A 57273-nucleotide genomic window follows, 5' to 3' on the forward strand; every position below is an offset into this window, starting at 1 on the left:
ATGACCTGACATTGGAACAGCTTGAATCAGATATTGCTGCTCGGGACAAGCTTGACCAGGAACGGGAGATTTCTCCACTCCGTCAAGCAGATGATGCCATCGTACTAGATACGACCTCGATGAGTATTGATGAAGTCGTTGAGTATATTGTATCACGCTGTTACGAAGTCGGGAGAGAGGTCGATTTATGATTTATTCAATCTGTCGGGGTTTGCTGAGATTCATTTATACAGTATTATTCCGTTTAGAAGCTGTAGGAAGAGAAAATATTCCCCGAGAGGGTGGAGTAGTGTTATGCTGTAATCACATCAGCAATTATGACCCGCCTACACTTGGGATTAAAATTGAACGCAAGGTAAGGTTTATGGCAAAGAGCGAGCTCTTTGATATTCCAGTGCTCGGTCCAGTCCTGAAGGCTGTCGGTGCTTTCCCTGTAAAGCGTGGAGGCGTCAGCAAAGAATCCATCAAAACTGCCCTTAAAATTTTACGAGACGGACAAGTGCTCGGCATTTTTCCTCAAGGCAGCCGCAATAATGATGGAGGAATTGGCAAGAAAGGTGCAGCCAGCTTCGCTTTACGCAGCGGTTCAGTAGTAGTGCCAGCCGCAATTATTGGTGAATATAAGCTGTTCCGCAAAATGAAAATTGTATACGGTAAACCTGTAAATCTGGATGAATTTAAAGATGATCCTTCAGGGGATGCGCTGGAAAGGGCTACAGAGAAGATCATGTCCAAGATTGACGAGATGACCAAGACGGGCATACCTTCTCAGCCATAATAAACGCAAATGCATGATTCATTATATTTTATGGAAAGCTACGAAAGATCAGGTTTATGCTGTAATTGTTTTGAACTCTGCCCTTGGCAGGTTTAAATAAATGGGGTTTTTGAATTGAGGAGGGTATTGATATGTCGGAAGAGATTAAAAATCAAGAAGTAACAGAAGCTGCAACCCAAGATGAACTGGATTCATTCGTATCTTTGAAAAAAGGGGATACTGTTAAAGGAACCATTGTCAAATTGGAGGATAACCAGGCTTATGTGAGCATTGGATATAAATATGACGGTGTGATTCCAGTTCGCGAGCTTTCTTCACTGCATGTGGATAACATTGGCGATGCTGTACAAGTAGGCCAAGAGGTAGAGTGCAAGGTTGTAAGCATCGATGACGAGAAAGAAAGACTTGTTCTTTCCAAACGTGCAATTGACAGCGAAAATGCATGGGAGCAGCTTGAGAAACACTTTGAATCTGGCGAAGTATTCGAAGTTACTGTGTCCGACGTTGTTAAAGGCGGCGTGGTAGCAGACGTAGGCGTACGCGGATTTATTCCGGCTTCGATGGTGGAGCGCCATTTCGTAGAAGATTTCAGCGACTACAAAGGACGCACACTTCGCGTCAAAGTTAAAGAGCTTGATCGTGAAGCGAACAAAGTTATTCTTTCCCAAAAAGATGTGCTGGAAGCTGAATTTGAAGCGAACAAACAAAAAGTTATCGCTGAGCTGAAAGAAGGCCAAGAAATTGAAGGAACAGTACAGCGTTTGACTCAATTTGGCGCATTCGTTGATGTAGGCGGCGTTGATGGTCTGGTTCACGTATCTGAGATTGCTTGGAATCATGTGGATAAACCAGCTGATGTACTTTCTGAAGGCGACAAAGTGAATGTTAAGGTTCTGAAAGTGGATCCTGAGAAAGGCAAGATCAGCCTTAGTATCAAAGCAGCCCAACCGGGTCCATGGGAAACGGCTTCTGCACAATTCAACACAGGTGACATCGTGTCTGGTGTTGTTAAACGTCTCGTGCAATTTGGTGCATTTGTAGAGATTGCTCCAGGCGTAGAGGGCCTAGTTCATATCTCCCAGATCTCCCATAAGCATATCGGAACTCCAAATGAAGTTCTAAAAGAAGGTCAAGAAGTACAAGTGAAAATTTTGGAATTGAGCACTGCAGAACAGCGTGCTAGCTTGAGCATCAAGGAAACAGAAGAAGCACCTGCTCCTGCTCCTCGTGCAGAAAAATCCAAAAATGCACCTCGTGAGGAAATTGACAACCCTAACGTATCACTGAGCAACCAAGGCCTTAGCATTACACTTGGTGAGCGTTTTGGCGACAAATTAAGCAAATTTAAATGATCATTACTTTAACATAAGATTTATAACTGGCAGTGTATAATGGCTAATAGAATTGGCGAACCCTCCGGGGTTCGCCGATTGTCGTTCGAAACGTGTTTTTTAATTTAAAATATTCACGCTTTGTCTTGAATCTTTAGTTCTATGTATATAAATGAACTATTTTTTGCTATGATATGAGCGTAAGATGTGACAGGAGGAGTGTATTTATGGCAAGACCCGTTGTGGCTATAGTCGGGCGACCGAATGTGGGGAAGTCAACGATTTTTAACCGTATCATCGGCGACCGGCTGGCCATTGTGGAAGACAAGCCGGGCATCACACGTGATAGACTGTATGGTGTTGCAGAATGGAACGGCAAGCCTTTCAGCGTCATCGATACTGGAGGTATCGAAATTGACGGTGAGGATGTTATTATCAGATCCATCCGTATGCAGGCAGAGCTAGCTATCGAAGAAGCGGATGTTATTGTATTTATGTGTGACGCCAAGACAGGTGTTACACAATCAGATGAAGAAGTAGCCCAAATGCTGTATCGCTCAGGCAAGCCGGTAATTGTAGCGGTAAACAAGGTGGACAACATTGGACGAAGTGATTTGATCTATGAGTTTTACTCGTTAGGTTTCGGTGATCCGATTGGTGTGTCAGGAAGTCATGGTACAGGGATTGGCGATCTGCTGGATGCAATTACGAACAATCTGCCTGAACTTGAAGATGATGAGTACGATGAGGATGTTATTCGCGTTGCTCTTATTGGGCGTCCGAATGTAGGGAAATCATCACTGGTTAATGCTATTTTGGGCGAGGAACGAGTTATTGTCAGTGACATTGCGGGTACAACCCGGGATGCAATCGATACTCCGTTTGAAAAAGATGGACAACGTTATGTATTGATTGATACGGCGGGAATGCGCAAGCGCGGGAAGGTATATGAAACGACCGAAAAATATAGCGTGATGCGTGCTATGCGTGCCATTGAACGAGCAGATGTTGTTCTCATCGTTATTAATGGTGAAGAAGGCATTATCGAGCAGGACAAGCATATTGCAGGGTATGCATATGAGGCAGGTAAAGCCTCCTTGTTTGTTGTGAATAAATGGGATGTTGTAGACAAGGATGACAAAACGATGCATGAATTTGAGAAGAAGATCCGCGATCATTTCCTTTTCATGACTTATGCTCCTATCGTATTTTTGTCTGCCAAAACGAAACAGCGTTTACAAAAGCTGCTTCCTGTTGTACAGCATGTATCTCAGCAGCATGTTATGCGTGTACAAACACATCTGCTTAATGATGTCGTATCCGATGCGGTAGCGATTAATCCACCACCAACGGATAAAGGCAGAAGGCTGCGGATTAATTATGTAACACAAGTAGCCGTCAAACCGCCGACAATCGTTGTATTCGTGAATGATCCAGAATTAATGCATTTCTCATATGAGCGCTACTTGGAGAACAAAATCCGTGCTGCCTTTAATTTTGAAGGTACACCGATCAGGATATATACTCGGCGCAAGTCTGATGAGAGTTAGGAGAGAATCAATGTGGTTTGGTCAATCACAGCTGTAATCGTAAGCTATCTTCTGGGATCGGTAAGCTTCAGCTTTTTACTTGGCAAAATGATGAAGGGTATCGATATTCGTGATCATGGAAGTGGAAATGCAGGAGCTACAAATACGCTCAGAACGCTTGGCAAATGGCCGGCTATTCTTGTACTAGCGCTGGATATTGCAAAGGGGATTGCTGCCGTATGGATTGGCAGATCGCTGGGAGGCGATTCAGCCTGGGTGCCTGCACTTTGCGGTATCAGTGCAATTATAGGTCATAACTGGCCCGTTTTCTTCCGATTCCGTGGTGGAAAGGGGATCGCGACTGCCATTGGTGTACTAGCTACCCTCTGCTTTCTGCCTGCTTTGTATGCAGGGATTATCGCGATTCTGTCTATTTTCATCACAAGATACGTTTCGCTCGGCTCATTAATTTTCGTCTTTTTGACGCCATTATTTTTGCTAATTCTTCTATATCCATGGCCTGTTTTTTGGTCAAGCCTAATTATTTGTATCTTTGCATTTTGGAGACATCGTACAAATATTATGAAGTTAATTCAAGGTAAGGAGAATAAGATAGGTTCGAGTTCAGCGAAAGGAGGAAACCGGGTTGTCTAAAAAAGTAACGCTATTAGTAGCTGGAAGCTGGGGAACTGCACTTGCAAGCGTGTTGGCTGATAATGGGCACGATGTATTTGTGTGGACGAGAAGTGAACAGCAGGCGGCAGAAATCAATCTGCAGCGTACAAACAGCCGTTACCTGCCCGGCATTACTCTGTCAGATCGTATCGTAGCCACCAGTGACATGAAAGCAGCAGTAAAGGGTACCGACGCTATTATTATAGTCGCACCTTCTTCTGCAATGCGGGCTGTGGTTCAGCAGCTGAAGCCACACTACGCTAAGGATACGCTCATTATTCATGCAACCAAGGGGTTTGAGCTTCCCAGTCTCAAACGGATGTCCACAGTGATTGCGGAAGAATTGGAATGTACGGAGGGCGATATTGTCGTCTTGTCAGGACCGAGTCATGCTGAAGAAGTAGTGAAGCGGAATCCTACAACAATTGTTGTGGCAGCATTAAACGATGAGAAGGCGAATTACGCAAGGGATCTGTTCATGAATGTTAACTTCAGAGTCTACACCAACCGGGATCAAGTAGGTGTTGAACTGGCTGGAGCACTCAAGAACATCATTGCTCTCGGTGCCGGTATGTCGGACGGTCTGGGCTTTGGAGATAATGCCAAAGCCGCGATTATAACAAGGGGACTTGCCGAGATAGCGAGAGTAGGCGTCCAGATGGGAGCAAATCCGCTCACCTTCTCTGGCCTTGCCGGTGTTGGGGATCTTGTCGTAACAGCGACAAGTAAGCATAGCCGGAACTGGCGGGCGGGGTATGCCCTTGGTCAAGGCAAACTGCTTAATGAAGTGCTTGAAGCGATGGGGATGGTTGTGGAAGGTATCCGCACAACGGAGGCCGCTCATGCTATATCAATCAAATTTAATGTACAGATGCCGATTGCCGACCAGCTCTATCAAGTGCTGTTCACAGGCAAAGACAGTCGTACGGCGGTAGAAGCCCTTATGGGGCGTGATCCGAAGACCGAGATGGAAGTTATGAAGCTCGAGACCTGGGAACAATGGCATAAATAATTGAATTATTTAGCTGGCTCGCTCTCTTCCGTAGGCTGGAGCCTCTTGAATTGTGGAGTCATCACCTTTCTCTAAGACAGCTCATATGATATGTTGAGTTTTTGTCTTAAGGAGGGGAATAAATGGGAGATTTTTCTAAGGATGCTTTGGATGCAATTAACAAAAAGACCGGTAAGAAAATATCCGAAGGGGCCGTCAAAAAATTGGCCAGCACGGTTAAGCCTTCTACAATGCAAAATGAAGCCCAACTGCGGACATTAATCAAGCAGGTCTCTGCAATGGCCAATATACCGGTCAGTGAAGAAACAATTAAAGATATCGTTAATGCGGTTAAAAAAAGCGGTATGAATCCAAGCAACATGGAAGCACTCATGAAAATGATGATGAAAAAGAAATAAGTTCTAACAATCAATATAAAACAAAGAGAGAGGCAGCAGCCTGTTTCTTTGTTTTTTTCTTTTATTTGGAAGTTCAGTGCCGTTTTTCATGATATAATAAGTCGTGTTTATGGACAAACGTACCTAAAATAATGTTGCAGTGAAAGGGAGCAAATCATGAGTGCAATGGATAAAATGTGGCTGTCCATTATCGCAATTTTAATTATGGGAGTATCTGTTTTTCTCATTACTTTTGCCAGAGCCAAAACTAAGGGTATAATAAAAGGGGTTTTATCCGTAATCGCTTTTATTATTATGTTAATTGGTTTCTTTAGCGGCGTAGTGTCAATCATGTAGCAGCTATGAATGATATTTATCCCTGCTATAACATATATGCGGCAAGCTTACTTAAGCATCAAGATTTGTACTTAGAGGATAAAGGGAAGGTGAGCCGATTGGCAGGGCTATTTTCACCAAATGATTGGAGTCATGATGAGGTGTTGGATAGATCTTTGAGATTGTTGATCAACATATGGAATACAAATGACCATCTCTGGTTACTGGGAGGCAGCAGCAGTTTAATGCTCCAAGGCGTTGGACTCGCTAAACCACCCAATGATATTGATATCTATGCTGATCTTCGGGTTGCCAAATTACTGCATAGACTTGCATCAGGCAGGCAAATAGACGAACAGGTCCTGGACCGCAGCGGCACCTACACTTCCCTGTTAAGCCATTATCGTATCGAGGATTCCGCTATCGAGCTGTCCGGAGGGTTTGAGATATGTACTGAGGGGTCATTTTACCGCACAGAAGTCGAGCTGCTAAGCTCATATGCAGCGCTTTACAGCGTCCAGGGAGCAGCAGGCAAGGTGAAGTTAACTCCGCTCAGTCATGAGCTGCTGTTCAATGTACTGCGCCAAAGAGAGGATCGTTACATCCCCATTGCAACAAAAATCACTGAGGACTTGAAGGAGCATCTGCCCCTCATTAGAGAGCTCATTGCGAGGAATGTATGGTCTGATCAAGATTTAAGTAGGGTAGAGGAGCTCCTGAATACTAGACTCTAAAAGCGAGTTTTCGGGAATGAAATTGCTGCAGGAAGGAAGTTAATTATGAGTGTGAAGGTAACGTTTTTGCCGGCGCGCAAAGAAATTATAGTCAAGCAGGGCACAACGTTGCTTCAAGCTGGGCAAAGAGCAGGAGTCCATATTCCTACCCGTTGCGGGGGGAAGGCAGGCTGCCTGATGTGCAAGGTGAAGGTTCAAGAGCAGGAACGCAAGAACTTGAGTAAGCCGAGTACGGCTGAAATAAACAAGCTGGGAACATGGCTGAATGATGGAACCCGGCTTGCTTGTCAGGCGGTTATCCATGATTCAGTCGTCGTAGAACTTCCAGAGGACAAATTAAAGGCCGCAATCCGCAAGCAGCTTGAGAAACAGCAGGCGGAACGTGATGAATTGTGGTAAGCCTTATTGGTACATCATTATAATGATCTAGAAATGGGATGGACTTAGCGATGTCACAGAGTCAAGTACGATTCGGTATAGGTAAGCTTCGATATGTAATTCTCGGCACACTTTTCTTGGTCTTGGTCATGCTGACAGGATGTATGTATCCAGGGACAAGCAGTGAATCAGAACCTGTAATTGTAAACTATGATGATAGTGTTAGCAGAATACAGCATGCAATTGATTCCTTCCAGACAGACCAGCATATATTACCTATGATTACTGCAGGCAATGAGACTCCAAGGTACGAAAAGTTTCGAATCGATTTAAACAAGCTGGAGCAGCAGGGATACCTGGATGATATACCGAATACCGCCTTTGAAAAAGGAGGCAGTGTGTATTATCTGCTTCAGAATGAAGAATCAGACCCTATTGTAAAGGTGATGGATCTTACGACGGTGCAGCGTGTAAACGATGTTCAGCGTTTAGCTCAGACGTACAAGTCTACACATGATGAATGGCCTGTGTCAGAGGAGGTATCACCCGGTGTATCTCGGGTTGATATAGACAAGCTGCAGAGCGGAGCCAGTCAATTGCAGGAATTACAGAGCGTATATTCTGGTGAAGCCCTTCCATATTTGCTCGATGAAAATGGAAACGTATATGCCGATTATGCAATTGATATCATGCAGGTAATTGAGCGGGAGAAGCTTGCCCCTTCAAAAACTGAGGACCTCAGAGAGCTGCTCACGGAGCGATCACATCATGTGCCTGTGAAATCACTGCCTTATCATTGGGATGGCACTGCCCCCATTGCCGTACTTCAATAAGTTTATATCTGATGACCGCCAGATTGGCGGTCTTTTTTTATTGTGGCCCGAAGGAACTTTGCCGAACGTTCTAAAAAGCTGCCGAGACTCATATATTCAGTGTGGATGGACTGCAGAGGGTGACGTCAATCATCAGGGCGATCAGGTCTGATAATAGAAATTTTAGAAAAGGCGTCATACCGCAGTGGTCATGTACATACTATGATACTAGTCCAAAAGCATGTACGAGTTACGCCGCTCATCTTCTCTCTTTGATCAGAATGTGATTGTCGGCGGCGGACGACTTCCGGGCAATTTTTATAAGCTGTTCTACCGCTTACAGGGTTTTAACGTCTGATTGAAAACGAAGCGGATGCTCTTTAGCATTTTTCCTTCGGAGTATTTTTAGGAGGGGATTTCACTTGGAAAAAGTAGACATTTTCAAAGACATTGCCGAACGCACTGGCGGGGACATTTATCTTGGTGTTGTCGGCGCAGTTCGAACAGGAAAATCCACATTCATTAAACGCTTCATGGAAACGATCGTATTGCCAAACATTACGAGTGATTCCGATCGTGTCCGTGCAGTAGACGAATTGCCGCAGAGCGCTGCAGGTAAAACTATCATGACAACAGAGCCGAAATTTGTGCCAAATACGGCGGTGCAGATCAAAGTGGCTGATGGCCTTGATGTTAATGTGAGACTGGTAGACTGCGTAGGCTACGCCGTAGAAGGAGCGAAAGGCTACGAGGATGAGAATGGACCTCGGATGATATCCACGCCATGGTTTGAAGAGCCTATTCCTTTTCAGGAAGCTGCTGAAATTGGCACACGCAAGGTAATTCAAGAGCATTCTACACTCGGTGTTGTCGTAACGACAGATGGAACAATTGCCGAGATTCCGCGCGAGTCTTATGTGGAATCCGAAGAGCGAGTCATTGCAGAGCTCAAAGAAGTCGGCAAGCCGTTTGTACTGATCATCAACTCCATCAAGCCAAAAAGTGAAGAAGCACAGCAGCTTCGCGCCGAGCTCGCAGAGAAATATGATATTCCGGTGATGGCTGTAAGCGCAGCGACCATGACGGAAGATGATGTAACCGGCGTACTGCGAGAAGTGCTCTATGAGTTCCCGGTTCATGAAGTGAATGTCAACTTGCCGAGCTGGGTCATGGTGTTGAACGAGAATCACTGGCTGCGTTCGAATTATGAAAATTCCGTGCGTGACACGGTCAAGGACATTCGCCGATTGAGAGATGTGGATCGTGTTGTTTCTCAGTTCATGGAATATGAATTCATTGATCGTGCTGGGCTCAGCGGCATGAATATGGGGCAGGGCGTTGCTGAGATTGATCTCTACGCACCAGATGAATTGTATGACCAGATTCTATATGAAGTGGTTGGCATTGAGATTAGAGGTAAGGACCATCTGTTACAGCTCATGCAGGACTTTGCTCATGCGAAAAAAGAATACGATCGCTTTGCAGAAGCGCTCGAGATGGTGAAAACGACAGGCTATGGCATAGCCGCACCTTCTCTTGCAGAAATGGCGCTTGATGAGCCGGAGCTCATCCGTCAGGGAACAAGATTTGGCGTCAGACTGAAAGCAACAGCGCCTTCAATCCATATGATTCGAGTGGATGTCGAGTCCGAATTCGCACCGATTATAGGCACAGAGAAGCAGAGCGAGGAGCTTGTTCGATATCTCATGCAGGACTTTGAAAATGATCCGATCAAGGTATGGGATTCAGATATGTTTGGCCGTTCGCTTCATTCCATCGTGCGTGAGGGCATTCAAGGCAAGATTGCCATGATGCCTGATAACGCCAGATACAAGCTGCAGGAAACGCTTGGCCGCATTATTAACGAGGGCTCTGGCGGACTGATCGCCATCATACTGTAATACCTGAGCTAGTTACTAAAATAACCGAAAGGATATATCCTTTTCGGTTATTTTGCTTGTCAAAAATGGTATGATTGCTCATTGACTCTTAAAAAGGATAAGATTCTATCAATTTTAACTATATATAGCGCTGAATTCACTTGAAATTGTATTCTGACTGTATTACTATAAAGTTTGTCCGTTCAAGAGAAATATAGTCCTGCGACTAGATGCTTACTCCTCTTGGCAGCGGATGTAAATGAGCCGGGCATATAAACCTATTAGTATAAAAATAGCCTAGCCACGTATATTTTGCGGTAAAACGGAAACACAGTATAACACTTAAGATATTTCAGGAGGTGAATACACTTGAATAAATCTGATCTGATTGCACAAGTTACAGAGGCAACTGAATTGTCGAAGAAGGATGTTACGAAAGCAGTGGATGCTGTATTTGAAGCTATTTCCGAAGCTCTGCAAAACGGAGACAAAGTACAACTCGTTGGTTTTGGTAACTTTGAAGTACGCGAGCGTTCTGCACGTAAAGGACGTAATCCGCAGACAGGTGAGGAAATCGAAATTCCTGCGAGCAAAATTCCTGCTTTCAAACCAGGCAAAGCGCTCAAAGACGGAATCAAATAAGATTTCTACATACGACCAGGTAACCAAAAAGACCGTGAATACGTTCACGGCTTTTTTCATTTAATTGAAAAGGGGCAGTGAGCATGGAAATTCCATTAGGCGGCGATTATATCGTGATTAAGGCAAAAGAGAACGGTGTGCACGTCATTGGACTGACCCGAGGACATGATACAAGATTTCATCACACCGAGAAGCTGGATAAAGGAGAAGTCATGATCGCCCAATTCACAGATCACACTTCAGCGATCAAAGTACGGGGCAAAGCAGAAGTGATGACAAAACATGGGAAGATCGAAACGGATCAATAAACGGCTTATTTTCACTCAACTTTAAAATGCAGGCATAGCCTGCTTTTTTTCTTTGTACAATGAGGTATGGGCCTTGTCTCACGAGCTCACAACAGGAAATGGGAGGCGAATTTTTTGAAGAAGAAAAAAGTCATTCTCATAGTCCTTTCCATCTCATTAAGTACACTTATGCTGCTGGCCACTTTTGTCACCATTCAAAAAGACTCCATGCAGGAGGTCTCCCGCGAGGTTCTGCAGAGCAGCAATCCGGTCAAGCTGGAGGATCATAATCTGGTCGATTACTTGCATGAATTGAAGCTTGCGGCACAGATCAGCAAAGTGAAGTGGAACAGCGGTGTTCTGACTATTGATTTGAGAGCAGCAGATGAATCGAGTGATCCATCTGATATTTATGAAGATATAGCGACGGTTGCTTCTTTTTCTTTTGAGGAGACCGTCAATGTGCAGCAGCTGATGCTTCGGGTAATGGCTGAGGATGAATGGATGGGAAGCCGTCATTTGCTGTTATCGGCAGATATTAGGCGGAGCGAGTGGAATCTTGAAGCACTGCAATTGCTCAAAACATGGAAAAGCGCTGAGCTTCCTGACGACCTCAAACAACGGTTTCATATGTCGGAAACGAATTTATGGCGCAGACAGTTCATTTTACGCTGAAAAGGGTTAATGATGCTTGTGCGATCATTTCGATCGTATGCTATAATAGATAAGATTGTGAATATATTCTATTTGAAACAATTTCATAATACCTTTAATGAGTTATGAAATTAATTCGCTACTTATTTAATGGCTCGGAGGATCAGGATGACTACATACCGCGTACCTAATCTTGCAAAAAAATATACAAACTACGATATGATTCAGCGGCATACGGAAATTCCGAATTTTCCTGATGGCCGTGTACGGCTGCTTGCGTTTTTTTTGAATCGCGGACCGGTTCGGTCAGCGGAGCATAGTGAGTTATACTCCCTTGTTACTGCCCTTGTGCAAATGGGTCTGGATACACATGAGATGATTGATATTCATGAGGAAGAGCTGAAGGAGCAGGAGATGCGATCTCGTCAGCTCAAAGTACTCGGTGGAGATTATTTCAGTGCAAGGTTCTATCAACTGCTGGCTGCAGCAGGGCAAATCTCCGTTGTCGCATCACTTAGTGAAGGAATTTGTATCGTGAACGAACGGAAAATGAATTTGTATAACCGCATGAGACGACAGCTGGTTACAGCAGAGGAATACGTTAACGAATCAGTGCAGCTGAAGAAGCAGCTGTTTCTTTCTTTTCAGAGCATGATTGCAGCTGAAGAAGTCTCATTGTTTGATCGACTGCTGAGTGCATTCAGTCTGTTTGATATGCTCATTGAGGAGATTGAACATGTGAAGGATATGGATCGTTCTCGCTATCGTCTCGCTTATTATCAAATTCTAAGCCATACGGATTCCAGTGTTAGGGAAGCCCTTTACGGGAATAAGCTTGAGCCTAATGAATGGATTCAGCTTACGCTTAAGCACAGAATACAGGAATATCTAACGGAAAAGCTGAGTCATGCTGTGAGTGATACGGAACGATTGATTCAGAATGAAGTTATTGATCAGGTGGTTGTACAGGAAATCATGAAGATGATGGAAGTGTACCGTACATATAGAGCACCTGGCAAAGTTGTTTGATAAGTGAATAAAAGGGTGGTTCGAACATGCAGCATGAAGGGGAGAATCCGAAGGAGCAGCACGTTCATTCGGTATTTCAAAGCATTGCTACTAAATATGATTTTATGAATGATACGCTCAGCTTCAGGCGTCACAAGGCTTGGCGAAAGTTCACAATGAAGAAGATGAATGTGCAGCGAGGGCAAACGGCACTGGACGTATGCTGCGGAACCTGTGATTGGACGATCAGCCTTGCAGAAGCAAGTGAAACAGGTCACATCAATGGTCTGGATTTCAGCAGCAATATGCTTGCGGTCGGACGGGAGAAGGTAGTACAGCAAGGCCGAGATCAGCAAATAACGCTCGTTCAGGGCAATGCGATGCAGCTTCCTTATGAAGATCATACGTTTGATTATGCAACCATTGGCTTTGGTCTTCGCAATGTGCCAGACTTAAGACAAGTGCTGTCAGAGATGCAGCGGGTCGTCAAGCCAGGTGGAAAGGTCGTATGTCTGGAGCTGTCTAAGCCTGCTTGGCAGCCTTTCAAGGGGATTTATTATTTTTATTTTAGACGTATTCTGCCTTTTATGGGCAAGCTTCTTGCTAAACGATACGAACAGTACAAATGGCTGCCTGACTCTCTAGCGATGTTTCCTGGAAGAGAAGAGCTCGAGCAAATCTTCAGAGAAACTGGACTTAAGGATGTAAAGTCCTATCCGCTGACTGGCGGAATCGCAGCATTACATATTGGGAGCAAGGAGAGTCAGCATGTTTAAGAAGATCGGTATTTTTCTGGAAATGATTAAAATAGAGCATACTTTATTTGCTCTGCCATTTGCTTTTATGGGAGCCATTCTTGGCTCTACAGAGATTAATGGAAGGCTGCCCTTCTGGGCCGAGATTGGCTGGGTTTTGCTCGCGATGGTGGGAGCTCGGAGTGCAGCCTTCGGGTTAAATCGAATGATTGACCGAGTTATCGATGGCAAAAACCCGCGTACGGCTGGAAGAGCTATACCTGCAGGGCTGCTTAAGATAAGTGAGGTTGTTATCTTTGTAATCATATCCTTTATTCTGTTATTCTGGGCCGCATCACAGCTCAATCCCTTATCGGTGAAGCTGCTGCCTATCGCGGTGTTTATGCTCGTTATTTACTCGTACACCAAACGTTTTACGTGGCTGTGCCATGTTGTGCTTGGATTGACGATTGGACTAGCCCCGCTCGGCGGGTGGGTCGCTGTGACCGGAGAAATTAATCTCGATGCCATTGTGCTATACCTAGCTGCCGCTTTTTGGACGGCCGGCTTTGATATTATATATGCTTGCCAAGATATCGATTTTGATCAGAAGGAAGGCGTGTATTCCATCCCTTCGCGATTTGGAACCCAAGGTGCGCTGAATATCGCAAAATATTTTCATATTATAACGGCTATCGGATTTATTTCCTTATTTTTCATGACAGATTTGAGCTGGATATATGCAATCGGTATACTAATATCATGCGGACTTCTTATATACGAGCATATGATTGTGTCACCAAACGATATGAGCCGAGTACAGACGGCATTCTTTACGCTGAACAGCTGGGTCAGCATGGTCATTCTATTGTTTACTTTGATCGACGCGGTGGTGATCTAACCTATGAATAGATTAAGAAGACTCGCTGTCGGCATAACCGGCGCGAGCGGTAGCATATACGGAGTCAGACTGATTGAGACATTGCTTGATCAGGATTACGAGATACACCTTGTCGTTTCGAATGCAGGCTGGCGTGTGTTAAAAGAAGAACTAGGCTGGAATGTTTCGGACCGGGAAGGGATTTTGAACGAGAAGTTCGGGAACCGTCCCGGTTCTCTTATATATCATCCTGTTAGCGATATAGGAGCTTCCATTGCAAGCGGGTCCTTCTTGATGGACGGAATGATCATCATGCCGTGTTCAATGGGGACATTGTCAGCGATAGCGCACGGGGCCTCGGATAACCTGATAGCCAGGGCAGCAGATGTCATGATGAAGGAAGGGCGTCCACTCGTATTGGTGCCCCGCGAAACGCCGCTTCATGCTATTCATCTGGAAAATATGCTTAAGCTGAGCCGGCTTGGTGTCAAAATGATTCCAGCCATGCCGGCATTCTATTATCATCCTGAAACATTGGATGATCTTATCTATTTCTTGGTGGGAAAAGTACTTGATGTTCTTCACATCGAGCATAACTTGTTTAAGAGATGGGGGGAGGAGAATTGAAGGAATTACAACACGCAACCACCATCGGAAAAATAAGCTACACCAATGCATGGCCGATCTATCACTTCTTCGAGCCGGCTGCGCTTACGTATCCGGCAGAGCTGATCACCGAGGTGCCTGCAAGATTAAATGAACGCATACAAGAAGGAACGCTGGATTTAAGCGCGATGTCGTCTTTTGCATATGGGATGGCATCTGATCGATTGCTCCTGTTGCCGAATATTTCAGTCAGCAGCCAGGGAGAAGTGAAGTCTATCCTGCTATTTAGCAAGGAGCCCATTGATTCCATTGGAAACCGGACGATTGCTCTGACCAACACTTCAGCAACCTCAGTTAATTTACTCAAAGTGATTATGACAAAGTTCTACGAGGGTAAACCTGATTATATTACGATGGAGCCTGAACTTGAGCACATGATGGAGAATGCAGATGCTGCTCTGCTTATTGGAGACCATGCTATCAAAGCATCCTGGGCAGATCATCATTATTTTGTATACGATCTTGGAGAGTTATGGTACCAGTATACCGGACACAGCATGACTTATGCAGTGTGGGCTGTAAGTCGCAGCTTAGCGGATAACAATGGAGAGGCTGTTCAAGAGATTGTCCAGGCATTTTATAACAGTAAGACAGCAAGTCTGCGAGATCTGGCACCTGTTGTTAAACAGGCAATACAGCAAATTGGCGGTTCTGAAGCATACTGGTATGCATATTTCAGAAATTTGGTTTACGATTTTGGTGAAAATGAGTTGCAGGGGCTGCAACTGTATTTCCGTTATGCACATGAGCTTGGTCTCATGGAGCACGAGGTCCAGGTGGATCTCTGGAATGAGAATAAGCTGATACGGGTGACGGAATGAAACTACTTGATATTTTGACAGCACTAAAGAAGGATATTAGTTATATAGAAAAAGAATTATACCGTGGTGTAGAAACGAGTGAGCCTCTGCTTGCTGAAACGTCGCTGCACTTACTCAAAGCAGGCGGCAAACGCCTCAGACCGGTCTTTGTGCTGCTTGGGGGAAAGTTCGGAAACTATGATATCGAGGTACTCAAGCACGTGGCAGTTCCACTCGAGCTGATCCACTCCTCGTCGCTTGTTCACGATGATGTAATCGACAATGCGGAAACAAGACGAGGTCAGCTTACCGTCAAATCGAAATGGGATAACCGGATTGCAATGTATACCGGTGACTATATCTATGCACGTGCCATGTCAATTATAGCGGAGCTGCCCAACCCACTGATCCATCAGACGATGGCGAAGGCCATGGTACAAATGACGATCGGCGAGATGGAACAGATCAGGGACTTCTTTAACACCGATCAAAGTGTGCGTAACTATTTGCTGCGAATACGCCGCAAAACGGCACTCCTCATCGCGATCAGCAGTCAGCTTGGGGCGGTGGCAGCCGGTGCGGATAAAGAGGTGTGCAGGAGACTCTACAGCTACGGCTACAATGTAGGGATGGCCTTTCAGATCCAGGATGATCTGCTTGATCTAAGAGGCACAGAGAAGCAGCTCGGCAAACCGCCGGGAAGCGATATGCTTCAGGGCAATATTACGATACCCGTTATTTTCGCGTTGCAGGAAGAGCGCATTCGTGAGGATTTGCTCCAGCTTATTAACCGGATCCATGAAGATGGAGACAAGGGGTCAGTGCAAGCTGCAGTGGGCATGATTCGTGAAAGCGATGGAATGGCTAAAGCAGAGGCGCTGGCTGACCGATATATGAATAAAGCTCTTGATGCGCTGGAAGGACTTCCTGACATTAAGACGAAGAAAAATCTACGGGATATCGCTCATTTTGTTGTAAAACGTTCATATTAACCTGGCAGGAACATCAAGAAAGCAAGTCGAAAGTCATTATGCAGGTAGCTAGGGCGTGTCTTAAAACTCAGTGAAATCTGTTTTTTAGAGTTTAAGACACGCCCTGATTCTTAAACAAAGCCTGGAGGGAATAGACGATGGAGCGTACTTTTTTAATGGTGAAACCAGATGGGGTTCAGCGTGGACTGATTGGGCGAATTATGAGCCGGTTTGAAGACAAGGGATTTAAATTGGTGGCCGGGAAATTTGTGCAGGTAACCGTTGAACAAGCGAAACGTCACTACGCCGAGCATGATGGCAAACCTTTCTTTGATGATTTGGTGTCATTCATTACTTCCGGACCTGTATTTGCCATGGTATGGGAAGGTGAGGACATCATCACTCTATCGCGAATGCTCATCGGCAAGACGAATGTGAAAGAAGCGCTTCCTGGGACAATTCGGGGAGATTTCGCGGCGATCACACCACATAATTTGATTCATGGCTCTGATTCACCAGAGAGTGCGGCCAGAGAACTCCGTAATTTCTTTGAAGAAGACGAACTTGTTGCGTATGACAAAACGATTGCTGTCTGGACATAAAATGTGCGGTTCTTTTCCTAAGAAAGAAGGTTTCATGTGTCCAATCTAGAGGTTTCAACAACACCATCCGATTACATGCTATTTATTCGTAATGTTAAACAGGCCACTGGTATTGATCTATCGCAATACAAAGAAGCCCAAATGAAACGAAGGCTTACGACGCTTCGTAACAAGCACGGGCATGAGAGCTTTGCATCCTTTTTTGAGGAAATGACCCGAAACAAAGCTTTATTTCTTGAATTTCTGGATCGAATGACAATCAATGTCTCCGAATTCTGGCGCAACCGGAACAGATGGGAAGTACTTAAGGATACGATCCTGCCCAGCCTGAGCCGGAATCATGAGAAGCTCAAGATCTGGAGCGCCGCGTGTTCTACAGGCGAAGAGCCCTACACATTGGCCATGATTGTTGATATGCTGGGCTTATTAAGCCAGACAGATCTGCTTGCTACTGACATTGATGAAGGTGCATTGGATAGAGCCAGCAAGGGTGCATATCTGGAGCGTTCACTGAGAGAGGTTCCTGAGTCCGTATGCAGACGTTACTTTACCGAGGATGGGCTTCAGTATCATATTGATGGTAAGCTTAAACAGGCGGTGCGCTTCAGTAAGCAGAATTTACTGTCTGATACGTTTGAAGAAGGCTTTGATCTTATCGTTTGCCGTAATGTGATGATCTATTTTACGGAAGAGGCCAAGCATTTGCTGTATCAGAAGTTTGCCAGAGCGCTTAGGCCAGGCGGGATATTATTTGTGGGAAGCACAGAGCAGATCTTTTCTCCCAGCCAATATGATCTCGTTTCGGTGGACACCTTTTTTTACCAAAAGTCTATATAAGTATAGTTCGAGTATGAATTGCCCTATACTGGAACTATCTGTCTGAAGACTTTTTGGAGGTAAAACAATTGGATAAACGAACTGTAATTGCTGCATACAGACAAGGGCTTATCAATATCCGGGAATGTGCCCAAATCATTGGGCTAGATACGCTTCAAATGGAGCGGATGCTTGGTGAGATCAAGCCTCAGCCTGACTCTGATCGTCATGAGCTGTCATGGCGGGCTGGACTATCTGCTGGCAAGTCATGAGCGTACAAAGAAACGCCTGTCCTAATGTGAGGATAGGCGTTTCTTTGTAATCGTCATCCGATTAGCCGGAACAGGCGATATCAGATCCATTCTTGTCAAACAACACATGCTATACTATAATGAGCAAAGATTAAACATTTTAGCAGTTTAAAGCTTAACAGTATAAAGGGGGAACGTATTATGAGTCTTCGTTATTTAACCGCAGGGGAAACGCACGGACCCCAATTGACAGCAATCGTAGAGGGACTTCCAAGTAATATGAAAGTGGATTTTGAGGAGCTGAATTTTCAGCTGCATCGCCGCCAGAAGGGATACGGACGCGGGCGTCGTATGCAAATTGAGAAAGATACAGCTGAATTTGTTGGCGGTATTCGCCATGGATATACAACAGGAGCACCGGTTGCGCTGGTCGTGGAAAATAAAGACTGGACGCACTGGCGCAACATAATGAACATTGAGCCGATTGAAGGTACTGATGAAGAGAAGCGCAGAGTTCATCGTCCAAGGCCAGGACATGCTGATCTGAATGGCGGACTTAAATACAACCTGAAGGATCTCAGGAATGTTCTCGAGCGCTCCAGTGCTCGGGAAACGACGGTACGAGTGGCGGTAGGAGCCATTGCACGTCAGCTTCTGGCTGAGTTCGGCATACAGATTGCTGGGCGCGTGCTGCGAATTGGTGAGATAGAAGCTCCCTATGAGGAACTGTCTATTGAAGAGCTTCGCAGCCGCACAGAAGCATCCTCGGTTCGTGTAACCGATCCTGAAACAGAAAAGAAGATGGAAGCTTACATTGATCAGATCAAGAAAGAAGGGGACTCGATCGGCGGTATTGTAGAATGTGTCGTGGAAGGTGTTCCTGTCGGACTTGGAAGCTATGTGCAATATGATCGTAAGCTTGATGGACGTATTGCGCAAGCCGTTATGTCGATAAATGCCTTCAAAGGTGTCGAGATCGGTATTGGATTTGAAGCGGGTACGATTCCGGGATCACAGGTTCATGATGAGATCTTGTACAGTGAGGAGAAAGGATACCATCGTGCCTCCAATCGCTTGGGCGGGTTTGAAGGTGGCGTGACGAACGGTATGCCTGTCGTTGTACGCGGTGTAATGAAGCCGATCCCTACGTTATACAAACCACTGCAAAGTGTGGATATTGATACAAAAGAGCCTTTCACGGCTCAAGTTGAACGTTCGGATGCTTGTGCGGTTCCTGCTGCCAGCGTAGTTATGGAGCATGTGGTTGCTTGGGAAATTGCTAAGGCATTTCTGGAGAAATTCGGCGGTGATTCCATTGAGGAGATCAGAGCCAACCTGGAGAACTATAACGCCCAATTGGAGCGTTACTAGTCATGAAGACGCTGAATGTGGACTTGGGTGAGCGCTCTTACCCTATTTATATTGGCAGCGGGCTGCTTGCTATGACAGGAAGCCATCTGGCTCAGCATGGGGTGAGTAGTAAGAGTCCGATCATGGTCATTACTGACGATCACATAGCTCCTCATTATTTGCAGATCGTGAAGGATTCCCTGGAGCAAACAGGCTACAAGGTTGTATCCGCCGTAGTTCAAAGTGGAGAGACGTCCAAGTCTCTCTCCGTATACACGGAAATGATGACAATGGCAATCGAAGGCGGCCTTGACCGAAGCTCGGCTATTCTGGCGCTTGGCGGCGGCGTAGTCGGTGATTTAGCTGGTTTCGTCGCTGCTACATATATGCGGGGAGTACGCTTTGTACAGATTCCGACAACAATCCTAGCTCATGACAGCAGTGTAGGGGGCAAAGTAGCGGTTAACCACCCACTTGCCAAAAATATTATCGGTGCATTCCATCAACCCGAGTTCGTTCTGTATGATGTGGACACGCTGAAGACGCTGCCTCCACGTGAAGTTTCTGCTGGCCTTGCAGAAATGTTAAAGCATGGACTAATTCAAGACGAGGCTTTTGCCCTTTGGTGTGAAGAGCATGCGAATAAACTGCTCTCCTTAGATAACGATTCACTTGTGTATGGTCTGTTACGCGGCTGTTCGATCAAGGCTGATATCGTATCCCAGGACGAAAGAGAGAATGGAATTCGGGCAACGCTTAACTTGGGTCACACGATCGGACATGCGATTGAAGCGATTGCAGGTTATGGCAAATTTCTGCATGGTGAGGCAATTTCAATCGGGATGGTTGGCGCAGCTCGGCTTGGTGTATTAAGAGGGGCCGATCCGGAGCTATACACAACGACAAAGCGCATGCTCGAATCATTGAATTTGCCTACCTCACTTCCAGCAGACATGAGTACAGATGATATTCTTGCAGCCATGATGCATGACAAAAAATTTAGAGAAGGCCTGATGGTCTTTATCATCCCGACCAAGATCGGTGAAGTTGTAGTAGCGAATGATGTTCGGGTACAGGACGTCAGGGATGTTATCGACGGGCTGAAGGAAAGAGGCGTAAACGCATGATGTACACAAGAGGTATACGAGGTGCAACGACGGTAACGAGCAACACCGAAGTGGAGATCATGAAGGAAACTTCAAAGCTGCTTCAAGAGATCGTAGAACGTAATCGGCTTGAGCCGGAAGCGATTTGCAGTGTATGGATTACACTTACCCAAGATCTTGATGCTGCATTTCCGGCCAAGGCGATCCGTGAACTGGCTGGATGGGAGCTCGTACCCTTAATGTGTTCTTTGGAGGTTCCGGTCAAAGGTGCGCTGGAGAAGTGTATTCGCTTTATGATCCATGTGAATACAGAGAAATCACAAAAAGATATTCTGCATGTATATTTAAATGGCGCGAAGGCATTGCGTCCAGATTTGGCCGCTTCCTCTGGAAGCTAAGGGGCAAATAGCACCTTGCCAAAACAGATTAAACTATGTATAGTGAACTGTAGCAGAGATGAGAAGAGTTAAGACGTTTGATGAGTAGAGCAGAGCTTAGCCATTTTCAGAAGGCTGTGGCCGGTAGTGTCTAAGGCATGACGGTAGCATGGCTGGTGAGATGGGAGAAGTCCTTGGCCTTTAAGCATAAGGCAAGGCTTTTGAAAGTTGAGAAGCATGAAGGATATAGATACCCTTATTAGCTGTAAGTACAGGATTGAGAATATATTCTAGTACTTTATTATTCGGCTATCTCTATAGGGTAAGTATATTTTCTTTAGGTTTCTTATGCTTACTTACTCATATATTCGTTAATGAACCTCTACAATCTCGTAGAGGTTTTTTTGCATACACGCATACTTCTTGAACTTCATCTTGCGCCCATCTTAAGCTCAAGGGAGTGTTATAAGGATGTTGAATATAGAAGCACAAGAGGTACTAAGGCAAGCCAGGGAATATAATTTGATTCCTGTCGTTAAGCGAATTCTCGCTGACATGGAGACACCAATCCGATTGTTCAGCCGATTCGCAGAGCAGGAATACGCATTTTTACTAGAGAGTGTGGAAGGCGGGAGCAACTGGGCGAGATATTCATTTATCGGGACGGACCCTTTCATTACGATATCCGGTAAGAATGGAGTCATTACTGTAGAACATGATGGACGAAGACAACAAATGGAAGGTAAACCGATAGAAGAGCTAAAGGCGCTGCTTAGACAGTATCGCAGTCCTATGGTGGACGGATTGCCGCCGTTTACAGGCGGAGCCATCGGATTTTTCGGATATGATCTGCTGCAGTATTACGAGAAGCTGCCGAAGCATGCGGTGGATGATCTCCAAATGGATGATATTCAGTTTATGTTCTGTGATCAGGTCATCGTATTTGACCATGTGAAGCAGCAGCTGCTTTTAATTGGAAACGTACATGTTGCACCAGGTGATCGGGATGAGGATATCCTGCGCAATTATCAACAAGTGGATGAGAGGCTGGAGAAGCTCGCAAGGGTCTTGGCAGATGAGGGACCGAAGGAGAATGCTAATCGCCATACTATGCCAAGTGGAGTTGAACTCGGTGATGTGAAGTCGAATCTGACAAAAGATCAGTTTATTTCCAATGTTGAACAGGCGAAAGAGTATATCCGTGCAGGTGATATTTTTCAAGTGGTGCTGTCCCAGCGATTCCATATTGAGACCGAGGTATCTCCTCTTCAGGTATACCGGGTGCTCCGAACGCTGAATCCCTCGCCGTATATGTATTATTTAAAGCTGGGAGAAGAAGTGATCGTTGGCACCTCGCCAGAGGCGCTTGTCAAGGTCGACGGCGGAAGGGTACAGACAAGGCCAATCGCGGGCACGAGACCGAGAGGAGCAACAAATGCGGAGGATGAACGTTTAGCCGAAGAACTGCTTCAGGACGAGAAGGAACGTGCAGAGCACCTGATGCTCGTTGATTTGGGCCGTAATGATATCGGGAAGGTCAGTCAGTTTGGTACCGTAAAATGTGACTCATTTATGGAGATCGAGAAATACTCTCACGTCATGCACATGGTGACAAATGTATCCGGAACGATAAGAGAGGACAAAGATTTCTTTGATGCTTTTCTATCCTGTCTTCCTGCTGGCACCGTATCTGGTGCGCCGAAGCTGAGAGCCATGCAGATCATTGCAGAGCTGGAACGTGAAGCGCGCGGTGCCTATGCTGGAGCAATCGGATACTTAGGTTTCAGCGGGAATATGGACTCCTGCATTACGATTCGAACGATTATTTTCAAGGAAGGCAAGGCCTATGTTCAGGCAGGGGCAGGCATCGTATGGGATTCGGTTCCCGAAATGGAATATGAAGAGACGGTAAACAAAGCGAAGGCACTTCTAACGGCAATCCGTTATGCTGAGCAAATGTTTCCAAAAGAAGCTGTACCACAGAGCTACACGAATCAAGATTATATTTATACACCTAATTGATAAGGAGGAGATCACGATGAGCACCATCATAAAAGGAAATGCGGTTCAGCAAGGCCTCATGAATATCATGGAAGGCAAAGATCTGACGCAGATTGAAGCTAGGAATGTCATGGGTCACATTATGAGCGGAGAAGCGACTGCTGCACAAATTGGCGGACTGCTAACGGCTTTGCGGCTAAAAGGAGAAACGGTTGACGAAATCACCGGATTTGCTGAAGCGATGCGTGAATCCTGTGCCAGAGTACACACAGAACAGAACAATCTGCTGGATACCTGTGGCACAGGAGGATCAGGGATCAGCAAATTCAATATTTCGACGGCTTCCGCAATCATCGCCTCCTCTTTATCGGTAAGGGTTGCAAAGCACGGGAATCGTTCTGCAAGCGGAAGAGCAGGAAGTGCTGATGTACTCGAAGCATTAGGTGTAAACATCCATTTGAATCAAGAACAGGCGAGAGATTGCCTGGATGCCATCAACATTTGTTTTTTATTCGCTCAGGTATATCATCCTTCCATGAAGTATGCGGCTGCACCGCGTAAAGAGCTGGGTGTAAGGACGATCTTCAATCTACTTGGACCGCTTACCAATCCAGCTGGAGCAGACCGCCAAGTGCTTGGTGTATATGACGTATCCCGAACTGAAGCCATTGCAGAATCGCTTGGCAGACTTGGGCTGAAGAGAGCACTCGTCGTTGCAAGCTATGATGGACTGGATGAGATCAGTATTTCAGACCGAACCAAGATATCGGAATTAAAGGACGGAGCTGTCCAAACCTACGAAATTCACCCCGATGATTTGGGGCTCAAGGTGCATCCATTGCAGGAGGTACTCGGAGGAACGGCTGCCGAGAATGCTGACATTATTAAACGTGTGCTCTCAGGGGAGCAGGGAGGATATCGGGATATCGTGCTTGCGAACGCAGGGGCTTCCATCTATGTAGCAGGACTTGCGGGAAGTATCGCAGAAGGGGTTCACTTGGCCAAAAATGCCATTGATTCTGGTAAAGCATCCGATAAATTGACGCAGCTTATTCAGAAGACGGGAGAGTATGGATATGTATCTTGATCGAATTGTGGCAACGAAGAAGGAAGAGGTTGCGGCTTTATCCAGCCTATTTAATAGGACTGAGGCAGAAAAAACAATTGCAGCACTGCCGGCGACGAGAGGCTTTGAAAAAGCATTGTCCAAGGAACATGTAAGAGGAATGGGTCTGATTGCTGAAGTAAAAAAAGCCTCTCCATCAAAAGGACTAATTCGGAGTGATTTCGATCCTGTTGATATAGCGAAGGCTTATGAAAATGCAGGTGCGGATTGTATGTCGGTGCTGACAGATGTCAACTATTTTCAGGGGAAACCCGAGTATTTAACGGAAATCAGCCGGCAAGTGCGCGTTCCACTTCTGCGCAAAGATTTTATAATTGATGAGATACAAATCGCGGAAGCACGCATCATTGGAGCGGATGCCGTTCTGCTGATTGCAAGTATACTCAGTTCTGCACAACTGTCCAGATATATTAGCTACGCCAAGGATTTGGGTCTAGATGCACTCGTCGAAGTCCACGATAAGGAAGAGTTATTAAGCGTTCTGGATATCGGCAGTGCATCTCTGATCGGGATTAACAACCGAAATCTTCGCACATTTGAAACTCGCCTGGAGACGACGGCCGAGCTCGCAGGACTTGTGCCTGAGTATGTAACCTTAATTAGCGAGAGCGGCATTCGTACACCGCAAGATGTGGATTATGTGAAGCAGGCAGGTGCGAAAGGAATCCTTGTAGGCGAGCAGTTTATGCGTCAGGATAATGTGAGCCAGGCTGTTCTTGAGCTTATGGGTGCAGGGAAATAGGTGAGAAAATGACGATACAAAGAGGTAAACCGCTTTTAAAAATATGTGGACTTCAGGACGTTGAAGTGCTAAAATCAATGAAGCACTTAACTGTCGATTTTATTGGTTTTGTATTCGCTAAGTCGAGGCGCCAAGTATCTGCGGATCATGCTGCACAGCTCTGTAAGGTACTGAGTGAATGGGAAGTTGCACCTTCCCCCAAATCAGCAGGAGTGTTCGTTAATCCTGAATGGGAAGAGCTTACAGCCATACTTGATCAAGCTCCACTCGATGTGATTCAGCTGCACGGACAGGAATCCCCGGAATTTTGTCATAAAGTCAGAGCAGAGCTTGGTGTACAGGTGTTTAAGGCTTTCTCGATTCATGACAACCAGACTCCAAACATTAGCGTCCATGATCAGCTGAACCCGTATAAAGGTAAGGTAGATGCCATTCTGCTCGATACCTATGATGGAGTATACGGCGGCGGATCTGGAAAGACCTTTGCTTGGGATAAGAGCCTGCCTTACCAGCAGTGGGCTGAAGATACGGGAATTCCGCTGTTTGTAGCCGGCGGCCTTGATGCAGATAACGTAACAGAGCTTGTTCGTCGTTATGCTCCGGATGGAGTGGACGTTTCAAGCGGTGTTGAGACAGATGGACATAAAGATATCATTAAAATGACAGCTTTTGTGGAGAGGGTGAAGAAGGCATGACGCAATTACCGGATGAATATGGTCGTTTTGGTCCTTTTGGAGGGCGGTATGTGCCGGAAACGCTAATGAATGCACTAATCGAATTGGAGCAGGAATACAAGCGTTTTTCAGAGGATCCTGAGTTTAATGAGGAATTGAACTATTTGCTGAAGCAGTATTCGGGCAGGGAAACCCCTCTTTATTATGCAGAACATTTAACCCAGCAGCTGGGCGGGGCCAAAATATATTTAAAGCGCGAGGATTTGAACCATACGGGCGCCCATAAAATTAACAATGCGCTTGGACAAGGACTGCTCGCTAAACGAATGGGTAAGAAAAAAGTCATCGCTGAAACGGGCGCAGGACAGCATGGGGTGGCAACGGCGACCGTTGCGGCACTCTTAGGCTTGGAATGCAAGGTGTTTATGGGCGAAGAGGATACGAAGCGTCAGCAGCTTAATGTATTTCGCATGAATATGCTGGGAGCCGAGGTCGTTCCGGTCACATCGGGAACTCGGACGCTGAAGGATGCGGGGAATGAGGCGCTCAGGTACTGGGTCAGCAATGTGGAGGATACCTTCTACATTCTCGGTTCAGCTGTGGGACCCCATCCTTATCCGCTGATGGTTCGTAATTTTCAGCGTGTCATTGGAGACGAAACAAGAAGACAGATTGTCCAAGCCGAAGGAAGATTGCCTGATAAGATCGTGGCAGCTGTCGGTGGAGGCTCTAATGCAATCGGTATGTTTTATCCGTTTATAAATGATGACTCCGTTGAGCTCATTGGCTGTGAAGCTGCAGGCAAAGGTGTGGAAACGGAATTTCACGCAGCCACGATGAGCAAAGGAACACATGGCGTATTTCAAGGCTCGATGAGCTTCCTGCTTCAGGATGAATACGGACAAGTTCAAGAAGCGCACTCGATCTCAGCCGGATTGGATTATCCAGGGGTAGGACCTGAGCATTCTTATCTCAAAGAGATTAAGCGTGCACAGTATGTGCCGATTACAGACAAGGAAGCGCTGGATGCACTTCAATTGCTCTGCCGGACGGAAGGGATCATTCCTGCATTGGAATCAGCCCACGCGGTGGCCGAGGTAGCCAAAATTGCTCCAAGCATGGAGAAGGAACAGATCGTTGTCATCTGTCTATCCGGCCGGGGAGACAAGGATGTCGAATCCATCATGAAATACACGGGAGGTCATCTCTCATGAGCATACAATTAAATTTAATGGATCTTGCCTTTGAAAGACTTAAATCCGAAAACCAAACGGCACTGATTCCTTTTCTCACGATTGGTGATCCCGACATCGAGACGAGTATCGAAATTATTCTTGAGCTGGAAGCAGCGGGAGCTGATGTCATCGAGCTTGGTGTTCCATACTCGGATCCTCTTGCAGACGGACCTGTTATACAGCGGGCTTCCGAGCGTGCCTTGAAGCAGCATATTACCATTCGCACATGCATGGAGGCGGCAAGAAGAGCCAGAGAAGCAGGATCCAAGCTACCGTTTGTGTTGTTCACTTACTATAATCCTGTTCTTCAAACCGGATTTGAAACTTTTTTTGAATTGTTGAAAGAGCATGATATCAGTGGCATCATTATTCCCGATTTGCCAATTGAGGAATCGGAAGAAATTAGGGCCTATGCAGACAAGGCGAATATACATCTCATACCTTTGGTGGCGCCAACCTCTAAGACTAGAATAGAGAACATCGTCAAAAAAGCGAGAGGATTTATATATTGTGTTTCATCTCTCGGTGTCACTGGTGAAAGATCCTCGTTCCATCAAGAAGTCGAGGCGTTTATTGACACGGTAAAATCGTACACTCGTCTCCCCGTTGCTGTTGGGTTCGGTATTTCGAGCCGTGAGCAGGTGGAGAGGTTCTCGAAGCTATGTGACGGCGTTGTTGTAGGGAGTGCAATCGTTAGACAGATTGAGACGAGTATTCCATTATTGACAGATCCTACGACCAAGCAAGAGGGGCTTTTGCAAATCCGGAATTTTGTGGCACAATTAAAGCTGTAGCGAATGCTGCAGCTATTCTTATTAAGCATACAGAGGAGGGGCTTTAACATTGAAACCTAAATCACAGATCGTTAATATACCCGTCTATAAACCAGGGAAGCCTATTGAAGAAGTCAAACGTGAACTAGGGTTAAGCGAAGTTATCAAGCTTGCCTCCAATGAGAACCCTTATGGCACTTCACCCACAGCAAGAGAAGCGATTCAGGCTGAGCTGATGAATTTAAGTATTTATCCCGATGGTAGTGCCGGAGATTTGACAGCTGATCTTGCTGAACATCTTAACGTGAGCAGGGAACAGATTATTTTTGGAGCAGGCTCGGATGAAGTCATTGCGCTTATTACAAGAGCATTTCTTGTGAGTGGTGATGAGACAATCATGGCTGATCAAACCTTCTCCGTTTATAAGAGCAATGCTGATATTGAAGGCGCCGTTAGCATTGAGGTTCCCCTAGTCGACGGTAAGCATGATCTTGAAGGAATGCTGGAGAAAGTAACCTCAAATACGAAGATCATCTGGGTATGTAACCCGAATAATCCTACAGGAACAATTGTAACGGAAGCCGAGCTCGTATCCTTCCTGGACCGAGTGCCGCAGGATATTATGGTCGTGCTTGATGAAGCATATTATGAGTACGTAACGGATACAGCATATCCACAAACGATTCCTCTTCTAGATAAATACGCTAATCTTGTGGTGCTTCGTACATTTTCTAAAATATATGGACTTGCTGCGCTTCGCATTGGCTATGGTGTCGCACAGCCGGAGATTATCTCGCTCATCAATAAGGTAAGAGAGCCGTTTAATACGAACCGACTGGGACAGTCTGCGGCCCGTGCAGCTCTGAGTGATCAGGCTTTTGTTACCGAATGCCGGGATTTGAACCGTGAAGGAGTAACGTATTTGCAGGGCGAATTTGAGCGTCTGGGACTGCACTATTTTGCTACACATGGCAACTTTATCATGGTTGAAGCAGGCAGACCTGCCGGAGAGATGTTTGATGCCTTGCTTAGACAAGGGATTATTGTTCGTCCTGGCTTTCAAATATATCCGACATATATCCGAGTATCTGTGGGTACTAAAGAGCAGAATGAGACTTTCATCAGGGCACTGGAAAATGTGCTGAAGGCTGAAACTACTGGAGTGTAACGCTGCCCATGAATGAATCAGAGAATCATACACAAAAAATAGCCATTTTCGGGGTGGGACTCATTGGTGGGTCCCTTGCCTTGTGTTTCAGAGGAAAACCCGGAATTACCGTCGTAGGATATGCACACGAACCCGAACTCAAAGAACGCTACATTCAGAGCGGAGTATTGGATGAAGTAACGTTGTCGATTGAAGAAGCGGCAATGGATGCTGATTATATATTTTTAAGCGTACCTGTAGGAATGCTGAATTATTATCTTGAACTTCTTAGCAAGCTTCCACTCAAGAAAGGCTGCATCATTACGGATGTCGGAAGCACCAAAGCTTCGGTCACCTCGGCCGCCAACTCACTTGATTTTCAGGATGCATACTTTATCGGCGGACATCCCATGGCAGGATCAGAAAGATCTGGTGTTGAAGCGGCTTCTGCCTTGCTGTTTGAGAATGCATACTACGTATTAACCCCCTTAGAAGGGATTCCTGAGCATGTATATAATTCGCTGAAGGCGTTACTTGCTCATACGAAGGCACAGGTTATTCGTGTTGATCCGAAGCATCATGATGATATCGTTGGGGCCATCAGTCATTTGCCGCATATTATCGCGGTAGCTCTGGTCAATCAGGTAAGCGAGTATAACGAGACAGAACCGTTGTATCAGCTGCTTGCTGCCGGAGGCTTCCGGGATATTACCCGGATTGCATCAAGTGATCCTCTCGTATGGAGAGATATATTGTTGAGTAACCGGGAAGTGCTTCTTCGATTATTCAAGGATTGGAACATGCAAATTCAGCGGTTTACCGATATTCTTGAGCATCAAAATGGTGAAGCGATTGAAGAGTCATTCCGGACCGCAGGCGCGTTTCGCAATCAGCTTCCAGAGAGAAGAAAAGGCGTCATCATCTCTTTGTTTGATATTTATATTGATGTGCCGGATACGCCGGGGATTATTGGTAAAATTGCAACTGAGCTAGGCACGGCGGCTATCAATTTGAGCAATATGCAGATTATCGAAAGCCGGGAGGACGTTCCGGGGATTTTAAGACTGTCATTCAGGCAGGAAGAAGACATGGAGCGTGCAGCCCGGCTGCTTATCTCCAAGAATTACACCGTTAGAAGCTAGGAAGCGTGTAGCTGCTTTCTAGCTTTTTATATTATCTTTTCGTGCATTTTAAACCTAATAAAATCGCTTTAACTGAGCAAATGAACAGGAAAATAAATTAATGTATAATAATGGTTGACAAAATGAAAACGTATACATATAATAAAAGTACAGTATGGTTTCTCTCCACTCCTATCCAATAACTGAGTTGCTCTGAAAATGGGCAACGGGTCGTGAACTCGGTTCACGACCTCTTTTTTTTTTTAGAAGAAGAGCTTGTTGTCATTCGCTTCAGTGAACTCCCTATATAAACACGCCATTTTAACACATGACACCTCACATAAACTAGAAAATGTAAGTAGAGTCGCATGTAAGAGAAGACTTTTTTTATCATCATGACATCCCTTCCTCATGAACTCAGGGTATTATGAAATTGATTTACTTGATAAAAATTAAATTCCAATTTACCTGCAACTATTTCCAATTGATTTCCGTCTCTTATTTAGTAACTGTTCAATAGAAGGGATAACAAGAAAAGGACTGACATAGGCTGAAAGTAGGGTAGTAAACGAAGTTTACAAAAATTTAACTATTTTATTGGGAAACTATGGTCGCTTGTATGGTATAATGTTCCTTGGTCATAAAGTCATGTTTAGGAAAGTGTTACTACATATGGGATGGAAATATACAGCAAGAATATGCTGGCTCTCCTTACGAACATTACATTTTTGTAATTTATTTATAATTCTTCAATTTAGATGAAGGTGTGAAAGTTCCTTTCAAGGTCATATGCATTACCGTTTCAAGCGGTCTATCTTCATAACTAATTGTTAGACGTAATTATAGAAATGCGTGATCCCAATTCATTTATAAGTTGTTCTTAGATGCCTTACATGGGAGCAGGCTAAGGATAGGCAAGGAGGAGCTTAGGCCTAATGGATGATTCAGAGCTGATCAAGGAGATAAAAGAGGGGAACATTGATTTATATTCAGAATTAATGAAACGCTATGAGCGCAAAATGTATGCTTTTGTATATCACATGTTGAGAAGTTCAGGGCTTGAACATTTAGCTGAAGATCTAGTATCTGAAACTTTTTACAAAGCTTACCGGAGCTTGCATTCTTTCCGTGAAATTGATGCATCCTTCTCTACATGGGTGTATACTATTGCTAGAAATACGGTTCTTAGCGAGCTTCGCAAACAACGAACTGCAAACATTCCTCTGGAAGAGAGCGGCTTTATGCCAATCGCTTCGGCAGACACTGCCCCTGAACAGGCGATGCTTACGAGTGAGCGTGTTGTTAAGGTGCGTGAAGCAATCAACAATTTGCCTGACAAGCAGCGTACTGCAATCATTTTAAGAGAGTATGACCAACTAGACTATCAAGAAATATCAAATATTTTAGGACAGACGGTAAGTTCTGTTAAATCCTTGTTGTTTCGTGCTCGAATGAGTGTCAAGAATCAATTGCAGTCTTATTTCTTTGAACCGATTTACGAGGAATACGAGGGGATGAAGAATCAATGAATTGCAGCGATGCCCGGGAGCATATGGCAATGATTTGGGATCTGCCTGCACATCACCCAATAAGGCTTGAATTTATGCAGCATATTAAGGGATGTAAAGCATGCGGGTCAGAGTATGAGGAATGGACTGAATTGTATGAGCTGATCCCTTTGACTGCTGATCAAATACCTGAGAAGAAGATTCAATCCATGCATACCAAAGTCATGGATCGGATCTATAAGGACAATCCGAATATTCAGAATAGTGTTGTGAGAAACTATCCATTAATGTCACAGACCGTTAATCATCGGTTGTCGATCTGGATTTCTGCATGTCTAGCTTTGTTTCTGTGCAGTGTTGTCTTTATGACTTCAAGTTTGGACTCTGGCTTGGGCGAAGTCGCCAACCAGCAATCTGGTATTGTTCCGACGGCTGTAGCAAGTACTTCTCCGTCGTTATCTATTTGGCAACATGAAGAGAGTAGAACCAGCGGTATAATGGATCCATTGGTGGTTGGAATGAAGGCATATCCTGAACATTGGATGATTCTGTCTCTAATTGCTTTGGGAGTGGCCTTATTCTCTCTTCGCCGCATTCATAATGGACGGGCGATAACTTCTAGAGAAGGGAGTAAGCAATGAGAATAGGTCTGATTCGTCATGGATTAACTGACTGGAATTTACTCGGCCGCATACAAGGTCAAAGTGACATTCCGCTGAACGAGGAAGGCAGGCAGCAAGCAAGATTGCTCGGCAGCAGGCTATTAGAAGAGCCTTACAAGTGGGATTACATTATTACGAGCGGATTGTCACGGGCGCAGGAGACTGGTGAGATCATTTCTGGCATTTTGAATACGCCTATGCTGCCTCCAGATGAGCGACTCAAAGAAAGAGCTTTTGGGCAGGCTGAAGGCCTTACTGCTCTAGAGCGTGAAGAGAAATGGGGCATGGATTGGAACCTGCAGGATCTGGGACAAGAGAAAGAACCCGCAATGCAGGCAAGAATCTTGTCTTTCATGAATGACTTAGCAGAGAAATACCCTGATCATCAAATTCTCGTGATATCACATGGTGCATTGCTTGCGCAGTTGTACAGAGCTTTGTATGAAGATCAGTACTCCGAGCGGATTGGCAATTTGTCACTAACGATTCTGGAGAAGGCGGAGTCGGAATGGAATCCACTATTGTATAATTGTACTAAGCATTTACTTGCAGCAGATTCAGTTAACAAGAAATAGCTTAAACGGTAACCCGATCATATTTCGGGTTATTTTTTTTGCGGATTTGGAATAAATGTTGTAATAATTCCCATAATGGTAGTAAAACGGCGAGGCGATGGAACAATGAATTTAGCAGATCTTCTCACATATGCCGATATCGGTCAGCTGAACCGCATTGCGAACCATTATGAGTGCTCAAGCAAGACCAATTCAAAACATGAATTGATTCAGAGCATTCTAATTACGCTCGGCAGCACATCTTTTGTTGAAGAACAGGTGGAGAAGCTTCCGATTAGTCATCTTTGTTTATTGAATGCGTTGTTGTTCGACACAAGAGCTAGCTTCAGTATGGAAGAACTGACTGCGTTAGCCAGACAAGCTATTGATCCAAAAGGCGGACAACCCGTCTCTTTCTTTAGAGAGATCATTGTCTATTTTACCAAATCCGGATGGTTATTTAATGGCTCGACTCATCAGACCCGGTATTTATATCAAGTACCGAACGATTTAAAAGTTAAATTTCTTCGCATATTGCAGGAAAGATTTAAACAGATGATGGTAATCATAAATGAACCTTCTGCTTATCGAGATGAACATCACTTGCTGGCCCAGGATCTTAGACAGATGTTAAAGTTCATCTCTCAATATGAGATTCCTTTGAACCAGGAAGGATTTATGTACAAGCGTACTCAACAACAGCTGATGGAATTTCTGAACATTCAGGAATCTCTGCTCGGAAAGGGAGGGTGGCGCTTTGGATATGGCCGCACTTATAAAGAATACCCGGACCGATTGGCTCTCTTGTACGACTATGCGTTCCATCATCGTTATGTATCTGAACATAATGGACTGGTTGAACTGACTGCAGAGGGCAGCGCCTCGATGGAGAAAGCTCTAGAAGAAGAGATGATACAGCTATTCCGCTTTTGGTTAAGACAGTATAAAGGGGCTATACCAAATGTAGCATCCGTCGTTTATTGGATTGGCAGGTGTGCTGAGAGGTGGGTCACAGTATCCTCGCTAATGGAAAGTATAGGGGATTTGGTACATCCATTCTACTATGATTCCAAGGAAGTCGTTTTTAAGCATCGTATTTTACAGATGCTCATGCATTTGGGGATGATACGATGCGGAGATTCCGAACAAGAAGGGCAGGCTATACAAATAACGGCCTGGGGGAGCAAAATATCCAGCTCCTATATCATCCTTCCCTAATTAACGGAAAAAGAATTTGATAAAACAAACAATTGGTTGGAGGTGCATCCTATGGATAAAATGAAAGTTACTTACGAGGGCATGTTAGGACTGGCTGCTGAGATGGTGTGGGACGAGGCATTAAAGAAACATCGAAGTGAAAAGCTCTTGGATGAAATTGATAAAGCACTGGCATCGGGGGATGAAGTGGCTTTTCGTAACCTGACGGATGAACTGAGATTAATCAACTGAGAATTTTGCATAAATTCTAAAATTACCCTACTTATTTATGGCTGGAGTTCCACCATATAAATAAGAGGGTTTTTTGTGTTTATATGTAATTGAATCTTCTTCCAACAGAGGAAGACAAATATTATAATATAGAAAAATATAGAGTTAGAAGGAGGAATACATGCTTGAAATTCAGCGAGATCAGACAAGAAGAATGGATGGAATGGAAGCCTTATTTGGATACATGTATTATCCCATATACCGGCCTGACGGGGCAGGAATCTCCTCTTGAAGCTGTAGTCGCTTTAGAAAATCTGAGAGATTTTCTTGATATTGTAGAAATTCCATTCAAAGGACGAGTTGTCACTTATCCGGCATTTCATTATACTGCGGGAGACCGCTTGGATTCCTTGAATAATATATGTATACAGCTGAAGTCCAGCGGTTTTAGGTTTGTCATTATAATGAGCACTGGACAAGAGATAGAGCCTTCTTCGGTTTCTGCTTCAGATTTGATATTTACATTCCCCAAATGTGAAATTTTAGTGAGCAAGAGTAAGGAGGAGGCATCAGAAAAAATCAATCAATTGTCACAGAAAATACATCGTGAGGTGTATCGACTATGGGGATTACAGTAGATCTAAATTAATTGTGACAAAATACCAACATTTTCAATATAACGCTTCCATTCTTTGATTTAAAATGTGTGACAAATTCTTGACGGTCAATGGAGGCTAATATATGATTATGTATGTCCTAGTAATTTGTGGAATATTTTAAATGAACAATGAAATATTTGGATGAAAAAGGGGGTTGGAAGAGGATGAGCAATCACAAAGACAAAGAGCACCAACTGCCTAAACCACCCGGTCGTAAAGAGATGTCACGGAGACAGTTTCTAACTTACACTTTGGGCGGTGCGACGGCTTATATGGCTGCGGGTGCAGCTCTGCCGATGATCCGTTTTGCTGTAGACCCGATACTGCAGAAGGACGACGAAGGCGATTTTGTGAAAGTCATTGAAGTGAGCAAGGTCACCGATGAGCCTCAGGAAGTGAACTTTGAGCTTAAGCAGCAAGATGGCTGGTATCTAAGCAATTCGTCCTTGGTTGCCTGGATCAGGAGAGGGGAAGATGGAGTTATCTACGCTTTATCACCGATCTGTAAGCATCTGGGTTGTACCGTGCGATACAATAACAACCCGACATATCCAGACGAATATTTCTGCCCATGTCATGGTGCGCATTATACGAAGGAAGGCAAGCAGCTGGAGGTTGCTTCAGCGCCGCTTGATGAATACACCGTTAAGGAAGAGGAAGGCTGGGTGTACCTCGGATCCATTGTTCCAAATACTAGAGTCCAATAGGGAGGGCGTGAGTAGATGTTTAAGAATATTTACAACTGGGTCGACGAACGTCTGGACATTACCCCGATTTGGCGTGACGTTGCTGACCATGAAGTTCCTGAACACGTTAATCCCGCCCATCACTTCTCGGCTTTTGTATACTGTTTCGGCGGACTTACGTTTTTCATTACGGTAATACAGATTCTATCCGGCATGTTCCTCACGATGTATTACGTACCAGACATCATTAACGCTTATGCGAGCGTAGAGTTTTTGCAAACCCAGGTTGCGTTTGGTCAAATTGTACGGGGCATGCACCACTGGGGAGCGAGTCTAGTTATAGTTATGATGTTTCTACATACCATGCGGGTGTTCTTTACAGGTTCATATAAAGCGCCTCGCGAAATGAACTGGGTCGTCGGGATGCTGATTTTCTTCGTCATGCTTGGACTGGGATTAACAGGATATCTTCTGCCATGGGATAACAAAGCGTATTTTGCAACGAAGGTTACACTTGAGATCGCGAACACGGTACCTGTACTTGGCCCGGTAATCAAAGAACTGTTACAAGGCGGGTCCATTGTCGGAGCGGAGACCTTGACTAGATTCTTTGCTTTGCATGTATTCTTCCTACCGGCTGTTCTGCTCATACTGCTTGTAGGGCATTTCATTATGATTCGCAGACAAGGAATTTCCGGACCACTATAATCGAAGGGAGGTAGGCCTATGGCACACGGGAAGAAATCTGATGAGAAGGTTGTGTATGTTGGTGATTCTCGGGTTCGCAAGGGAGAGGGCTTTATTACTCCACCTGACTATACGTCATATCCGGGAAAGTCCGAAGCGTTCATTCCTAACTTTCTGCTTAAAGAATGGATGGTAGGCGTTGTCGTACTGGTTGGTTTTTTAGTACTTACCATTTCGGAGCCTGCTCCACTCGGATATCCAGCTGATCCAAGTGCTAACGTCATTCCGATGCCGGACTGGTACTTCTTATTCTTATACCAATACTTGAAATATCCGTATGCTTCAGGGGATTATGTCGTTCTTGGTACCCTCGGCGTTTCCGGGGTTGCGTTCGGCGCGCTGCTTCTGGCCCCTTTTCTTGACACGGGTAAGGAACGCCGCTTCTATAGAAGACCGATTGCCTCCTCACTCATGCTGTTATCGATTGTGTCGGTTATCTACTTGACGAATGTTGCCTGGACACACTACAAGCATGAGCTTGAAGCTTCTGGACAGGAGCCGGAGCATATTCAGCGGGAGAAGGAAGCGGAAGAAAGGCATGCAGCTGGAGAATCTACCTCATTTGCTCCATCACAGCAGGAGGAGGAGATCGCGATTGTCGAGCCTGATGCTGCGGGTGCAGAAATATATAAGAAAGCAACCTGTGTGAGCTGCCATGCGGTAGATCTGAAAGGACAGAGTGGTCCGGCGCTGCTTGGAATCGGTGACAAGCATAGCCAGGAAGAAATTCTCACGATTATTAAAGAAGGCATAGGCGGAATGCAGCCACAGTATGATGCTAATATTGCCCAAGGTCTCACGGACGAAGATATCAACACCTTGGCAGAGTGGCTTGCACTTCAGAAAGCGGAACAGTAAAATATAGGTTATAGCTGAAAGCCTGACTGCAGCCGCAGTCAGGCTTTTTCGGAATATTGAATTAATGTACATACTATACTTTACTTTGCAACTGTAAGAGGAGGATACAGGTGTTTTCGATTTCTATGTTATGGAGCCGGGCCTTTCTCATGCATCGAGGCTTTCTTTGGTTACTATTCGGGTGTAACTTACTAGGAACGGTTTACGGTTATATATGGTATGGAGGGCAGCTAGAGTCCACACTGGACAATTATCCGGTATGGCTGATTGTATTTGTTCCTGACAGCCCTACAGCCAGCCTGTTTTTTACCATATCCCTTCTGTTCTTATTGTATCCTGCTTCATCGTCTTGGTTAAAGAATACAGGACATGTGATTCAAGCTTTGGCTTTTGTCACTTCATTTAAATACGGTATATGGGCAGTTGTAATGATTGTAGCAGGCTGGTCTCTCGGAGTAGATATGATCTGGTCGGATTTTATGCTGATTGCCTCTCACCTTGCCATGGCTGTTGAAGTGCTGCTGTATGCTCGATTTTTCGGCTTTAGACTGGGCAGTCTTATCTTTGCTGGTGTATGGACGTTACTTAATGATACGTTGGATTACACGAAAGGCATATATCCTGGTCTTCCGGATGCTGTTGACGTCTACATCAACAGCGTTCGAAATTTTACAGTAGCGCTCTCACTTGCTTCCATCCTTACTGGCTTCATCGCACTTAAACAAACCAAACGAATATAGTACTAGGCTTCCACATCCCCTCATACGATAAGGTAGGAGGGGATGTCCATGTTTTCGTTTATCAAACGATCTTCCTGTGTGATTACGGCTATGCTCTGCTGTACGCTGTTCAGTGGTGCTATTGTATCCAACGTGTCTGCTGCAAGTGTTCAAGAGACACAATCTGATCTAGAGCTTATGAAGCAACTGAACGATACAGCAACTTCATTGTACCGGAAATCCCTCGAGAACAATTTAGTAGGAGTTCGGGAGGATGTGCAGTTAATAACAACCCAGGTTGGGCAATTGTCCTATGACGGGGTGACAAGTGTGGAGGGGATGCACGCACTGACCGAAACGATCGTTGAAGTCAAGGAGGCATCCGCCAGTACGGATGCAGCTGCTGATTCGCTGCAGCATGCTTCAGCTAAATTAAGGCTGGCTGTGGATAGTCTTGCTCATCCTGATAAGCCGCTGTGGCTGCAATATTATAAAATATTGAAAGAGGATATCGCAGCTGTTCAAGAAGGAGCACTGAATCATCGAGCTGATTCACTCATGGTTACATATGGAGAGTTTGAGCAGCATTACGAAACCATTCGTCCAGCGGCCATCATAAAGAAGCAGCCTTATGAAATTGAACGGTTTGACTCCTGGATGTCTTATTTAAAAGGACTGACCATGCGTTCAGAGCCTAATTATGAAGCGGTTGCTGAAGCCTTACAGCAAGGCGATGAATTTGTAAATGCCCTGTTCGGCAAGGAAAAGGATGAAACTGCCTTTACTCCGTTTGCGAGTGGTCCTGAGCCTTGGGCTGCCGAGCTGTTTATAGGTTCTACAATTATGGCGGTATTGGCTTATGTAGGATATCGCAAATTTCAAGGCACCGAAACGACTCCATTTACAAGACGATAGTTGCGGGATTTCGGTACATCGTCTTATGTCTGTCCTGTACTTAGCATCTAATAATGGCCCGGTTATCCGGGCTATTCCTCTTTAAAACCCTCGCCATATACATCGTGCACCTCTGAGATAATAACAAATGCTCTGGCATCTGCAGATTTGATGATTTCTTGCAGCTGTCGTACCTCCTGTCTCGCAACAACACAATAGGCTACATGCTTTGCTTGTTTAGAATAACCCCCGACAGCAGGCACCAATGTGACCCCTCTATCCATTTCAACCGTAATGGTCTGTGCAATTTGATCAGCCTGATCACTTATAATGGTAAAGGATTTAAGCGAGTATGCTCCCTCTTGAATAAAATCAATAACCTTAGAGCTGATGAAGACAGACACCAGCGTATATAAGATCTTATCCAGAGGAATGAAAAAAAGGGAAGAACCAATAATGATAATATCAATACCGAGCATCACTTTTCCGATACTGATCCCTGATCTGCGGGATAAGATTCTTGCAATGATATCTGAGCCGCCTGTTGTGCCTCCCGCGCGAAAAACGATTCCTAGACCTGTTCCAATAGTGACGCCTGCATACAATGCCGCGAGCAGGAAATCATGCTCTGTCTTAAAGGGTACAATATAACCTGCTTCAATCAGTCTCTCGAATAGACCAAGAAAGAAAGTAAGCAGGGCAATTCCGATACCGGTATAGAGGATTTGTCTTCCCCCAAGAACCTTCCATCCCAGGATGAATAGCGGGATATTGATCACCAAGGTTGACAAGGAGGGAGAGATGTCAAACGCATAATTTAGCAGAACGGTAATTCCGGTTACTCCGCCTTCCATAAGCTGATTTGGAATGATGAAGTACAGTAGTCCAAAAGCAAATATGGCGGTTCCCAGCATAATCGGAAGGATGATTTTCAATTGGATAATCCATTTATTCTTCATAATCATATATACCTCGCTAGATGATTGTTCTTTTACATTCATTTAAAGAGAGCAATTTTTACGCTTTAAACATGTACAGAATGGTGTACTAACATAGTATGCCTGTTTCAACCTCAGATTAAAAAAATGATTTGTTTTCACTATCTCAATACGTTAACATTGGAATAAAGCAAATTTATCGGTAAGGAGCTACAACTTGTATGGAGAAAAGTCTTGCAGAAATCCAGCGGGAAGTGGACCGTTACATTTCACAGTTCGAGGAAGGGTATTTCAGCCCGATGACGATGCTTGCGAGAATGACAGAGGAAGTAGGCGAGCTCGCCCGTGAGGTCAATCACGAATATGGAGAGAAGCCCAAGAAATCTACGGAGGCTGACAACTCCATTGAGCTTGAACTCGGGGATATTTTATTTATTACCCTTTGTTTTGCAAATTCACTCGGCATTGATCTGACGGAGGCTCACAACAAAGTGATGCATAAATTTAATACGAGGGATGCGAATCGCTGGACCAAAAAGGACACCGAATAATCCATCCTTACATATGCTGTACTAACCGATATTCGGGAGGGACAGCAAGCATGAAATCTTATCCTTATATCCAAGAAGCATACAAAGCTATTTTGCATGGTGATTACGAGCTTGCGGTCTATTGGTTCGAGACTGCGATTGAGAAGGAACCCGACAATGCTGAAATCCATTATCGCTGCTCCATTACCTATGCACGCAATGGGAAGCTGGAGCAAGCTTTACTTCATGCTCAAAAAGCAGCAGAACTTTCTCCAGACCATGGTGAGTATATAATGCATCTAGGGAGTCTTGAGGCGAAGAAGCTGACTGCAGGTGCACGATTGCTCATCGAAGCATCTGCGTCTAATTTGTCTAAGGTCAGAGAAGATGTACTCGCACAGCTGAAGAAGTCTATTGAGCTTGATCCGCTCTTCACAGATGCTTACGTATGGCTATCCATTGCTTATGCCGAACTGGATGAATACATCCTAGCGATCGCTGTACTGAAAGAGGCCATATCGCTGGAACCACAGAATGATCAATTAACACAATTGTTGCAGGATTTTCACAAACGAATGAAGTCTAATAAGAATAAATCATCAACCTAGAATATAAGGAGTGTTTCTTAAGTGGCAGAGAAGTTAAAGGTTGTAGTTGTAGGCGCGGGAGGGCGTATGGGACGTGAAGTCGTCAAGCTTGTTCTTCTGGATGAAGAACTTGAACTGGCGGCAGCAGTCAATCGTTCCAGAGCAGGCGAGGATGCAGGCAGGCTGGTTGGTCTAGAGCCCTGCGGCGTACTTGTTACAGATCAGTTGGAGGATGCGCTGAGAGACTCTAATGCAGACGTGATGGTTGATTTTACTACACCCCAATATGCTTATGAGCATACCTCCCTCGCTATTTCATACGGTGTAAGACCCGTAATGGGGACAACGGGATTTACCCCAGAGCAAATTCAAGATTTGGACAAGCAATGCCAAGATAAAGGAATTGGCGGGCTCATTGCACCAAACTTTTCAATTGGGGCTATTCTAATGATGAAATTCGCAGCACAAGCTGCCAAATATATGCCTAATCTCGAAATCATTGAGTATCATGGCGATCAGAAACTGGATGCACCTTCGGGAACCGCGATTAAGACGGCCGAGATGATTGCACAGAACCGAGAGGAGCTTCGCCAAGGTAACCCGAAGGAAGAGGAAACGATTGAAGGATCAAGAGGCGGGTATTACAACGGATTCCGGATTCATAGTGTCAGGCTGCCAGGGGTATTTGCACAGCAGGAAGTGATTTTTGGCGATTTCGGACAAACTCTGAAGATTAGACATGATTCTTATGAACGGGCCGGATACATGCCTGGCGTTAAGATAGGTATCCAGAAGGTCATGGGTTTTTCCGGGATGATTTACGGTTTTGATCATTTTATTGACTAACTGAATCAATTTTAGAATACCCTTAGTTGCTTCATTTAAAGGTATAAATATGTCATTATATAGATATCAAAAGGGAGAGAACATGCATATGCTTAATATCGCTTTTATTGCTCATGATCGTAAGAAAGACGAAATGGTTAACTTTGTAACGGCTTATGAAAAAGCATTTGAAGGCAATAACTTGTTTTCTACAGGAACTACCGGTCAACGTATTATGGAAGGCACTAATTTGAAGATTCATCGGTTTATGTCTGGACCTTTGGGCGGCGATCAGCAGATCGGGGCGCTTGTGGCGAAGAACGAGATGGATTTAATTATCTTCCTTCGTGATCCGCTAATGGCACAGCCGCATGAACCGGATATTAACGCCCTTCTGAGACTGTGTGATGTGCAGGGAATACCGCTGGCTACAAATGTAGCAACGGCTGAAATACTTGTTAAGGCTTTGGAACGTGGTGATTTTGGTTGGCGCGAGCTTGTACATAAATATAAACCAGGTTCAGATATAGAAGTCTAATTCATTACTAACACATTAAATTATGACCAGCATTGTTTATATACATTATCATAAAGGAGGCCCTTCCCTTTGAATCAAGCGGGCAAACATCTAAAAATCGGGATTACCTGTTATCCGTCACTTGGCGGATCCGGAGTTGTAGCAACAGAGCTTGGAAAGCGACTCGCCGAAAAAGGGCACCAAGTTCATTTTATTGCGAACAGCATACCTTTCAGACTGGGCAAATTCCATCGCAATATCTTTTACCATGAAGTGGAAGTAAATGACTATTACGTTTTTCGTTACCCACCTTATGATTTATCATTAGCTACCAAGATGGCACAGGTTGCCAAAACACAGCAGCTGGATTTGCTCCATGTTCACTATGCAGTTCCCCATGCTGTCTGTGCATACCTGGCTAAACAAATGCTGCCTGATGATCTGAAGGTAGTGACAACGCTGCATGGCACGGATATTACCGTGCTAGCCCAGGATGAGTCGCTGAAGGACTTGATTGAGCTCGCTATTAATAAGAGCGATGCGGTGACAGCTGTATCGCAGGATCTTATCCGTGAGACGCATGAACTCCTTGATATTAAACAAAAAATTGACTTGACCTACAATTTTATAGATAGCAAAACTTATTATCCGCGCAACAGCACTTCACTTCGAGCAGAGTACGCTTCCAAGGAAGAGAAGGTGCTGATGCATATCTCCAACTTCCGTCCTGTGAAGCGTACGCTGGATGTCGTTGACATCTTTGCTCGGGTAAATAGAGAACTTCCGACAAAGCTTATCTTGGTCGGAGAAGGCCCTGATCTGCCCAAGATTCAGTGTAGAATTCAGGAGATGGGACTGACGGACAGAGTACATTTGTTAGGCAAACAAGATGATGTTGCTCAGGTCATTTCCATGGCTGATCTGCTGCTGCTCCCGTCAGAAAAAGAGAGCTTTGGCCTTGTAGCACTCGAAGCCATGGCTTGTGGAATTCCTACCATCGGCTCAACAGCCGGTGGGATACCTGAGCTTGTTACGCATGGAAGCACCGGGCTCCTTTCAGGTATTGGAGATACGAAGCAAATGGCAGAATATGCATTAATGCTGCTGCGTAATGAAGAAATGATGAAGAGCTACAAACAGGCTTGTCTTGACAGAGCAAGCTCTCATTTTGATATCGATAAAATTACAGCTGAGTATGAGCAAATATACCGCCGGGTCCTTACACAGCAAAATGTAGGGGTTGGCCTCGAGCATTGATCGGGAGATTTATAAAGGGGTAACGGAAATGAACAATTGGAAGCATGTCGATCCTGCCATGGCTATTCAGGGCGAAGAAGTGCTTAGAAGGCTTAGTGATCATGGGCATCAAGCCTTTTTTGTAGGTGGTTGTGTTCGAGATGAGATGATGAAGAGGCCCGTAATGGATATGGATATAACGACTTCGGCTAAGCCTGAAGAGGTGATGGCGTTGTTTGAGGGTTCCATACCGACAGGGCTGCAGCATGGAACAGTAACCGTTCGAATGAACGGTTATCATTTTGAGGTGACGACTTTTCGTACGGAGAGCGGTTATGAAGATTTTCGCAGGCCATCTGAGGTTCACTTTGTAGACCAGGTTGAAGAGGATCTAAAGCGCAGAGATTTTACCATGAACGCCATTGCTCGTGATTATGCAGGCCATATCATTGATCCTTTTAATGGTGTAACTGACATCGCACGGGGCATTGTTCGCTCTGTCGGTCTTGCTGAAGAACGATTTAGAGAAGACGCCCTTCGGATGTTAAGAGGCGTTCGTTTTGCATCCATTTTTAATTTTGACATTGACTCCTTAACCTGGGACGGGCTCCTAGCGGAGCGAGACAAGCTTTCTCACATCGCAATGGAACGAGTACGGAATGAAATGGACAAATTGCTCTCTGGTCCTTATCCCGCAAGAGGAATCGGTCTGCTTATGGATAGCGAGCTGCTCCATTATATTAAGGCTCCAGTAGATTTATCCAGGTTGGACCGTTCTGTTCTCAGCCTGTTAGATAAACTGCCACAAACTACGGAATACCGATTAGGGTTGCTGCTATTGCTGCTTGGCGCAAATTCTGCGGATGCGGATCATAAGCTTAGAGCCTGGACCTATTCCGGAAAAGTGAAGGACAGAATGACGAGATTTCTTGGACTTCATGAAGAGGTGATGAACCATCTTTCAAAGATTACGAAGGATCACAAGCAAGGACTTCGCAGTAGACATTTAAGAGAAGAATGGAAACTATCGCTTCTAAAGCACGGTGTTCCGGCAAGTGAAGACTGGCATGTCATCCATCGTCTGTTGCCTCAGTCATTCTATGAGATGTCTGGGGAAGAATATCTTCTGCTGAAGGAATTGGTGGAGCACGCAGAGGAATGGAGGAATGAGATGGGGGTCTACAGCTTGAAGGAGCTTGAGCTGTCAGGTTCTGATCTGCTCCGTGTCACAGGGCGCAAGGGAGGACCCTGGCTTGGTGAAACGATGAATTGGCTGCTGCGGCAGGTAGTAACAGGACAACTAGTTAACAAACATGACATTTTGCTTGATGCGGCAAAGAAGGTGATATCGGATGAAAAATAAATTGCTGCTTGATTTATTCCTGCATTCATCCCAGACCTTTATTTCGGGCGAGGAGATTAGCAGAAGACTCAAAATCAGCAGGACGGCTGTCTGGAAACAAATCAACCAATTAAGAGACATGGGCTATGAATTCGAGGCGGTATCTCGGAAGGGATATCGAATGACGTTTATTCCGGACTTTTATAAAGAGACAGATATTCAGGCGAATTTAAATACCAAAATATTGGGTAATAAGATTTATATAATGGAGACGACCTCTTCTACACAAGTGGACGCCATGACCCAGGCCGAGAGCGGTGCCGTTGAAGGAACACTATTCATTGCTGAACAACAGACATCCGGAAGAGGAAGACTCGGCAGAAAATGGTTCTCTCCCTCAGGCAAAGGGATTTGGATGAGTCTGGTGCTTCGGCCGGAGCTTCCTATCAGATACATGCCTCAGCTTACACTTCTGACGGGAGTTGCTGTCTGCAAGGCAATTCGCAGCGTTACAGGAGCGGAAGCAGCAATCAAATGGCCAAACGATATTTTGATTCAGGGGAAGAAGGTGTGCGGAATTCTTCTAGAATCGGCCACCGAGGATAACAAAGTAAAATACTGTATTGCTGGAATTGGGATTGATGTCAATCTCTCCACAGAAGATTACCCGGAAGAATTAACTGAGATTGCCACCTCGCTCAAGCTGGAGACAGGACATACTATAGATCGTGCGTTATTGATAGCCGAAATTCTGAACGAAATGGAGCTTCTCTACGATCGTTATACAAGTGAAGGATTCACACCTATCCAAGTGGAATGGGAGGAGCATTCCGTATCTATTGGTCAAGCCGTACGGACGGAGACATTGACGGAGACGATACAAGGTGTCGCCAAACGACTTGATCCGAGCGGAGGACTGGTTATTGCCGCGCCAAGTGGCGAGGAGAGGGTAGTTTATTCCGGTGAGATTGAGATTATAAAGCAGTAGTATGCTGTTAAGTCTGCTGCTTGGAATCTTAAGGTATTATGAAATTCATTCGAGGCATAGACAATTCCTTTATTTTTGGTATACTTTCTTGATGAGGCGGTATTGATTCTGTATCAAACTGCACTCGTCAGTCAGATTACCTAAGCTTTGTACAATTGAATCTTATGCCAAGTTGTTGGATTCTGCTCTGAGCCGAAGAGGACCGAGACAGAAGGGACGATCGCAAGTGACTCTTTTTTGACTTATGGGACCTTTTTAGTTTGATACTAAAAGGTTTTTTTGTGCGTCTGGTTATTCGTTAGTCTTATTAGGCGCCATCTCCGTTAAATTGGCTGAAGAGCATCCGTAGGATCACAGATTTAGACATGGCATCAATACTTACGGTATTTCAGAACAGAAGGGAGCCACTTGTATGGCAGCAACCAAAAAACCGCTTAACATTGTTAAAATGAAAAAAATGAAAGAAAATAAAGATCCGATTACGATGCTCACAGCATACGATTATCCTTCTGCTGTGCTGGCTGAAGAAGCTGGCGTAGACATGATCCTGGTAGGGGATTCTCTTGGAAATGCTGTACTCGGATATAATTCCACCATCCCGGTTACGATTGATGATATGGTATATCATTCCCGTGCCGTTGCAAGAGGTGCACAGAATACATTTATCGTAACGGATATGCCGTTTATGACGTATCACGGCGGAATAGATGAGAGCCTAAAAGCCGTTCGACGTATTATGCAGGAAGGCCATGCCCATGCAGTGAAGCTTGAAGGCGGAGCCGAAATAGCAGACACCGTGAGAGCCGTCGTGAAGGCTGGCGTACCCGTGCTTGGACATATTGGTCTTACCCCGCAATCAGTAAACCAAATCGGCGGTTTCAGGGTACAAGGGAAGGATGCTGCAGATGCCAAACGACTGCTTGAAGATGCGAAGGCACTTGAAGAGGCCGGAGCATTTGCCATCGTTCTGGAGCTGGTTACCGAGGCAGTTGCCGAGGCAATATCTAACGACCTGTCAATTCCAACCATAGGAATTGGCGCAGGGCGTGGTACAGATGGTCAGGTGCTCGTCTTCCACGATGTTCTGCAATATGCATCTCCATATATGCCTAAAAGATTTGTGAAGACTTATGCAGATGTAGGAACCATTATTCGTGATAGCATCGGGAATTATGTACAGGATGTTAAAAATAAATCTTTTCCTGCTGAGGAGCATGTGTTCACTGCTGAAGACGGTGTAGTCGACTCCTTATACGGAAGCAGCCAAGCAAAGGTGGAGAATAGATCATGATAACAGTTCGAAATATTGAAGAGCTGCGAGCACAAATAGCCTCCATGAAAAAGAACATTCGTGGGAAAGAACCGGCTGTCGGGCTCGTTCCAACGATGGGATTCCTGCATGATGGACATGCGAGCTTGATGCGCGAAGCTCGAAAGAATAATGATATTGTTGTTCTTAGCATCTTCGTGAATCCTATTCAGTTCGGCCCGAACGAAGACTTTGAAACGTATCCGCGCGATGAGCAGCGGGATCTGGGAGTTGCAGACAAAGAAGGAATAGACATCGTGTTTATTCCGACAGTAGAAGTCATGTATCCTCATCCCACGAAGACCAAGATCAGAGTAGCTGATATTACAGACCGCCTATGCGGTGCATCACGCCCAGGTCACTTCGATGGTGTGACCACCGTGGTAGCGAAGCTGTTCAACATTGTACAGCCGAACAACGCTTATTTTGGAATGAAGGATGCTCAGCAAGTGGCCGTGTTGTCGCAGATGGTATCAGATCTCAATATGCCGATAAATATTGTGCCTTGCCCGATTGTCCGCGAAGCGGATGGGCTTGCACTCAGTTCACGTAACGTGTATCTGAGCTCGAAGGAACGTAAGGAAGCTCTTGCATTATCCCGCTCACTTAAGCTAGCCCAAATGAAGACCGAGGAGCAGGAAGATGCTACTGTGGGTCAAATTCGCAAGCTTATTATAGATGAGATCAACACGTCAGAAACGGCTGTTATTGATTATGTGGATATTCTAACGTTTCCAGCACTTGAGCCGATTGAAGACCGTGTGCGGATTACTGAGCCGGAAGATGTTATTATTGCTCTGGCTGTTAAATTTGGAAAGACAAGGCTGATCGATAACCATCGGCTCCAAAAAACGGAGGTGCTCTCCCGTGTTTAGAACATTAATGAAATCTAAAATTCACCGTGCAACGGTGACGGAAGCAAACTTGAATTATGTGGGTAGTATAACCATTGATCGCAATTTGATGGATGCTGCAGATATTTTGGAAAATGAAAAGGTGCAAATTGTGAATAATAACAATGGGGCAAGATTGGAGACTTATGTCATCCCTGGACCACGCGGTACAGGTACGATTTGTCTTAACGGTGCTGCCGCACGGCTGGTTCAGCCTGGAGATACGGTTATTATTATTTCTTATGCGATGATGTCGAGTGAGGAAGCAGTTCAGCACAAACCGACTGTTGTATTCGTAGATGGACAGAATAAGCCGGTTCAAACGATGCGTGAGGAAGTTCACGCGACAATCTTGTAATCCATGGAATGAAGAATGAAAAGTGCCCAAAGCGCAAAAAATGTGATTAGGTTACTGCACTAATCCATTTTGCTAAGGGTGGGATGCATGCCATGTTTCAACATCTATTTGCGGAAATGAATCAATCGCTTGATGAGATTGCCAATTACTACACTGCCGCACCAGTCGAGAAGAAACAGGAAATGCTACAGCGATGGAACCTGCTTAAGAAAATGAGCGACGGCATTATCGATGAATGGATGTCATTTGAAGAAAAAATGGCCAAAATTCGCGAAAGCGGAATTTTCCGAGGCACAGATCCCTTTACTTCCATTCCGGAGCTGAAACTTCATGCCTTTGTTAAAGGACTTGGATATTTCAAACTGCTCATGTACCAGCATGCTGCAGAGGAGTTCGGCAAAGTGGTAGCAGTATATCCGGAAAGCTTGTTGTCGAGGCTATACCTGGCCATGTGCTATCTTCACCTGGAACAGATGCATACCGCATCTGAGGAGCTGAATCGGATACTTCTAACCTGTGATCAGCCCAGAATGAAAGCCATGGCGTACAATGCCCTGGGTTGTGTTCATGCGAAGCAAATGGAGCTCAAGCAGGCCCAATCCTGTTTTGCACTTGCTTTGGAACATGATCCTTCCTTGCCTGAGCCGCTCTACAATCTGGAAGCATGCCGCTCCAAAAATGCTGTGCTGCAGTATGGAACACAGCTGCTTGCCCTCTCCTAAGTACCTGCTGAAACAGCGCAATCGCAAAAGGCGATGTCCTGATAAGACATCGCCTTTTTGTCTGTTTCATGTTCAAAAGTCTTTTTTTTTGCTATGCTACTAAAGAGACTGTAGAAGGGAACGTTTACTCATCATGAAATTTGCTGTGCTTGATTTTGAAACAACAGGTACTCAGTCACTTGGTGAAATCATCCAAGTTGGACTTGCCATCATAGATCATGATTTTACTATTAAAGAAACGTTCAGCTCTTATGTAAATCCCGGCGCTTCCATTCCACCTTTTATTACGGGTTTGACGGGAATTACAGACGAGGACGTAAAGGATGCTCCTGTGCTTGAAGAAACGATGATGGAGCTCGTTCCATTGCTGGATGATGTGGTACTTGTAGGACATAATGTAAGCTTTGATTTTCATTTTTTACAGAATGCGCTTGACCGATGTGGTTACCTGCCATTTACAGGCCGGATTTTGGACACCATGGATTTACTGAAAATTTGCTTTCCCTCTTTATCCTCATATCAGCTGGGATATGTAGCAAGCGAATTCGGATTTACTCATGACCGTCCTCATCAGGCGGATAGTGATGCTCTTGCTACAGCGCATATTTTCTTAAAGAGTCTTGAGGAGCTAAAGAGCCTGCCTTTGATCACATTACAGCGGCTTACTGATCTGTTTGCTGCAGAGGATAGTGATCTGGGCTGGTTTTTTGATGGGATTCTTGCAGAGAAAGAAATGGAGCCTATTCACGATCTGGACAATCAGACTTACTATAGACAGCTCGCTCTCAAGATTGACGATTGGTCACAGATTGCTCCGCCTAGGAATGAGCATGAACCCAATCCATTAGAAAAATTGACCTTTCAAGAATATATGGATGAGGTTCAGCTCCGTCTGAAACAGACGCTGCCTCATTATGAGGAACGCGAATCCCAGAATTTGATGTTCACAGAAGTGACGAAAGCGATGGACGAGGATAAGCATTTACTGATTGAAGCCGGGACAGGCACCGGTAAGTCACTCGGTTATTTGCTGCCTTCAATTTATCATAGCGTCAGGCAGGAGACGAAGGTAACAGTTAGCACACATACGATCAATCTTCAGGAGCAGCTTCGTGAGCGGGATATCCCGCTTCTTACGGAGGTGGTTCCTTTTCCGTTCAAAGCAGCTGTCTTTAAAGGCAGAGGGCATTACCTGTGTCTGCGCAAATTTGAACAGAAGCTGAACAACAAGGAATTTGTAACTCCGAAGGAAGACGTATTTACTGCTGCGCAGATGCTTGTATGGCTCACGCAAACAGAAACCGGAGATGATGAGGAGCTCAATCTGAGTCATCGCGGCGGTGATTTTTGGGAGACTGTCCAAAGCGATTCCGATTCCTGCCTGGGGCGAAGCTGCCCTTGGTTTAAGAAATGCTTCTACCATCGTGCAAGACATGAGGCAGGAATTGCTGATGTGGTCATTACCAATCACTCCAAGCTGTTCACGGACGTCAAGGCGAGTCATCAATTGCTCCCCGCCTATGAGCATCTCGTTATAGATGAGGCCCATCAATTCGAGGAGGTCGCCGGTAAGCATCTTGGAATGCATATGAAATATTTCACGGTGGTTCATGCCCTTACCCGATTGTTCAAGGATAGTCGGAACGGTCAATTCCCTGCTCTGCGTCAAAAAATAGCGCAGTCCAGCCATGAGCAGATGGTCGAGTGGACCTCTGCAATTGATCAGCTGTTTCCATCAGCTCTTGAAGCGAAGGAAACCTGGGATCAGCTCAGTGAGATGCTGTTTAGCTTACTGCCAGAACGAAGTGATGCTGCCCCTGGCGAAGCAGGACAGTTCACATTAAGACTGAAGCCGCAGAGCAAACCCAAGAAGTGGGATAGGCTCGCAGCGGTTGAGAATCAGTTCTATGTGACCGTTTCTGATTTGGTTCGGAAGGCAGATAAGGTCCTTGGTGAAGTAAGAGAAGAACTCGATGATTATACGGCGGACAGCCTAATAACCGACGTTACCGGGCTTGTTAAGGATCTGGCTGGATTCAAAGACCAATTAAGACATTTCATGCGCCTAGATGATGCAGGCACCGTATACTGGCTTGAGGCTAGCGGACAATTCAAGAGTAAGTCGCTTCAGCTGTATGCAGTACCAGTAGATGTAAGTCCTCAGCTGAAGGAAATGTTCTTTGACAAGAAACGAAGCGTTATTCTAACCTCTGCTACTTTATCGGTAGATAAATCGTTCCAGTTTATGATAGATCAGCTTGGACTAACCGAGGCGCAGGAGCAGCAGAGATTACTTACTTCACAGCTGCCTTCTCCTTTTAATTACCGGGAACAAGCACTTCTTGTGGTTCCACGTGATTTCCCGAGTGTGAAGGGTAGTGTAGGTGATGATCACTTTGTCAGTATGCTCGTCAAGTCTTTGTCAGAGGCTGCACAGGCTACTAAGGGCAGAATGCTCGTCCTGTTTACCTCTTACAAGATGCTGAGACAAGTACATGAGCCGCTGAAGGAAGCCCTTGCTTCAAGTGATATTTCCGTATTTGGACAAGGAGTGGACAGTGGGAGCAGGACAAAGCTGACGAGAAGATTCCAGGAGGCCAAAGCTTCTGTGCTGCTTGGAACGAGCAGCTTCTGGGAAGGTGTCGATATTCCTGGTGAAGCCTTATCCTGTCTGGCCATTGTGCGTTTGCCTTTCCAGCCGCCTAATCATCCGGTCGTGGAAGCAAAGAGTGAGCTGCTCCAGCAGGAGAAGAAGAATCCATTTATGAAGCTCTCGGTACCACAGGCGGTTATAAGGTTTAAGCAAGGTTTTGGAAGACTGGTGCGGACCGCAAAGGATCGAGGCATCGTTATCGTGTATGATACAAGAGTGATTGAATCATATTATGGCAAGTATTTTTTATATTCCCTGCCAGGTCCTAAAATGGAACATATGACAACGGACAAGATGGTTCCGCGTATAAGCGAGTGGTTAGAGGAACATGTGACATATGAAGAGAAGTAATAGAAAGCACGGAAACTGCTTGCAGGTGTGAGGGGGAATTATAATTGAAGTCGGAGAAAATTTCAGAGGCTGTCGTAAGAAGACTGCCCGTATATCTGCGTTATTTACAAGAGCTGTATAAAAGAGAAGTAACCACGGTATCGTCACAGGAGCTTGGTCTCAGACTTGATTTAAATCCGGCGCAAATCCGTAAGGACCTTGCTTATTTCGGGGATTTTGGACGCAAGGGCATCGGCTATGATGTGGCTTATCTCATTGATAAGATCAGACAAATATTGAAGCTGGATCAACAGATCAATGTAGCACTTGTTGGTGCCGGTAACCTCGGACATGCCTTGTCGAACTATAACCGATACGTAAAAGACAATATGAAGATTGTCGCCGTGTTTGATTCTCAGCCCTCAAAGATTGGCACCAAGATAAATACGCTAACTGTTCAACCGATGGAAGAGCTGGTCAAGACAGTCAATGATCTGAACATTAGAATCGGCATTATAACGGTTCCGGATTCGGAAGCACAGCGTGTGGCGGATTACCTGGTTGAGGCGGGAGTCGAAGCCATCCTTAATTTTGCCCCGATTATTATTAAGGCGCCTGCTCATATCCGGATTCATACAGCGGATTTCACTACGGATCTGCTTAGTCTGGCTTATTATCTGGAGAATGAAGCAGGAAAAGAGGAGGAAGAGGATGTCAAGTCATAAGTGGCTCATCAAGAATGGTAAATTTGCGGTAAGCGATCCTGAATGGCGAATTGTCAGCGGCTATATGCTGATTGATGGTGACCGCATTTCTTATATAGGTGAAGATTTGCCCGAAGGAGCAGAAGGGCTCCCGGTTCACGATGGCAAGCATCAGCTGTTTATTCCTGGCCTTATTAACACGCATGGTCATGCGGCCATGTCCCTTCTCCGAGGTTATGGAGACGATCTTGCTCTTCAAGTCTGGCTTCAAGAAAAAATGTGGCCGATGGAGGAAAAGTTTACAGCTGAGGATGTGTACTGGGGAACATCGCTATCTGTGCTGGAAATGCTCAAAGGGGGCACTACAGCCTTCCTAGATATGTATGATCAGATGAATCAGGTGGCAAAAGTGGTAGAGGAGTCTGGCATTCGCGCAAGTCTCATGCGGGGAGCAATCGGTTTCGGTTCAGATGAGCTGCGCGAATTCAAGCTGAAGGAAGCAACGACCTTTGCCCGGGAATGGCATAATCAGGCTGACGGACGCATCACGACGATGCTGTCACCGCATTCGCCATATACATGCGGACCACAGTTTATTGAGAAGTTCGTAGAAGCGGCGCATGCGCTGGACTTACCCCTCCATACTCACATGTCCGAAACGGCCGCTGAAGTAGAACAGAATGTAAGAGAGTATGGGCTGCGTCCCGTAGCTCATCTAGAGAAACTCGGCTTCTTCTCCAGACCTTCTCTCGTGGCTCATGCCGTACATTTAACGGATGAAGAAATAGAGGTGCTTGCCAAGTACAATGTGGCGGTTGCCCATAATCCTGGAAGCAATCTGAAGCTGGCAAGCGGCGTTGCGAGAGTACCTGAGCTGTTGAAAGCCGGGGTGGTCGTCTCCCTTGCTACAGACGGTGCGGCAAGCAATAATAATCTGGATATGTTTGAGGAGATGCGCCTAGCTGCATTAATACACAAAGGAGTCAGCGGCGATCCGACGGCAGTGCCTGCTACAGAAGCGCTTCGTATGGGAACAGAATATGGTGCACAGTCCATCTACGTCAAGGATACGGGAGTGCTGGCAACAGGCAAAAAAGCCGACTTTATTGCAATTGATCTGGATCAGGCCCATTTCCTGCCTTATACCGATTTGATATCACATGTAATCTATTCTGCGAGCAGCAAGGATGTTCAGCATGTCTGGGTGGATGGCAAGCAGTTAGTTAAGAACGGTGAGATGCTCACGATGGATGAAGAACGGATTAAACACGAAGCACAAGCTGCTTTCGAAGGACTGACGTCCCGCTGAATGAGATAGGGGCAAGAAGGGAGCTCAGCCTTGAGAAAAAAAAGAAAGTGGATACTCATCAGCATTGTGGCTTTCTTACTCGTGCTGTTAGGCATTTATCTATTTTATGAATATGTAATGAAGGATACATGGGTAGAAGAGGAAGCTGCAATAGCCATTGCCAAGGAAAAAGAAGATCTGGTTACGGTAACCAAGACACAAAAATCGGTTTGGTCTGAGGATGCCATTTATTGGACAATCGAAGGTATAAATGCTGACAATGAACCCATTATGGTGTGGGTACGGTACGGTATGGACAAGAAGCCAGTGATAGATGAAAATAGTGTACACAGTGAGAAGATCGAAGAAGGAACATCTGAGGAAGAAATGCGGTCCAAGATCAGCTCCCAGCTGCCTGGTATCGAAATCGTCAGACTTCAGCCCGCAGTTTATGATGAGACATACGTCTGGCAGTTGTTTTATAAAGAGAATAATCGTTACTACTATCGTTTTTATCGTTTTAGTGATGGAACTGAACTAGATGACGGATTTCAACTGCCGGTCACAGAATAAAGCACATAAAATATACCCTGAAGTGGTCGTCTTTGGCCATTTCGGGGTTATTTGGATTGGAAACTTTGAAAAATAATTCATAGTTTAGATTTGGACGGCTGTATATGGTATGCTATATCTATACCCATTTTGATTGTAATAGAGTGGGCAAAATAGATGAGGAGGTTGTCACTTGAAATTACGTCCTATTCGGATAGCAATTACAGTTATGGTTACGGCTACGCTGCTGTTTGGAGGATGGTTTGTGTACCGTCAGGTGGCTCTTGAGAAGCCAATTGAAAAGTTGGTTGCCGAGTATGACGGCGTAAATGATGTTCAATTAGATATTAAACAGAATCAGGTTACTTTGAATCTCGATCTCGAACCGAATACCAATATAAGAGGTCTTGTTGATTATATCCGCACAGATGGCAAGGAACTTCTGAACGGGAGAACGATGAAGCTGGAGGTTAAGGATCATTCGACGGAAACGCTTGATGATTTCTGGTCCAGTGCTTTATTTACCGTCGCCGAAGCAATGGAGACTAGACAGTATACGCAAATTCCTGAGAAGCTGAAGGAAATGAGTGAAGGCAGCATTCAGGTTGACTACGATATTGATAATGAGAACGTATATGTAAGCTTGTCAGATGGAGAAGCAAGCAAGTATATTATTCTGCCGAGACAGCCGGCTACGATGGGAGTGTGGCCTAATGCCTAATTGGTTAAAGGAGATTTTAATCGGGGTTGTTCCGGTCGTACTTCTGTTTCTAGTCTTTATAGGAGTTAATATCATTCCAGTACTGCTCATTGCCCTGCTCGCAGGCGGTGTAGTCTTCCTGATGCAGACACGCGGTGGACTAGCCGTAGGTGCTAGCAGTGAGAAGAAGCGCAAAAAGGCGGGACCTTCCAAGCTCACCTTCGAGGAAATTGGAGGACAGGACAGCGCCAAGCAGGAGCTTCGTGAAGCGCTGGATTTTTTGGTAAGGCACGATGAAATTCAGAAGTTTGGCATTCGCCCACTGAAGGGTATTTTGCTGACAGGCCCTCCGGGTACAGGGAAGACATTAATGGCGAAGGCGGCTGCACATTACACGAATTCCGTATTTATAGCTGCTGCCGGCAGTGAATTTGTTGAAATGTATGTCGGTGTTGGGGCAGGACGTATCCGTGAATTATTCAAAGATGCCAGAACACGAGCTGCCAAGGAAAATAAAGAAAATGCGATTATTTTTATTGATGAGATCGATGTCATCGGCGGCAAAAGAGAAGGCGGTCAGCAGCGCGAGTATGACCAGACACTGAACCAGCTTCTTACAGAGATGGACGGTATATACAATTCAGATGCACCAAGGATTCTGATCATCGCGGCGACAAACCGTAAGGAAATGCTCGACAGTGCGCTTCTTCGTCCGGGTCGTTTTGACCGGCATATCCAAGTGGAGCTGCCGGACAAGAAAGGGCGTAAGCATATTCTGGAGCTTCATGCCAAAAATAAACCGCTTGCCGAGGATGTAAGCCTTGACAAAATTGCAGAGGAATCATACGGTTTCTCCGGCGCCCAGCTCGAGAGCTTAATGAACGAGGCCGCAATATATGCGATGCGGGATAGTCTAGAGTTTATTACGCAGAGAAACTTATCCATGGCAATTGATAAGGTTATGATGGGTGAGAAGACAGATCGTGAGTCAAATGAAGATGAGAAGAAGCGGGTTGCCATTCATGAACTGGGACATGCGATTGCAGCAGAAACGGTTCGACCGAACAGCGTGGGCCAGGTAGCACTCAGTCCGCGAGGGCAGGCTCTGGGTTATGTTCGACATAATCCGCAGGAAGAGCAGTATTTATATACTAAGGAATTTCTTGAAGCTCAGATTATGATTGCACTTGGTGGTGCAGCTGCGGAAGAGATCTATTATGGAGGGCGCAGTACCGGCTCCAGAAATGATTTTGAACAATCGCTTGATATTGTCAAAACCATGATCAGCTCTGGACTGACTTCGCTCGGGATTGTTAACCTCGACATGGTATCCCAAGAAGAATTGATGCGAGAGAATAACTACATTTTGAATGAGCTGTTTGCCCGTACAAAAGAGCTGCTGCATGAGCATGCTAACATTTTTGATAAGTCACTGGACATCCTCATGAAGGAGGAAGTATTGTCCGGTGGTCAATTCCGTGAATTATTTAAGAAAAATGCACTTTTGCCAGCATAAATTATTTATGCTGGTTATTTTTTTTTACTTTTGATTCATGCTAAGATATTATTATATGTTGGGTCATAAAAATGTATTTTTCGACAAAGAAGGATACACACTACTTAGAAGAGACCAGGAAGGGATGGAGCAGTAACCATGTTGTTTAAAAAGATAGGAGTTATCGGCGGAGGTACGATGGGTCAAAGTATTGCCGAAATGCTGGCAGCTAAAGGCCTCGACGTTCTGCTGGTAGAGCTTTCCCCGAATAAGCTTGATTATTCCATCGGAATGATCGAGACAGGGTTAGATAAAAAGCTGGAGAAGTGGGCGATTACCCAAGCAGAGAAGAAATTGATCTTATCTAGAATTCATAGAGCGAATCTTAGTGATCTGTCTGCTTGTGATTTGATTATAGAGACCATTACTGAGGATCTGGAAGCGAAGGTCAAATTGTTCAAACAACTTGAGGAGATTGTGTCAGAAGATATTATTCTGACAAGTAATACTTCTACGCTGAGCTTGACTGAGCTTGCGAGTGCTACAAATCATCCTGAACGCGTAATCGGCTTGCACTGGATTTATCCGGTATCGAGTATTGACGTTGTTGAAATCATCCGTGGTCTTAAAACATCAGATAATACGTTTGAATTCACGAAGAATTTTGCTGAGGAAGTATTGGAGAAGAAAGGCGTCATGGTTTATGAGTCCCCTGGATTTGTTACTTCCCGCCTTATTTGCCTTCATATCAATGAAGCTCTTCATCTGCTTGAAGAAGGAGTGGCA

65 protein-coding genes (2 of these 65 running past the window's edge) are annotated in these 57273 nt (G+C 45.2%); 64 read left to right on the forward strand and 1 reads right to left on the reverse strand.

What is annotated here, in order from left to right; genetic code table 11:
* The 46 genes from cmk to ACFQ3J_RS02810 form a co-directional block, all read left to right on the forward strand.
* Positions 1-191, forward strand: partial view of a (d)CMP kinase gene (gene cmk / locus ACFQ3J_RS02585; protein ID WP_091158074.1) — the final stretch only. The gene continues 514 nt to the left of window position 1, outside the view; only the last 191 of its 705 coding nucleotides appear in the window; its start codon lies off the left edge, out of view; it ends in the stop codon at positions 189-191.
* Positions 188-778: a lysophospholipid acyltransferase family protein gene (locus ACFQ3J_RS02590; RefSeq protein ID WP_251581044.1), complete on the forward strand. Its 591-nt coding sequence runs from the start codon at positions 188-190 to the stop codon at positions 776-778. The genes cmk and ACFQ3J_RS02590 overlap by 4 nt, the downstream gene beginning before the upstream one ends.
* 131 nt (positions 779-909) lie before the next feature.
* The gene (gene rpsA, locus ACFQ3J_RS02595) at positions 910-2130 is read left to right on the forward strand and encodes a 30S ribosomal protein S1 (protein WP_091158070.1); all 1221 of its coding nucleotides are present in this window, start codon (positions 910-912) and stop codon (positions 2128-2130) included.
* A 206-nt stretch (positions 2131-2336) separates the two neighbouring features.
* Positions 2337-3659, forward strand: coding sequence for a ribosome biogenesis GTPase Der (gene der / locus ACFQ3J_RS02600; RefSeq protein WP_091158068.1), 1323 nt, complete (start codon positions 2337-2339; stop codon positions 3657-3659).
* A gap of 12 nt (positions 3660-3671) precedes the next feature.
* On the forward strand, positions 3672-4292 hold the full coding sequence (gene plsY / locus ACFQ3J_RS02605; protein ID WP_091158067.1) for a glycerol-3-phosphate 1-O-acyltransferase PlsY: 621 nt from the start codon (positions 3672-3674) through the stop codon (positions 4290-4292).
* On the forward strand, positions 4285-5325 hold the full coding sequence (locus tag ACFQ3J_RS02610) for an NAD(P)H-dependent glycerol-3-phosphate dehydrogenase (protein WP_251581045.1): 1041 nt from the start codon (positions 4285-4287) through the stop codon (positions 5323-5325). Before plsY ends, ACFQ3J_RS02610 begins: the two co-directional genes overlap by 8 nt.
* Before the next feature lie 122 nt (positions 5326-5447).
* Positions 5448-5723 (forward strand): stage VI sporulation protein F, encoded by a 276-nt coding sequence (locus tag ACFQ3J_RS02615; protein WP_091158064.1) that lies wholly within the window; start codon positions 5448-5450, stop codon positions 5721-5723.
* 156 nt (positions 5724-5879) lie between these two features.
* A complete protein-coding gene (locus ACFQ3J_RS02620; protein ID WP_091158062.1) occupies positions 5880-6059 on the forward strand; it encodes a DUF2768 family protein in 180 nt (59 codons plus the stop codon).
* Positions 6060-6157: 98 nt separating this feature from the next.
* Positions 6158-6772 (forward strand): hypothetical protein, encoded by a 615-nt coding sequence (locus tag ACFQ3J_RS02625; protein ID WP_091158060.1) that lies wholly within the window; start codon positions 6158-6160, stop codon positions 6770-6772.
* A 45-nt stretch (positions 6773-6817) separates the two neighbouring features.
* Positions 6818-7171, forward strand: coding sequence for a 2Fe-2S iron-sulfur cluster-binding protein (locus tag ACFQ3J_RS02630; protein ID WP_091158059.1), 354 nt, complete (start codon positions 6818-6820; stop codon positions 7169-7171).
* A gap of 50 nt (positions 7172-7221) precedes the next feature.
* On the forward strand, positions 7222-7983 hold the full coding sequence (locus ACFQ3J_RS02635; RefSeq protein WP_251581047.1) for a hypothetical protein: 762 nt from the start codon (positions 7222-7224) through the stop codon (positions 7981-7983).
* Between the two features lie 401 nt (positions 7984-8384).
* A complete protein-coding gene (spoIVA, locus tag ACFQ3J_RS02640; RefSeq protein ID WP_091158056.1) occupies positions 8385-9863 on the forward strand; it encodes a stage IV sporulation protein A in 1479 nt (492 codons plus the stop codon).
* Between the two features lie 348 nt (positions 9864-10211).
* Positions 10212-10484, forward strand: coding sequence for an HU family DNA-binding protein (locus ACFQ3J_RS02645; protein ID WP_047911126.1), 273 nt, complete (start codon positions 10212-10214; stop codon positions 10482-10484).
* A gap of 83 nt (positions 10485-10567) precedes the next feature.
* Positions 10568-10792: a trp RNA-binding attenuation protein MtrB gene (gene mtrB / locus ACFQ3J_RS02650; protein WP_047911127.1), complete on the forward strand. Its 225-nt coding sequence runs from the start codon at positions 10568-10570 to the stop codon at positions 10790-10792.
* A gap of 114 nt (positions 10793-10906) precedes the next feature.
* Positions 10907-11446: a hypothetical protein gene (locus ACFQ3J_RS02655; RefSeq protein WP_091158054.1), complete on the forward strand. Its 540-nt coding sequence runs from the start codon at positions 10907-10909 to the stop codon at positions 11444-11446.
* Between the two features lie 147 nt (positions 11447-11593).
* On the forward strand, positions 11594-12454 hold the full coding sequence (locus ACFQ3J_RS02660; protein ID WP_170862430.1) for a heptaprenyl diphosphate synthase component 1: 861 nt from the start codon (positions 11594-11596) through the stop codon (positions 12452-12454).
* A gap of 26 nt (positions 12455-12480) precedes the next feature.
* Positions 12481-13209, forward strand: a complete 729-nt coding sequence (locus ACFQ3J_RS02665; RefSeq protein ID WP_251581048.1) for a demethylmenaquinone methyltransferase — start codon at positions 12481-12483, stop codon at positions 13207-13209.
* The gene (locus ACFQ3J_RS02670) at positions 13202-14068 is read left to right on the forward strand and encodes a UbiA-like polyprenyltransferase (RefSeq protein ID WP_091158049.1); all 867 of its coding nucleotides are present in this window, start codon (positions 13202-13204) and stop codon (positions 14066-14068) included. Before ACFQ3J_RS02665 ends, ACFQ3J_RS02670 begins: the two co-directional genes overlap by 8 nt.
* Positions 14069-14071: 3 nt before the next feature.
* Positions 14072-14674, forward strand: coding sequence for a UbiX family flavin prenyltransferase (locus ACFQ3J_RS02675; protein WP_091158048.1), 603 nt, complete (start codon positions 14072-14074; stop codon positions 14672-14674).
* A complete protein-coding gene (locus tag ACFQ3J_RS02680; protein ID WP_244533215.1) occupies positions 14671-15534 on the forward strand; it encodes a menaquinone biosynthetic enzyme MqnA/MqnD family protein in 864 nt (287 codons plus the stop codon). Before ACFQ3J_RS02675 ends, ACFQ3J_RS02680 begins: the two co-directional genes overlap by 4 nt.
* The gene (locus tag ACFQ3J_RS02685) at positions 15531-16505 is read left to right on the forward strand and encodes a polyprenyl synthetase family protein (protein WP_091158044.1); all 975 of its coding nucleotides are present in this window, start codon (positions 15531-15533) and stop codon (positions 16503-16505) included. The genes ACFQ3J_RS02680 and ACFQ3J_RS02685 overlap by 4 nt, the downstream gene beginning before the upstream one ends.
* A 137-nt stretch (positions 16506-16642) precedes the next feature.
* Positions 16643-17086, forward strand: a complete 444-nt coding sequence (ndk, locus tag ACFQ3J_RS02690; protein ID WP_091158043.1) for a nucleoside-diphosphate kinase — start codon at positions 16643-16645, stop codon at positions 17084-17086.
* Between the two features lie 36 nt (positions 17087-17122).
* Positions 17123-17923, forward strand: a complete 801-nt coding sequence (locus tag ACFQ3J_RS02695) for a CheR family methyltransferase (RefSeq protein WP_091158041.1) — start codon at positions 17123-17125, stop codon at positions 17921-17923.
* A 68-nt stretch (positions 17924-17991) separates the two neighbouring features.
* On the forward strand, positions 17992-18174 hold the full coding sequence (locus ACFQ3J_RS02700) for a hypothetical protein (protein WP_091158040.1): 183 nt from the start codon (positions 17992-17994) through the stop codon (positions 18172-18174).
* A gap of 180 nt (positions 18175-18354) precedes the next feature.
* Positions 18355-19524, forward strand: a complete 1170-nt coding sequence (gene aroC, locus ACFQ3J_RS02705) for a chorismate synthase (RefSeq protein WP_091158038.1) — start codon at positions 18355-18357, stop codon at positions 19522-19524.
* Positions 19525-19526: 2 nt separating this feature from the next.
* Positions 19527-20630, forward strand: a complete 1104-nt coding sequence (aroB, locus tag ACFQ3J_RS02710; RefSeq protein WP_091158036.1) for a 3-dehydroquinate synthase — start codon at positions 19527-19529, stop codon at positions 20628-20630.
* Positions 20630-21007, forward strand: a complete 378-nt coding sequence (gene aroH / locus ACFQ3J_RS02715; protein WP_091159200.1) for a chorismate mutase — start codon at positions 20630-20632, stop codon at positions 21005-21007. Before aroB ends, aroH begins: the two co-directional genes overlap by 1 nt.
* A 450-nt stretch (positions 21008-21457) precedes the next feature.
* Positions 21458-23008, forward strand: a complete 1551-nt coding sequence (trpE, locus tag ACFQ3J_RS02720; protein WP_251581049.1) for an anthranilate synthase component I — start codon at positions 21458-21460, stop codon at positions 23006-23008.
* Between the two features lie 16 nt (positions 23009-23024).
* Entirely contained in the window at positions 23025-24074 is a 1050-nt protein-coding gene (gene trpD, locus ACFQ3J_RS02725; RefSeq protein ID WP_091158033.1) for an anthranilate phosphoribosyltransferase, read from the forward strand.
* Positions 24064-24855 carry an indole-3-glycerol phosphate synthase TrpC gene (trpC, locus tag ACFQ3J_RS02730; protein WP_091158031.1) on the forward strand — a complete coding sequence of 264 codons (792 nt, stop codon included), beginning with the start codon at positions 24064-24066 and terminating at the stop codon, positions 24853-24855. Before trpD ends, trpC begins: the two co-directional genes overlap by 11 nt.
* 8 nt (positions 24856-24863) lie before the next feature.
* The gene (locus tag ACFQ3J_RS02735; RefSeq protein WP_251581050.1) at positions 24864-25550 is read left to right on the forward strand and encodes a phosphoribosylanthranilate isomerase; all 687 of its coding nucleotides are present in this window, start codon (positions 24864-24866) and stop codon (positions 25548-25550) included.
* Positions 25547-26743 (forward strand): tryptophan synthase subunit beta, encoded by a 1197-nt coding sequence (trpB, locus tag ACFQ3J_RS02740; protein WP_251581051.1) that lies wholly within the window; start codon positions 25547-25549, stop codon positions 26741-26743. Before ACFQ3J_RS02735 ends, trpB begins: the two co-directional genes overlap by 4 nt.
* Positions 26740-27558 carry a tryptophan synthase subunit alpha gene (gene trpA / locus ACFQ3J_RS02745; RefSeq protein ID WP_251581052.1) on the forward strand — a complete coding sequence of 273 codons (819 nt, stop codon included), beginning with the start codon at positions 26740-26742 and terminating at the stop codon, positions 27556-27558. Before trpB ends, trpA begins: the two co-directional genes overlap by 4 nt.
* Positions 27559-27607: 49 nt before the next feature.
* Positions 27608-28705, forward strand: coding sequence for a histidinol-phosphate transaminase (hisC, locus tag ACFQ3J_RS02750; protein WP_251581053.1), 1098 nt, complete (start codon positions 27608-27610; stop codon positions 28703-28705).
* Positions 28706-28713: 8 nt separating this feature from the next.
* Complete coding sequence (locus tag ACFQ3J_RS02755; protein WP_091158024.1) at positions 28714-29826, forward strand: prephenate dehydrogenase; 1113 nt, start codon at positions 28714-28716, stop codon at positions 29824-29826.
* Between the two features lie 914 nt (positions 29827-30740).
* Positions 30741-31334, forward strand: a complete 594-nt coding sequence (locus ACFQ3J_RS02760; protein WP_047911146.1) for an RNA polymerase sigma factor — start codon at positions 30741-30743, stop codon at positions 31332-31334.
* Positions 31331-31954, forward strand: coding sequence for an anti-sigma factor family protein (locus ACFQ3J_RS02765; RefSeq protein ID WP_091158023.1), 624 nt, complete (start codon positions 31331-31333; stop codon positions 31952-31954). Before ACFQ3J_RS02760 ends, ACFQ3J_RS02765 begins: the two co-directional genes overlap by 4 nt.
* Positions 31951-32550: a histidine phosphatase family protein gene (locus ACFQ3J_RS02770; protein WP_251581054.1), complete on the forward strand. Its 600-nt coding sequence runs from the start codon at positions 31951-31953 to the stop codon at positions 32548-32550. The genes ACFQ3J_RS02765 and ACFQ3J_RS02770 overlap by 4 nt, the downstream gene beginning before the upstream one ends.
* Before the next feature lie 105 nt (positions 32551-32655).
* Complete coding sequence (locus ACFQ3J_RS02775) at positions 32656-33747, forward strand: hypothetical protein (protein ID WP_251581055.1); 1092 nt, start codon at positions 32656-32658, stop codon at positions 33745-33747.
* Between the two features lie 51 nt (positions 33748-33798).
* Positions 33799-33978, forward strand: coding sequence for an IDEAL domain-containing protein (locus ACFQ3J_RS02780; RefSeq protein ID WP_251581056.1), 180 nt, complete (start codon positions 33799-33801; stop codon positions 33976-33978).
* Positions 33979-34142: 164 nt separating this feature from the next.
* Entirely contained in the window at positions 34143-34595 is a 453-nt protein-coding gene (locus ACFQ3J_RS02785; RefSeq protein WP_091158018.1) for a DUF2487 family protein, read from the forward strand.
* A 185-nt stretch (positions 34596-34780) separates the two neighbouring features.
* Positions 34781-35323 carry a ubiquinol-cytochrome c reductase iron-sulfur subunit gene (locus ACFQ3J_RS02790; protein WP_091158017.1) on the forward strand — a complete coding sequence of 181 codons (543 nt, stop codon included), beginning with the start codon at positions 34781-34783 and terminating at the stop codon, positions 35321-35323.
* A gap of 15 nt (positions 35324-35338) precedes the next feature.
* Entirely contained in the window at positions 35339-36010 is a 672-nt protein-coding gene (gene qcrB / locus ACFQ3J_RS02795) for a menaquinol-cytochrome c reductase cytochrome b subunit (protein ID WP_047911153.1), read from the forward strand.
* An 18-nt stretch (positions 36011-36028) separates the two neighbouring features.
* Complete coding sequence (locus tag ACFQ3J_RS02800; protein ID WP_251581057.1) at positions 36029-36907, forward strand: menaquinol-cytochrome c reductase cytochrome b/c subunit; 879 nt, start codon at positions 36029-36031, stop codon at positions 36905-36907.
* Positions 36908-37032: 125 nt separating this feature from the next.
* Positions 37033-37647 (forward strand): DUF1405 domain-containing protein, encoded by a 615-nt coding sequence (locus ACFQ3J_RS02805; protein WP_251581661.1) that lies wholly within the window; start codon positions 37033-37035, stop codon positions 37645-37647.
* A gap of 48 nt (positions 37648-37695) precedes the next feature.
* A complete protein-coding gene (locus ACFQ3J_RS02810) occupies positions 37696-38541 on the forward strand; it encodes a sporulation protein YpjB (protein ID WP_170862429.1) in 846 nt (281 codons plus the stop codon).
* Between the two features lie 71 nt (positions 38542-38612).
* Here the strand turns inward: ACFQ3J_RS02810 and ACFQ3J_RS02815 are convergent, their stop codons facing one another.
* Positions 38613-39479 carry a YitT family protein gene (locus ACFQ3J_RS02815; RefSeq protein WP_251581058.1) on the reverse strand — a complete coding sequence of 289 codons (867 nt, stop codon included), beginning with the start codon at positions 39477-39479 and terminating at the stop codon, positions 38613-38615.
* A gap of 200 nt (positions 39480-39679) precedes the next feature.
* Between ACFQ3J_RS02815 and ACFQ3J_RS02820 the strand changes: the two genes are divergently transcribed.
* The 18 genes from ACFQ3J_RS02820 to ACFQ3J_RS02905 form a co-directional block, all read left to right on the forward strand.
* The gene (locus tag ACFQ3J_RS02820; RefSeq protein WP_091158011.1) at positions 39680-40009 is read left to right on the forward strand and encodes a nucleotide pyrophosphohydrolase; all 330 of its coding nucleotides are present in this window, start codon (positions 39680-39682) and stop codon (positions 40007-40009) included.
* A gap of 50 nt (positions 40010-40059) precedes the next feature.
* A complete protein-coding gene (locus ACFQ3J_RS02825; RefSeq protein WP_251581059.1) occupies positions 40060-40596 on the forward strand; it encodes a tetratricopeptide repeat protein in 537 nt (178 codons plus the stop codon).
* 21 nt (positions 40597-40617) lie between these two features.
* On the forward strand, positions 40618-41421 hold the full coding sequence (dapB, locus tag ACFQ3J_RS02830) for a 4-hydroxy-tetrahydrodipicolinate reductase (RefSeq protein ID WP_091158008.1): 804 nt from the start codon (positions 40618-40620) through the stop codon (positions 41419-41421).
* 88 nt (positions 41422-41509) lie between these two features.
* Entirely contained in the window at positions 41510-41938 is a 429-nt protein-coding gene (locus ACFQ3J_RS02835; protein ID WP_091158005.1) for a methylglyoxal synthase, read from the forward strand.
* A gap of 69 nt (positions 41939-42007) precedes the next feature.
* On the forward strand, positions 42008-43174 hold the full coding sequence (gene bshA, locus ACFQ3J_RS02840; RefSeq protein ID WP_091158004.1) for an N-acetyl-alpha-D-glucosaminyl L-malate synthase BshA: 1167 nt from the start codon (positions 42008-42010) through the stop codon (positions 43172-43174).
* A 28-nt stretch (positions 43175-43202) separates the two neighbouring features.
* Positions 43203-44516 (forward strand): CCA tRNA nucleotidyltransferase, encoded by a 1314-nt coding sequence (locus ACFQ3J_RS02845; protein ID WP_251581060.1) that lies wholly within the window; start codon positions 43203-43205, stop codon positions 44514-44516.
* Positions 44506-45483, forward strand: coding sequence for a biotin--[acetyl-CoA-carboxylase] ligase (locus ACFQ3J_RS02850; protein ID WP_251581062.1), 978 nt, complete (start codon positions 44506-44508; stop codon positions 45481-45483). Before ACFQ3J_RS02845 ends, ACFQ3J_RS02850 begins: the two co-directional genes overlap by 11 nt.
* 412 nt (positions 45484-45895) lie before the next feature.
* On the forward strand, positions 45896-46774 hold the full coding sequence (panB, locus tag ACFQ3J_RS02855) for a 3-methyl-2-oxobutanoate hydroxymethyltransferase (RefSeq protein WP_091157999.1): 879 nt from the start codon (positions 45896-45898) through the stop codon (positions 46772-46774).
* The gene (panC, locus tag ACFQ3J_RS02860) at positions 46771-47667 is read left to right on the forward strand and encodes a pantoate--beta-alanine ligase (protein ID WP_091157998.1); all 897 of its coding nucleotides are present in this window, start codon (positions 46771-46773) and stop codon (positions 47665-47667) included. Before panB ends, panC begins: the two co-directional genes overlap by 4 nt.
* On the forward strand, positions 47660-48043 hold the full coding sequence (gene panD, locus ACFQ3J_RS02865) for an aspartate 1-decarboxylase (protein ID WP_091157996.1): 384 nt from the start codon (positions 47660-47662) through the stop codon (positions 48041-48043). The genes panC and panD overlap by 8 nt, the downstream gene beginning before the upstream one ends.
* Before the next feature lie 92 nt (positions 48044-48135).
* Positions 48136-48765 (forward strand): hypothetical protein, encoded by a 630-nt coding sequence (locus tag ACFQ3J_RS02870; RefSeq protein ID WP_251581064.1) that lies wholly within the window; start codon positions 48136-48138, stop codon positions 48763-48765.
* A gap of 133 nt (positions 48766-48898) precedes the next feature.
* Positions 48899-51769, forward strand: coding sequence for an ATP-dependent DNA helicase DinG (gene dinG, locus ACFQ3J_RS02875; RefSeq protein WP_251581066.1), 2871 nt, complete (start codon positions 48899-48901; stop codon positions 51767-51769).
* 44 nt (positions 51770-51813) lie between these two features.
* Entirely contained in the window at positions 51814-52473 is a 660-nt protein-coding gene (locus ACFQ3J_RS02880; RefSeq protein ID WP_091157991.1) for a redox-sensing transcriptional repressor Rex, read from the forward strand.
* Complete coding sequence (locus tag ACFQ3J_RS02885; protein WP_251581068.1) at positions 52460-53761, forward strand: amidohydrolase; 1302 nt, start codon at positions 52460-52462, stop codon at positions 53759-53761. The genes ACFQ3J_RS02880 and ACFQ3J_RS02885 overlap by 14 nt, the downstream gene beginning before the upstream one ends.
* Before the next feature lie 30 nt (positions 53762-53791).
* Positions 53792-54313, forward strand: coding sequence for a cell wall elongation regulator TseB-like domain-containing protein (locus ACFQ3J_RS02890; RefSeq protein ID WP_091157988.1), 522 nt, complete (start codon positions 53792-53794; stop codon positions 54311-54313).
* A 172-nt stretch (positions 54314-54485) separates the two neighbouring features.
* Entirely contained in the window at positions 54486-55013 is a 528-nt protein-coding gene (locus ACFQ3J_RS02895; protein ID WP_091157986.1) for a hypothetical protein, read from the forward strand.
* Complete coding sequence (locus tag ACFQ3J_RS02900; RefSeq protein ID WP_091157985.1) at positions 55006-56508, forward strand: AAA family ATPase; 1503 nt, start codon at positions 55006-55008, stop codon at positions 56506-56508. The genes ACFQ3J_RS02895 and ACFQ3J_RS02900 overlap by 8 nt, the downstream gene beginning before the upstream one ends.
* Positions 56509-56646: 138 nt before the next feature.
* On the forward strand, positions 56647-57273 hold the 5' portion of the coding sequence (locus ACFQ3J_RS02905; protein WP_251581070.1) for a 3-hydroxyacyl-CoA dehydrogenase family protein. It continues 243 nt past the right edge of the window; the window shows 627 of its 870 coding nt (coding positions 1-627); the start codon lies at positions 56647-56649; its stop codon lies off the right edge, out of view.

It is taken from the genome of Paenibacillus provencensis (assembly GCF_042678545.1).
GTDB classification, from domain to species: Bacteria; Bacillota; Bacilli; order Paenibacillales; family Paenibacillaceae; genus Paenibacillus; species Paenibacillus provencensis.

Bases quoted from the DNA above. Each gene is read 5' to 3' on its own strand.
- ACFQ3J_RS02820 (WP_091158011.1), top strand. From the start codon at position 39,680: ATGGAGAAAAGTCTTGCAGAAATCCAGCGGGAAGTGGACCGTTACATT.
- panB (WP_091157999.1), top strand. From the start codon at position 45,896: ATGGCAGCAACCAAAAAACCGCTTAACATTGTTAAAATGAAAAAAATG.
- ACFQ3J_RS02665 (WP_251581048.1), top strand. From the start codon at position 12,481: ATGCAGCATGAAGGGGAGAATCCGAAGGAGCAGCACGTTCATTCGGTA.
- ACFQ3J_RS02870 (WP_251581064.1), top strand. From the start codon at position 48,136: ATGTTTCAACATCTATTTGCGGAAATGAATCAATCGCTTGATGAGATT.
- ACFQ3J_RS02815 (WP_251581058.1), bottom strand. From the start codon at position 39,479: ATGAAGAATAAATGGATTATCCAATTGAAAATCATCCTTCCGATTATG.
- qcrB (WP_047911153.1), top strand. From the start codon at position 35,339: ATGTTTAAGAATATTTACAACTGGGTCGACGAACGTCTGGACATTACC.
- trpD (WP_091158033.1), top strand. From the start codon at position 23,025: ATGAGCACCATCATAAAAGGAAATGCGGTTCAGCAAGGCCTCATGAAT.
- ACFQ3J_RS02770 (WP_251581054.1), top strand. From the start codon at position 31,951: ATGAGAATAGGTCTGATTCGTCATGGATTAACTGACTGGAATTTACTC.
- ACFQ3J_RS02885 (WP_251581068.1), top strand. From the start codon at position 52,460: ATGTCAAGTCATAAGTGGCTCATCAAGAATGGTAAATTTGCGGTAAGC.
- aroH (WP_091159200.1), top strand. From the start codon at position 20,630: ATGTACACAAGAGGTATACGAGGTGCAACGACGGTAACGAGCAACACC.
- ACFQ3J_RS02900 (WP_091157985.1), top strand. From the start codon at position 55,006: ATGCCTAATTGGTTAAAGGAGATTTTAATCGGGGTTGTTCCGGTCGTA.
- ACFQ3J_RS02765 (WP_091158023.1), top strand. From the start codon at position 31,331: ATGAATTGCAGCGATGCCCGGGAGCATATGGCAATGATTTGGGATCTG.
- ACFQ3J_RS02590 (WP_251581044.1), top strand. From the start codon at position 188: ATGATTTATTCAATCTGTCGGGGTTTGCTGAGATTCATTTATACAGTA.
- ACFQ3J_RS02735 (WP_251581050.1), top strand. From the start codon at position 24,864: ATGACGATACAAAGAGGTAAACCGCTTTTAAAAATATGTGGACTTCAG.
- ACFQ3J_RS02790 (WP_091158017.1), top strand. From the start codon at position 34,781: ATGAGCAATCACAAAGACAAAGAGCACCAACTGCCTAAACCACCCGGT.
- ACFQ3J_RS02755 (WP_091158024.1), top strand. From the start codon at position 28,714: ATGAATGAATCAGAGAATCATACACAAAAAATAGCCATTTTCGGGGTG.
- ACFQ3J_RS02800 (WP_251581057.1), top strand. From the start codon at position 36,029: ATGGCACACGGGAAGAAATCTGATGAGAAGGTTGTGTATGTTGGTGAT.
- aroC (WP_091158038.1), top strand. From the start codon at position 18,355: ATGAGTCTTCGTTATTTAACCGCAGGGGAAACGCACGGACCCCAATTG.
- ACFQ3J_RS02845 (WP_251581060.1), top strand. From the start codon at position 43,203: ATGAACAATTGGAAGCATGTCGATCCTGCCATGGCTATTCAGGGCGAA.
- ACFQ3J_RS02620 (WP_091158062.1), top strand. From the start codon at position 5,880: ATGAGTGCAATGGATAAAATGTGGCTGTCCATTATCGCAATTTTAATT.
- ACFQ3J_RS02805 (WP_251581661.1), top strand. From the start codon at position 37,033: ATGTTATGGAGCCGGGCCTTTCTCATGCATCGAGGCTTTCTTTGGTTA.
- rpsA (WP_091158070.1), top strand. From the start codon at position 910: ATGTCGGAAGAGATTAAAAATCAAGAAGTAACAGAAGCTGCAACCCAA.
- ACFQ3J_RS02615 (WP_091158064.1), top strand. From the start codon at position 5,448: ATGGGAGATTTTTCTAAGGATGCTTTGGATGCAATTAACAAAAAGACC.
- panC (WP_091157998.1), top strand. From the start codon at position 46,771: ATGATAACAGTTCGAAATATTGAAGAGCTGCGAGCACAAATAGCCTCC.
- trpA (WP_251581052.1), top strand. From the start codon at position 26,740: ATGAGCATACAATTAAATTTAATGGATCTTGCCTTTGAAAGACTTAAA.
- ACFQ3J_RS02810 (WP_170862429.1), top strand. From the start codon at position 37,696: ATGTTTTCGTTTATCAAACGATCTTCCTGTGTGATTACGGCTATGCTC.
- ACFQ3J_RS02780 (WP_251581056.1), top strand. From the start codon at position 33,799: ATGGATAAAATGAAAGTTACTTACGAGGGCATGTTAGGACTGGCTGCT.
- trpE (WP_251581049.1), top strand. From the start codon at position 21,458: ATGTTGAATATAGAAGCACAAGAGGTACTAAGGCAAGCCAGGGAATAT.
- ACFQ3J_RS02685 (WP_091158044.1), top strand. From the start codon at position 15,531: ATGAAACTACTTGATATTTTGACAGCACTAAAGAAGGATATTAGTTAT.
- ndk (WP_091158043.1), top strand. From the start codon at position 16,643: ATGGAGCGTACTTTTTTAATGGTGAAACCAGATGGGGTTCAGCGTGGA.
- trpC (WP_091158031.1), top strand. From the start codon at position 24,064: ATGTATCTTGATCGAATTGTGGCAACGAAGAAGGAAGAGGTTGCGGCT.
- aroB (WP_091158036.1), top strand. From the start codon at position 19,527: ATGAAGACGCTGAATGTGGACTTGGGTGAGCGCTCTTACCCTATTTAT.
- trpB (WP_251581051.1), top strand. From the start codon at position 25,547: ATGACGCAATTACCGGATGAATATGGTCGTTTTGGTCCTTTTGGAGGG.
- der (WP_091158068.1), top strand. From the start codon at position 2,337: ATGGCAAGACCCGTTGTGGCTATAGTCGGGCGACCGAATGTGGGGAAG.
- ACFQ3J_RS02825 (WP_251581059.1), top strand. From the start codon at position 40,060: ATGAAATCTTATCCTTATATCCAAGAAGCATACAAAGCTATTTTGCAT.
- ACFQ3J_RS02835 (WP_091158005.1), top strand. From the start codon at position 41,510: ATGCTTAATATCGCTTTTATTGCTCATGATCGTAAGAAAGACGAAATG.
- ACFQ3J_RS02775 (WP_251581055.1), top strand. From the start codon at position 32,656: ATGAATTTAGCAGATCTTCTCACATATGCCGATATCGGTCAGCTGAAC.
- ACFQ3J_RS02660 (WP_170862430.1), top strand. From the start codon at position 11,594: ATGACTACATACCGCGTACCTAATCTTGCAAAAAAATATACAAACTAC.
- ACFQ3J_RS02760 (WP_047911146.1), top strand. From the start codon at position 30,741: ATGGATGATTCAGAGCTGATCAAGGAGATAAAAGAGGGGAACATTGAT.
- ACFQ3J_RS02675 (WP_091158048.1), top strand. From the start codon at position 14,072: ATGAATAGATTAAGAAGACTCGCTGTCGGCATAACCGGCGCGAGCGGT.
- ACFQ3J_RS02850 (WP_251581062.1), top strand. From the start codon at position 44,506: ATGAAAAATAAATTGCTGCTTGATTTATTCCTGCATTCATCCCAGACC.
- ACFQ3J_RS02630 (WP_091158059.1), top strand. From the start codon at position 6,818: ATGAGTGTGAAGGTAACGTTTTTGCCGGCGCGCAAAGAAATTATAGTC.
- ACFQ3J_RS02635 (WP_251581047.1), top strand. From the start codon at position 7,222: ATGTCACAGAGTCAAGTACGATTCGGTATAGGTAAGCTTCGATATGTA.
- dinG (WP_251581066.1), top strand. From the start codon at position 48,899: ATGAAATTTGCTGTGCTTGATTTTGAAACAACAGGTACTCAGTCACTT.
- ACFQ3J_RS02670 (WP_091158049.1), top strand. From the start codon at position 13,202: ATGTTTAAGAAGATCGGTATTTTTCTGGAAATGATTAAAATAGAGCAT.
- mtrB (WP_047911127.1), top strand. From the start codon at position 10,568: ATGGAAATTCCATTAGGCGGCGATTATATCGTGATTAAGGCAAAAGAG.